The sequence below is a fragment of the Pseudomonas alliivorans genome (assembly GCF_017826695.1).
In the GTDB taxonomy this organism is placed as follows: domain Bacteria; phylum Pseudomonadota; class Gammaproteobacteria; order Pseudomonadales; family Pseudomonadaceae; genus Aquipseudomonas; species Aquipseudomonas alliivorans.
On sequence record NZ_JAFFZW010000008.1, the window covers coordinates 56744 to 112583 of the forward strand.

Sequence of the window (55840 nt, forward strand, 5' to 3'; positions counted from 1 at the left end):
GCTGGCGGGCAACACGTGGTTTTCGGGGACACGTTTGAGCGAGCGGGCGGAAGTCTGGACGCGCCTGCTGACCGACAACAAGGGCGTGTATTGCACAACCCAGCAGGAAGACAACTCCACTTACGAAGCGCTGCTCAGGGCGAGCAAGGCCGGCAAGGTCGACGTCAATCGCCTTGCCGTGGTACGCGCAGGCTCTGACTTCGATCGTCCTTATCCGGGCTACAGCGAAGTGGACAATCTTTTGAAGTACGCCGATCAGGGCGCGTTCGTGCCGGCGCTGGAAAACCTGTATCGCACCGGCAATCCGTTGGTTCAGGCAATCGTCAAGGACTGGAAAAGCTGGGAAAACGGCGTGCCGCAGTAAGCGGTCTTCATGGCAGGCCACGGATTGTCAGAAGCCGATCCGTGGCCTGCAGAGAATGGTTTACAAGCGTTGCAGGATCAGCGCACCGGCCGGTCCCGCGACGCCTGGCTGGCCGGGCTCGCCCGATCTGCCTGCCTTGCCGCCATCGGCGCGATAGACGATGCAGCCTTTTGACGCACCACCTTTACCCGCCTTGCCGCCCTCACCGCCTTTGCCCGGTGCTCCGCCTTCGACATTGACCTTGATCCGCTCGGCCGCAAAGCTGTACGGCAATTCGAGACGAACCTGTGCGCCTGCTGCGCCGTCGTGGCCATTGCCGCCATTGTCGCCGTTATGACCGCGTCCGGCCTGGCCCCAGGTGCAGCCCGGCTCTTCGCCCGTACCACCATCGAGGCCGAAATAGCCCGGACCACCGGCACCGCCGCGGGCATCGATCGACAGTTGTTCGGCACTGATGCTGTTCACTCGCAAGGCCAGGTTACGACCCGGCAGAGCAGGTTTTTCGAACGTGCCCGGCGCACCGCGCGCCGTGATCTGGCTGCCGTCGCCGAACTCACCCCGATCCACCACCAGCTTGAAGGTTTGTACGCCTGGAACGATGGCGATGCGCGCTTCGTGACCGAGCACCAACTGGCCGATCCTGACGTCATCGATGCCCGCCGGGATCAGCAGAGTGCCGTAGTCGGACACTTCCAGACGCTCGACCTGCAGCACGCTGCTGTTGCCGGGCAGGCGCATCAGGGAATGCGGTGCAACGATAATGGCCTGGGCCATGGCGAGCGGGCTGAACAGTGCTGCCAGTAGAACAAGATTACGCATGGGTGTGCCCCGAAGCCGGACGGCCGATGGATTGGACATGAAAGATGCCGAACAGAATGATTTTGCCCCTGTCACGCCAAGGGTGCTTTCGACCGCGCAGGCTGCCGTTGAACAGGATCAGCTCCAGCAAATGAGTGAGCAGCACCAGACTGCCTGCCATATCGATCATCACACCGAACGGGCTGGGCGCTTCGACCAGCGCATTGGCCAGCACCACCAGCCAGAAGCCCAGCATCAACAGCTTTCCCAACCCCCAGAACAACTTCATCGCATGCCCCTTGATCATGATCCTGATGACGAAAGCGAATTCTTCGCACGCTTTTCGTCGCCGCACAGTAGACGTCCTGCCCACTGAATATGCCAGCGGCGCGTGAAAAAACATGCGGTCCTGACACATATAGCCTGAAACCTGTTTCAAATCATCACACGTTTGTCGCACACGCGGCCCTTCATAGGGCAGGAACGGCGCTTTTCAGCACCCTTCGGGCAAGCTAGTCTTGTCAGTCAATCAGAGGATTTTCGATGACCGTCGGTTTTTCCACCCGTACGCCCCAGCAGGCGCTGGCCGCATTGCTCGACCGCTACGCGCCAGCGCGTCTGCTGTTGATCGGCGCGCAGGCGTTTCCTGCCTTGCAGGCTTTCCAGGACGCGCACCCGCAGACCGAAGTGTCGCTGGCCGAGCCCGGCCTTCTGCCCCCGCATCTGGCTGCGCAGCGATTTGATCTGGCGCTGGTAGTCGATTGCCTGGAGCACATGCCCAAGCGCAGCGGGCTGGAATTGCTGGGCGGCATCCGCAACCTTAACGCCAGCCGCATTGCTGTGCTGGCGGATCTGAAAGCCTGTGGCTGGCAGGAAACCGACTTCTTCTCGCTGGCCCTGCAAGCCAGCGAACGCTTCGCCCGCGATGAGCAGGTCCTGAACCTGTTTACCTACGACCTGCGCGAATACAAGCAGGTGCCGGACTGGCTGAACGCGAAGTACTGGGCCAACCCTGAAAATTTTGGAAAGTATTGGTGGTGAATCATGAGTAGTGCCATTTGCCCCTGTGGCAGCGGCGATCTGTTGCTGGCCTGCTGCGGGCATTACCACGCGGGGCAGCCTGCGCCGTGCGCGGAAAAGCTGATGCGTTCGCGCTACAGCGCCTATGTGCTGGGGCTGACCGATTATCTGGTTCAGACCACACTGCCTGCGCAGCAAAGCGGGCTGGACCGCGAAGCGATTGCTCAATGGAGTGCGCAAAGCACCTGGCTGGGTCTTGAAGTGGAAAGTGCCGAGGTGTTCGGCGGCAAGCCCGAACACGCCTTCGTGACCTTTACCGCACGCTGGCATGACGGCAATGGCGAACACAGCCACAAGGAACGCTCATCGTTCGTGCAGAATCAGGGCCGCTGGTATTTCATCGACTCCACCGTACCGCTCAAGGCCGGGCGCAACGATGCCTGTCCTTGCGGCAGCGAGCAGAAGTTCAAGAAGTGCTGCTCGGCGTACATCGGGTAGTTGAGCCCGACAGGAACACGAGACGGGGCCAAAACGATATTTACTGAGGGAAGTGCGATCTTGTGGGAGGCGGCTTGCCGGCGATGCTTTTTCCGAAGCGACACATAAGTGGCTGAACTGACGCCATTGCCGGCAAGCCGCCTCCCACGGGGTATGCATTCAGTCAGACACTTTGGTCCTGGCCCCGTTTTGCGCATCGTCCAGACTTGCATGCAACGATGAGCCCAAAGCGGGAAACGGGCTTGCACACATGGTCCTGATCGCAGACCTCTCAGGACACAGGCTCACCCGAGCCCCCTCAAAACTCCAGCTGCGCCGAGAACGCCACGGTTCGTGGATCGCCCAGGTAGCTGCTGTTAAGCCAGTATTCCTTGTTGGCCAGGTTGCTGACGTTCAACCGCAAGGTCAGGTCATTTTCCGAAACGCGCATCCGGTAGCGGGCGCCCGCGTCGAAGGTGGTGAACGACGGCAGGTCGTTTTCGTTGCTTTGGTCGGTGTACTGCTTGCCGGTGTAGAACGCGCCACCGGTCATGGCCAGGCCCGGCACCTGATTGATGTCGTACTCGGCGTAGACCTTGGCCAGTTGCTTGGCGACGTTGGTCGGCGCATTGCCTTCATCCGCCGCGACGCCGGTTTTCTTGATCTTCGGATCCAGCAGCGTGAAGCCGCCCACCAGCGTCAGTTCGGGGATGACCTTGCCGGTCACGCTGAACTCCAGGCCGTTGTTTTCCTGTCGCCCGTCCACCACGTAAATGTTCGAGCCGGTGGTATAGCCATTGGGCTTTTCGATGTTGAACAGGGCCAGGGTGAACAGCGTTTCGCCCAGTGTCGCCTTGGCACCGATTTCGTACTGTTCACTGACTTCCGGCGCAAACGCCTGACCCGCGTTGGCGGTGCCGCTCGGCGCGATGCCGCCCGACTGCAGCCCTTCGATGTACGTTGCGTAGGTGGTCAGCCACGGCACTGGCTTGTAAACCAGCGAGATGTTGGGCGAGGTCTTGCTTTCGTTGTACTTCGTTTCGGTTTCCGCCGAGCCAAAGGCTCTGGCGTAGACGAACTCGTTGGCATAAGTCTTGATCTGGGTGTGGGTCACGCCGAGGATCGTCGACCACTGTTCGTTAAACGTGATGATGTCACCGATCAGGAAGTTATTACTTTCGGTGCTGTTGGCCAGCCGCTGATTGCCATGCCCGATGGAATAAGCCGGCTTGCCGACCTGCGGGGTCTGGTCGAACGGGATGGTTCCCACCGGCGAGGTGTACTGCGGGCCGGGCTGAGCAGGTGTGTAAGGAATGTGGTCTTCATACTGTTTCTGGCGGGACGTGTTGCCCTGATAGCCCATCGTGACCTTGTGCTCGAGGAAACCGGTATCAAACGCCGCGTCGAGAAACAGCGAGCCGGTCTTTTCTTCGGTGTCGATGGGCGCGAAGGCGTAGAGCGGCTGCGAGTAAAGCCCGGCGCTGTAGACCGTAGGGCCTGTGTAGGTGTTTTCGCTGGTGTACTCCTGAGCAGCGAAAGCAGCGCGCAGGGTAAAGGTGTCATTCAGACGCCACTTGGCCCGCACGCCTGCCTTGTCCGATTCGTAATCCGAAAACGACCATTTCTGGCTGTACAGCCTGTCGTTATCCAGCGAAGCGGCGCTCGGGCGCAGGGATTGGTCGCCGAAAAACCAGTAGCTGGTCAGGCCGCGAATCTGAGTCTTTTTATGCGAGGCGTCGAACTGCACCAGCAGGTCGTCGGAGACATTCCAGTCCAGCGCCAGCGAGATCATTTCGCGGCGACGCTTGTTCAGATCGACGGCGGTTTCGCCATCCTGAGTCAACACGTTGAGGCGATAGGCGAACTGGCCCTCGCTGTCGATCGGGCCGCCGAAGTCGCCATGCAGGTAGTAGTTGTCGCCACCGGCATTGCCCAGGGTCACACTGTTGTAGCGATCATAGGTCGGGCGCTTGATCACGTAGTTGACCAGACCGCCTGGTGACGCAGGACCATAAAGGAAACCGGTCAGGCCGGTAATGACTTCCAGTTGCTCCATTTCTTCCAGGTAGTTGCTGCCGTCGGCACCGTTGGTGAAGCGCAGACCGTCGTTGGCAATGTTCAGACTGCCCGCGCTGCTGAACCCTCGGATGTTGACTGCGCTGGCATAACCGGCGCTGGTCGGGGAGTACATCTGGGTGAACGGGTTGTGCTTGATGACGTCGTCCAGCGAGGTCGCCTGAATGTTCTTCAGCAACGCCTGCGGCGTCACACTGATGGAATACGGCGCATCCTGAAGCTTCATGCCACCCAACGCACCAACGCTGCTGACGTTCTCGCTGCGATAACCGGCGGTTTCAGAACCCTCGGCAGCCGAAGCGCGTGCATTGATGGTCACGTCCGACAGGTTCAGTGTGCCCTCTTCCATTGCCATCAGCGTGTAAGTCCCGGCGTTGCTCTGCACCAGTTGCAGGCCGCTGCCGCGCAACGCTTCACGCAAGGCACCGGCGGCGTCGAACTGGCCTTTGACCGGCGCACTGGATTTTCCGGCAGCCAGCGCAGGATCGAGGCTCAGCGCCAGGCCGCTCTGGCTGGCAATCTGGTTCAAGGCCGTCGCCAGAGGCGCGGACGGCAGGTCGTAGGATTGAACGCCGGCAGCCTGTTGCGCCGCCATCAGCAAGGGGCTGGCCAACGGTGTACAGAGGGCAATGGCCATCGCCAACATGCTGGGGCGCAAAAGGGTGTCTAACGAACGGGACATCGGGCAACTCCTGGCTGGAATATTCTCAATGCCTGTTAGCCGGGCGAAACGCCGAAAGTGACAGGGCTGATTGAAAACAATTCCGTTTCAGGGGATCGGCCAGATGACAGAAGACTGAAGTAGCGCGGCTGCGTCAGTCCAGTTTCAGGTGCGAGGTGTCCGGCGCGGCGCGGGTACTGGCGCGTGGGGCCTGTCCCATGTCGCTGCCCACTGGCGCAACGCTGAGCCTGGACAGGTCCAGTTGCGGTACGACCGGCTCGGGCTTGGGATCCTGCATATCGCTGCCCGCCTCGGCCACGGAATAGTCCGGCGCATCAACATCGGAGAAGGCGGCCATGTACGCGTCCCGCGGCTTGATCTGCAGGCGACCGGGGCGCACTGGCGTCTTGCGCAGCCAGGTGGGCTCATCGGGCGGGCGGGCCAGTTCGACTTCCTCCATCTCCTGTGTCTCAGCGGCGGGCAGCGTTTCCACAGGCCGCGCGGCTTGCTCGGGTTGCGGCGCCGGGGGTTTCATCATGACAACCCTGGCGACAGCCCCCGCGCGCTCCAGCGTGGCGCGATACTTTTCGGCGGTTTGCTCATCAAGGTTGTTCTTGAGGACCAATCGTCGCCCCGAAAACAATAACTCCAGACGCGACTCGTCTGCCTGGAACAGCTTTCCCAGATTGGCTTTGACCCTCTCAGGCTGGGCACCTTCGACCAAACTGCCGTCGAAGACGATCTCATAACGACTCATTCGGTACACCCGTCAGCACGTGAACAAAGTATGGCGCAGCCCCGAACCCTGGAACAAGCAGGTTACCCCTGCCCGTCAAATTGCTAAACTCGGGCCTCTTACGGAGCAACCTCATGTTTTCTCAGGCGCACATTACAAGAACACTAAGCCTTGCGCTGCTCATGCTTGGGCTCACGGGATGCTCGGTCTGGAGTTTTGACAGTTTTCAGGACCCGGAAGTGCATTTGCTGAAGGTTCAGGTCGTCAAGGCCAGGCTTACGCAACAGGATTTCAAGCTGCACTTCGAGATTGATAACCCCAACGACTCGCGTGTTCTGGTCCGGGCACTTCAGTACAGGATCAGTCTCAATGACGTGGTGCTGGTCGACGACAGGTCCAACGACTGGTTTTTCGTCGATGCCCACAGCCGCAGGACCTTCGTGGTCCCCATCCGTACCAACCTCTGGCGGCATGCAAAATACCTTGCCCAGTTGTTGAAGAAGCCCGACGAGAGCATTCACTACCGGCTCGAAGGCAAGCTCAAGACGGGACTGCTGTTCAGGAACACCATTCGAATAGGCCGCTCGGGTGATGTAGCGCCTGAAGAATTGATCCACAGGCGCTGATACCTCAGCGCTAGCCTCCCAACCTGCCTTTGACCAGCTCCATCAGAAACTTCCAGATGTCTGCCGCCCACAGCGCGCGGTTGATGGCCGCGATCAGCGATCCCCCGAAAGAGCCCAGCAGGAAGCCGATACCGGTGATGTTGCGAGGCTCGTCCACCCCCAGATAATTGCTGGCGATGCCGGTCAGAAACACTGCGCAGGCGACACCGGTGATCAAAAACACCAACCAGCCGCGCACGTCGATGAGACTTGCCTTGTGCCACCAGCCGGAAATGATGGCACCGACCAGACCTGCCACCAGCCATTCGAATCTGTCTACCAAGCCACTCAAAAGCTCCATGAGCCTGACTCCGTACAAAAGATGATGAGGTTTACGCACTGTCGAGTTTCAGGATTGAGATCAAATTTAAGCATGCTTAAATAAATCGTCAAGCTTGCTGAACGTAACGCGTTTGATACAGAACTCAGGTGGAAAATGCTCGCGAGCCCAGGTGAGGACGCAGAGCGTTCAGGGTGCCATTACCCGGCGAGCTTGTGAGTGATCGACAACTCACCCCTTTCCAGGCACCGAGTAACCGCCATTTCAGCCATCGATATACCGCTTCCAGCCAATCCAAACCGAACCGTCTTCCCGACGATCAACCTGAATACCTTCGGTTTCTTCGATTTCCTGAAGCACGGTGTCCCAGATCTCGGAAGGCTCGCCATCAAGACGGGTAACCGTGATGAACTGGACCTTCTGCACATCTGGCGACGCCACCATGCGCTGGATGCGTCGTCCGATCTGCTCGTAGGAAAAGGACGCGTTTGTTGCTGAATACAGATCGCTAGCCATGACAACCTCCTTGGCATAACTGTATTTATATACAGTATTCCAGCCGTAGGAAGTCAGCAAGGTGCATGTAGGAAAAGTATCGACGCGGCGTCGGCGAGAAAAGACTCGCAGGCCTTGCCAGACAAGGCTCAGAGCCTGCCGGTCATCCGTACCGCCACGCCGATTATGCGACAGTCGGCACCGCACTCGATCATTCGATACGCAGGGTTCAGGGGTTTGAGATAGCGAACGCCGCCGTCTTCGACCAGTTTCTTGAACGTTGCCTCGTTGCTGGCCGGCAGTTTGGCAATGACCAGTTTGCCTGGCTGCACATCGGCCTCGGTGTCCACCAGAATCATCATTCCTTCAGGTACGCTAACGCCGGTCGGCGCGGTCATGGAATCGCCTTTGACCTCCAGCCAGAATGCCGGTCCCTTGGAGTCGTAGTCGGAAATCTCATAGCGGTCGGAAAAACCTTCCGGGTAAGGCTCGACGGCTTCTTCCCACGAGCCCGCCGAGACCCAACTGATCACCGGATAACGGAACGACATTTTCGGCTGATCAATCAACGCGACGTTGGCGTCATGAGGCGAATCGCGCTCCGGCCCTTCGCCGATCGCAAGCCATTCGGCGCGAAAGCCCGTGGCCTTGGCCAGTGCATATAGATTTTCAGGGCGCAGGCTTTTGCTCTCGCCGCTCACCCATTGCGTGACGGCTGAATTGGCCACGCCACACGCGGCAGCAATTTCACCCTTCTTTTTGCCACTCAAGCCGATGGCGCGGGCGATACGTTCATGTCTGTTCATAAGCTCTGTCTCACAACGCTTGAGAAAATTAAAGCGAACGTCTGGCGCCGCGGATGTAAGCATGCTTAAAAAAGACAACTATTTCCAGAAAAAAACACCGCAATACAGTCAGCGGCCATTTGCGGGATAATGCGCGTCGATTTAATTGCGGAGTAAACCCGATGAACCAGCAAGCCCATGTTCATGGTCCTGATTGCAACCACGATCATGATCATCACGACCACCAGCACGGCCACGTTCATGGCCCGAACTGCGGTCACGCCCATCAGGAGCCTGTGCGTAATACGTTGAAGGACGTAGGTCGCAACGACCCTTGCCCATGTGGCAGCGACAAGAAATTCAAGAAATGCCACGGCGCATAACCTGCCGGCCTTTCTGCCAACGGCCTGCATTGCAGGCCGTTTTCATATGTACGACGCGCCAAGGGAAGCGTAAAACGAAGGATCACGATCACCCACAAGGAGCGCTCAATGATCGACCTGCATTACTGGACCACGCCCAACGGTCACAAAATCAGCCTGTTTCTGGAAGAGTCCGGCCTGGCGTATAAAGTGTTTCCGGTAAACATCGGCAAGAACGAGCAGTTCGAGCCCGACTTCTTGAGTATCTCCCCCAACAACCGTATCCCGGCCATTGTCGATCACGACCCGGCTGACGGTGGCGCACCGCTGAGCCTGTTCGAATCAGGTGCCATTCTGTTGTATCTGGCCGAAAAGACCGGACGCTTCATACCGAACGATCTGCGCGGTCGTCAGGAAGTCTCGCAATGGCTGTTCTGGCAGATGGGAGGACTGGGACCGATGGCTGGGCAGAATCATCACTTCAATCGTTTCGCCAAAGAGAAGATCCCCTACGCGATCGAGCGCTACGTCAACGAAACCGCCCGCCTTTATGGCGTGCTGAACAAACGTCTGGCTGATCGCGACTTTGTGGCAGGCAGCGACTACAGCATCGCGGACATGGCGATCTACCCCTGGATCGTGCCACACACCTACCAGCAGCAGGATCTGAACGACTTCCCGCATCTCAGGCGCTGGTTTGAAAGCATCGCCACTCGCGACGCCACAAAACGGGCTTACGCGCTGGCCGAGCGGATCAACCCTTCCAAAGCCTGACGCCTTGCACGCGTGCTGCCGGCGAGGCTGGCACGCCGTTCTTTGTAAAATCCTGAAATAACTCGCCCTCCCTGCTTGCGTGCCGAGTGACTGCTCACTAACGTAGCGGCTTTTGTACATATCCCCTCCAGGAGCTTGCCCATGGCCTCGCCAGCCTTTCTACATTTTCTGCCTCGATTTGGCGCTGCCGCCGCTGCGGTGAGTTTCCTGAGCCTGGCGGGTTGCCAACTGGGCGGCGGTGATAACGACACCCTGCTCCCGGCCTCCGGGACTTTCGCGCTCAAAGGCCTGGCGCAGAACGTGTCGGTACGACGCAACAGCATGGGCATGCCGCTGATTGAAAGCAGCACCTATCACGATGCGCTGTTTACGCTGGGCTATGTGCATGCCGGAGATCGCATCAGCCAGATGCTCGGCATGCGTCTGTTGGCGCAGGGCCGTCTGTCGGAAATGGCGGGGCCCGATGCGCTGGAAGTGGATCGCCTGATGCGTTCGGTCAATCTGAAGCAGAACGCGAGCGACCTCTACAATGCCTCGTCGCCACGCCTCAAACGTTTCTTCGACGTCTATGCACGCGGCGTGAACGCTTACCTGTTCCGCTATCGCGACAAGCTGCCTGCCGATGTCGCCAACTCGGGCTACAAGCCTGAGTACTGGAAACCTGAAGACTCGGCGCTGATTTTCGCCCTGCTCAACTTCAGCCAGTCGGTCAATCTTCAGGAAGAACTGTCCGGGCTGGTGCTCGCACAGAAAGTCGGGGCTGACAAACTGGCCTGGCTGCTGCCCACCTACCCCGATGAAGAATTGCCGTTCGCCGAGGCTGACAAGCTCAAAGGCCTGAACCTCAACAACCAGGTCAATGACCTGAGCGACCTGAACAAGGTCGCGCTGCAACTCTCCGATCTGAACATGCTGGGCGTCGCCGCCTCGAGCAACTGGGCCATCGCGCCGCAGCGCAGCCGCAGTGGCAAAAGCCTGTTGGCCAGCGACATGCAGTTTCCTGGCGGTCTGAACTCGGCCTGGAGCTTCGTGCAGATCCGTGCGCCGAAATATCAGGTGTCCGGCGTCTCCATCGCCGGCCTGCCGCTGGTGCTCAGTGGCTTCAACGGCAAGCTGGCCTGGAGCATGAGCAATGTCAAAGGCGACAACCAGGACCTGTTCCTGGAGAAGATCAAACGCGAAGGCAATCGTGTGTCCTACATGGCCGACGGCAAATGGATACCCGCCATCGCCCACGATGAGACCTTTCTGGTCAAAGGCAACCGCGCGGTTCGCGAAACGGTTTACGCGACCCGTCACGGCGCGTTGCTCAACGCCAGCGCCACACCCCCCGGCAACGGCCTGAGCCTGGCGCTGCAAACGCCGAGCTTCAAGGACGACAAGACGCTGGACGCCTTCTTCGATCTGTCACGTGCGCCCAACGTGGAAAAAGCATTCGACACCAGCCGCGAGATTCGGGCGATCACCCTGAACATGGTCTTTGCCGACGCCTCCAACATCGGCTGGCAGGTCACGGGTCGCTTCCCGAACCGTCGTGAAGGCCAGGGCCTGCTGCCTTCGCCGGGCTGGGAGGGCAAGTACGACTGGGACGGTTTTGCCGATTCGATGCTGCACCCGTACGACCAGGACCCTCGTCAGGGCTGGATCGCGACAGCCAACCAGCGCACGATTCCGAAAGGCTATGGCATGCAGCTCTCCAACTCGTGGGGCAACCCGGAGCGCGCCGAGCGGATTGCCGAACTGGCCAACAGCGGCAAGCAGGATCTGCGCAGCACCGTCGCCATGCAGTACGACCAGACCACAACTTTCGCCGCCAAACTCAAGTCCATGTTCGAAGCGCCGGGCATGAGCAAACCGTTGAAACAGGCCATCGACACGCTGCCGGAGGCCGAGCGTAACAAGGCACGCGAAGCCTATACCCGCCTGATGGCGTTCGACGGCAAGCTGAGCGCCACCTCGGCTGACGCTGCGTTGTATGAGTTGTTCCTGCAGGAAAGCGCCAGACAGATTTTCCTTGATGAGCTGGGTCCTGAAACCAGTCCGGCGTGGCAGGCACTGGTCGCCAATGCCGGCTCTTCTTATTCGCCGCAGGCCGATCACTTGCTGGGCCGTGACGACAGCCCTTATTGGGACGACGTCAAAACCCCGCAGAAAGAAGACAAGCCTGCGATTCTCGCGCGAAGTCTGGCCGCAGCCGTTACCAGCGGCGACAGCCTGCTGGGCAGCGATCACAAGGCTTGGCAATGGGGCAAACTGCATCGCGACAACTGGACCGCGAGCAGTCCGCTGATCAAGCAGATGGGCGGCGTCGAATACAACCGCAGCGCCATTCCGGCGGGCGGCGACCACACGACCATCAACGCGTCCGGCTATGAATGGGGCAAAGGCTTCGATGCGCGCATGGCTCCGGGCCTGCGCATGATCGTGGACTTCAGTCTGGTGGAACCCATGACTGGCCTGATCAGCACCGGCCAATCCGGCAACCCGGCCAGCCCGTACTACGCCAACAGCATCGAGCCCTGGCTCAAGGCGCAATACATGTCGATGCCATTGCAGCAGTCGAACTACGAAAAGGGCTACGGCAAACAGCGTCTGACACTGACGCCAGGCAAGTAACGCACTCAGTCCTCATCACAGGCCGGGATGCGGAGCGTCCCGGCATTCACTCCCACGCGCAGCGCTCATCGCTCTATACAAGTCCTGTTGCAGGAACACGCCGATGATCGTTCCCATCGCTTTGCGTGGGCATGCAGCCCGGCACTGCTCTGTTTCCCATCGGAACGGGTCACGCAGGTATTCTGCGCAGCGTGAGGAACGATCAGGGCCCGCATGTCCCAAAACTCCACGAACTTCCCGCCCGGCACCGGCTCATAGCTAACAAGCCCATCCATACGGTTGTCCCATGGATCTTGTCGTAGCGCGCCCCGAAGGTTTGTATTGTCCACCCGGTGATTTCTACATCGACCCCTGGCGTCCGGTCGAGCGGGCGGTGATTACTCATGCGCACGGCGACCACGCTCGTACCGGGAATGAGCGTTACCTGTCGGCCGCCAGCGGCGAGGGGATTCTGCGCTCGCGCCTGGGTCAGGACATCAATCTGCAAACCCTCGAGTACGGCGAGCAAATCACCCACCACGGCGTGAAGCTCAGCCTGCATCCGGCCGGTCATGTGCTGGGCTCGGCGCAGGTGCGGCTGGAATACGAGGGCGAAGTCTGGGTTGCCTCGGGCGATTACAAAGTCGAACCCGACGGCACATGCGCCGCCTTCGAACCGGTGCGTTGCCACACCTTCATCACTGAATCGACCTTCGGCCTGCCCATCTATCGATGGGCACCGCAGTCGCAGATTTTCGAGGGCATCAATGACTGGTGGCGCGCCAATGCCGAACAGGGCAAGGCGAGCGTGCTGTTCGCCTACTCCTTCGGCAAGGCGCAACGCATCCTGCACGGCATCGACTCCAGCATCGGCCCGATATTGGTGCACGGCGCAGTCGAGCCGTTGAATCGCGTGTACCGTGAAGGCGGCATTCGAATCCCTGAAACCCACTACGCAGGTGACTTCAAAAAAACCGACCCGGCCCTGCGTCAGGCACTGATTCTCGCCCCGCCATCGGCAGGCGGCAGCAGCTGGATGAAGCGCTTCGGCGAGTACAGCGATGCGTTCGCCAGTGGCTGGATGATGCTGCGCGGTACACGACGTCGGCGCGGTGTGGATCGGGGCTTTGTGCTGTCCGACCACGCCGACTGGCCGGGCCTGTTGTGGGCCATCGAACAGACCGGCGCGGAACGGGTGATGGTCACTCACGGTTCGGTCGGCGTGCTGGTGCGCTACCTGCGCGAACTGGGGCTGGACGCGCAAGGCTTTACCACCGAATACGGCGATGAAGACGACTCAAACACCCCAGCGCAGGCGGAGCCGGAGAGCACGGGCGAGGCACAGTCATGAAAGCCTTCGCCGAACTTTACACCCGGTTGGACGCCACCACTTCGAGCAACGCCAAGCTCGCAGCCATGCGCGAGTATTTTGAACAGGCAGATCCGCAGGACGCCGCCTGGGCGGTGTATTTTTTGTCCGGCGGACGCCCTCGGCAATTGGTGCCGACCCGCATCCTGCGTGAACAGGCCATGACGCTCGGTCATCTGCCGGAATGGCTGTTCGAGGAAAGCTATCAGGCGGTTGGTGATCTGGCGGAAACCCTCTCCCTGCTGCTGCCACAGGCCGAGCACAGCAACGAGCAAGGCCTGGCGCTGTGGATGGAAGAAAAGCTGCTGCCATTGCGCGGCCTGCCGCCTGAAGAACTGGCGGAACGCTTACCTGCGTTCTGGTCGCAACTGGATCGAAGCAGCCTGATGGTGTGCATAAAGCTGATCACCGGCAGCTTCCGGGTGGGCGTCTCGAAACTGCTGGTCACTCGCGCCCTCGCCGCGCTGGCAGACATCGACAGCAAACGGGTCGCGCAACGCCTGGTGGGCTACACCGACCTCTCGCACCGGCCAAGCGCCGAGGGTTATCTCAAACTGATCGCCGCTGAGTCGGAAGATGAACATGCACAGCGTGGCGGCCAGCCCTACCCGTTTTTTCTCGCCCACTCGCTGCAGCAGCCTGCCGACCAGTTCGAGGAACTGCTGGGCGCTGCGGAGAACTGGCAGGTGGAATGGAAGTGGGATGGCATTCGTGCGCAACTCGTAAAACGCGACGGGCGATTGTGGATCTGGTCGCGTGGGGAAGAACTGGTGACCGACCGCTTTCCCGAACTGCACAGCCTGGTCCAGTGTCTGCCCGACGGCACCGTCATCGACGGCGAAATCGTGGTCTGGAAAGCGCCGGACGCCACACCCGACAGCACAGCGGAGTTTGCGCTGGACAGCGAGGCACCGCAGGCCAGTCCGTCGGTTCAACCTTTCGCCTTGCTGCAACAGCGCATCGGGCGCAAGACGCTGGGCAAGAAGATCCTCGCGGATGTGCCGGTCGTGATCCTGGCTTACGACCTGCTTGAATGGGAAGGCCACGACTGGCGCAGCCGACCGCAACACGAGCGTCGTGCGCAGCTTGAACGCTTGATCGGCGAAGCGCGCAGCGACGTGCTGCTGCCCTCCCCAGTACTGACCGGCAAGGATTGGCTGGACCTGGCCAACCAGCGCGAAGCGTCCCGCAGCCTGGGCGTCGAAGGCATGATGCTCAAGGCGCGTGATTCGCTGTACGGCGTCGGCCGGACCAAGGACATGGGCGTGTGGTGGAAATGGAAGGTCGACCCTTTCAGCGTGGACGCGGTACTGATCTATGCACAACGTGGCCATGGACGGCGGGCCAGCCTGTACAGCGATTACACCTTCGCGGTGTGGGACGGTCCGCCCGAATCAAGCGAACGCACCCTCGTGCCGTTCGCCAAAGCCTACTCCGGGCTGACTGATGAAGAAATGCGCAAGGTCGACGCCATCGTGCGCAAGACCACGGTCGAGAAGTTCGGCCCGGTCAGCAGCGTGACGCCTACGCTCGTGTTCGAACTGGGCTTCGAAGGTATCGCCCTGTCCAAACGCCACAAGAGCGGCATTGCCGTGCGGTTCCCACGCATGCTGCGCTGGCGACAGGACAAACCGGTGGCTGAAGCTGACAGTCTGGCCACGCTCCAAGACCTGCTGAGCTGACGCACCTGAAGGGTGCGCTCGAAATGCAGCGCACCAAACAGGATCATTTCTACTCACTGCGTCGCCGCTCGCACGCCCGAGCCGTTACGAATCTGCTTCACCTGTCCGCTATCCAGTGATCCGCCTTGCAGAAAAACGCCGTGCCCGTAGACCTCAACGGCGATGAGCAGGCAGAACGCCATGCATTTATATGAAATAGCGACAACCGCTTACACTTCAAACGCACGTTCGTCTCTCTGGTTCGGAAATTGCTACTTTAGAACATCTGGCCTACGCCGGTAGCAACAAGCCTCGCGTGTTCCCAACACCCCCATCAGGTTTTAAGGACTGAATAATGAAAAAAGCATGGCTGACCCTTTCCGCACTGGCTTTGTGCCTGGCCGCTGGTAACACAATGGCCAAGGAGTACAAGGAACTGCGCTTTGGCGTCGATCCTTCTTACGCACCGTTCGAATCCAAAGCCGCCGACGGCAGCCTGGTGGGCTTCGATATCGATCTGGGCAACGCCATCTGCAAAGAGCTGAAAGTAACGTGCAAGTGGGTCGAAAGTGATTTCGACGGCATGATTCCTGGTCTGAAAGCCCGTAAGTTCGACGGCGTGATCTCGTCCATGACCGTGACCCCGGCTCGCGAGAAAGTCATCGACTTCTCCAACGAACTGTTTTCCGGCCCGACCTCGCTGGTGTTCAAGAAAGGTGCAGGCCTCACCGCCGATCCGGCCAGCCTTAAAGGCAAGACCGTTGGCTATGAGCAAGGCACCATCCAGGAAGCCTACGCCAAGGCCGTACTCGACAAGGCTGGCGTGAAAACCCAGGCCTACGCCAACCAGGACCAGGTTTACGCTGACCTGACCTCCGGCCGTCTGGACGCCTCCATCCAGGACATGCTGCAGGCCGAACTGGGCTTCCTGAAATCGCCAGCCGGTGCCGACTACGAAGTCAGCAAGCCAATCGACAGCGAGCTGCTGCCAGCCAAGACAGCCATCGGCATCGCCAAAGGCAACAAAGAGCTGAAAGCGCTACTCGATAAAGGCATCAAAGCCTTGCACGATGACGGCACCTACGCCGAAATCCAGAAGAAGCACTTCGGCGACCTGAATCTGTACAGCGGAAAATAACACCCCGACGCCCATCGATTTCGGCGATGATTCGCCGCCCTCTTCGATGGGCGTTTCTGTTCGTGACCGCTCAAGGCTTTATCCATGCTCGACTCACTGATGCACACCCTCGGACTTTCGGCTTTCAGCCTGAAGGGCTTCGGCCCACTGTTGCTGCAAGGCACCTGGATGACCGTCAAACTTTCGGTACTGTCCCTGTTTCTGAGCATCGTGCTCGGCTTGATCGGGGCCAGCGCCAAACTGTCGAGCTCAGCGCTGCTGCGCGTGCCGGCGCAGGTCTATACCACCTTGATTCGCGGCGTACCCGATCTGGTGCTGATGCTACTGATTTTTTACAGCCTGCAAACCTGGCTTACGGTGCTGACCGATGCCATGGAGTGGGAATACATCGAAATCGATCCGTTCGCGGCTGGCGTCATTACGCTGGGCTTCATTTATGGGGCGTACTTCACCGAGACGTTTCGCGGCGCGATTCTGTCCGTGCCCCGGGGTCAGATCGAAGCGGCCACCGCCTACGGTCTCAAACGCGGCCAGCGGTTTCGCTATGTGGTGTTCCCGCAAATGATGCGTTATGCCCTGCCGGGTATCGGCAACAACTGGCAAGTGCTGCTCAAGGCGACCGCGCTGGTGTCGATCATCGGCCTGGCCGATCTGGTCAAGGCCTCGCAGGACGCGGGCAAGAGTACCTATCAACTGTTCTACTTTCTGGTGTTGGCGGCACTGATCTATCTGGCGATCACCAGCGCATCGAATTTCGCCTTGCGTTGGGCTGAACGGCATTACGCCGCAGGCAGCCGGGAGGCGCATCGATGATCGAGTTACTTCAGGAATACTGGAAGCCCTTCCTTTATACAGACGGCGTGAACGTGACCGGTCTGGCCATGACCATGTGGCTGCTCAGCGCCTCCATTGCCATCGGCTTCTGCCTGTCGATTCCGCTGTCCATCGCCCGCGTGTCGAAGAACCGCTGGGTACGCTGGCCGGTGCAGTTCTATACCTACCTGTTTCGCGGCACCCCGCTCTATATACAGCTGCTCATCTGCTACACCGGCATCTACAGCATTGCGGCGGTGCGTGAGCAGCCCCTGCTGGATGCGTTCTTTCGCGACGCAATGAACTGCACCATCCTGGCGTTCACTTTGAACACCTGCGCCTACACCACCGAGATTTTTGCCGGTGCGATCCGCAGCATGGCCCACGGCGAGGTCGAAGCGGCCAAGGCGTATGGCCTGAGCGGCTGGAAGCTTTACGCGTACGTGATAATGCCGTCGGTGCTGCGCCGCTCGCTGCCTTATTACAGCAACGAAGTGATTCTGATGCTGCACTCGACCACCGTGGCCTTTACGGCCACTGTGCCGGACATTCTGAAAGTCGCGCGGGACGCCAACTCGGCGACCTTCATGACCTTCCAGTCCTTCGGAATCGCTGCCGTCATGTACCTGACCGTCACCTTCATTCTGGTCGGGTTGTTCCGTCTTGCCGAACGTCGCTGGCTGGCCTTCCTCGGCCCCGCTCATTAATCAGGACAGAACCGATGCAACATCACACCCACCAATTGCTGTCACCGGTGCCGGGCACAGCGCGCTGCGTTCACAGTTTTCACTACGGGCCGCAGAACGGCGCGGGCAAGGTCTACATTCAGGCCTCGCTGCATGCTGACGAACTGCCCGGGATGCTGGTGGCCTGGCATCTGAAACAGCGTCTGGCCGAACTCGATAACGCCGGTCGCCTGCTGGGTGAAGTCGTCGTGGTGCCAGTGGCCAACCCCATCGGCCTGGAACAGGTATTGATGGATACGCCGCTGGGCCGCTATGAGCTGGAGAGTGGACAGAACTTCAATCGCGGTTTCGTCGACCTCGGGCAGCATGTGGGCGACGAGATCGAAGCGCGGCTGACTCAGGACGCGAGCCGGAACCGTGAGCTGGTGCGCGACAGCCTGCTCGCGGCTCTCAACGCTCAGACAGCGACGACCCAGTTGCACTCGTTGCGCCTGACGCTTCAGCGGCTTGCCTGCGATGCCGACATGGTGCTGGACCTGCATTGTGACTTCGAGTCGGTCGAGCACCTCTACACCACACCCGAAGCCTGGCCGAAGGTAGAACCTCTGTCGCGCTACCTCGGCGCACAGGCGAGTCTGCTGGCCACCGACTCTGGTGGCCAGTCGTTCGACGAATGCTTCACGCTGGTCTGGTGGCAATTGCAGCAGCGTTTCGGTGAACGCTTTCCGATCCCGCTGGGCAGCTTCTCGGTGACCCTTGAGTTGCGCGGACAAGGGGACGTCAACCATTCACTGGCGAGTCGCGACTGTCAGGCAATCATCAATTACCTGATCGACTTCGGCCTGATCGACGGCGAACGGCAAATGCCGCCCGAACTGCTGTACCCCGCCACGCCTCTGGCCGCCGTCGAGCCGGTCGCGACGCCGGTCGGCGGTCTGCTGGTGTTCTGTGCCATGCCGGGCGAGCACGTCGATGCGGGGCAACTGATTGCCGAAATCATCGACCCGATCAGCGACGCCGTGACCAGCGTTCATGCGCTCAATGCCGGCCTGCTGTATGCGCGCTCGTTGCGTCGCATGGCCACCGCTGGCATGGTCATCGCCCATGTCGCGGGCAAGCAGGCCTACCGCAGCGGCTACCTACTTTCTCCTTGAGGACCTCTCATGTACAAACTGACCATCGATGGCCTGCACAAGCGCTATGGCGACAACGAGGTGCTCAAAGGCGTATCGCTCAAGGCCAGCAGCGGTGATGTGATCTGCCTGATCGGCGCCAGCGGCTCGGGCAAGAGCACGTTTCTGCGCTGCATCAACTTTCTGGAGCAACCCAACGACGGCGCCATGAGCCTGGACGGCCAGCAAGTGCGCATGGTCAGCGACAAGGACGGCATGCGCGTTGCCGATCCGGACGAACTGCAACGGATCCGCACCCGACTGGCGATGGTGTTTCAGCACTTCAACCTGTGGGCACACATGACCGTGCTGGAGAACATCACCATGGCGCCACGCCGCGTACTGGGCGTTCCCAAGGCCGAAGCCGAAGCCCGCGCGCGCAAATATCTGGACAAGGTCGGCCTGCCCGAGCGCGTCGCCGATCAGTACCCGGCGTTCCTGTCCGGCGGCCAGCAGCAGCGCGTCGCGATTGCCCGAGCGCTGGCAATGGAGCCGGAGATCATGCTGTTCGATGAGCCGACATCAGCGCTGGACCCGGAACTGGTCGGTGAAGTGCTGAAGGTGATTCAGGGTCTGGCCGATGAAGGCCGCACCATGATCCTTGTGACCCACGAAATGGGCTTCGCCCGCAAGGTCGCAAGCCAGGTGGTGTTTCTGCATCAGGGCCAGATCGAAGAGTCCGGTCACCCGGACGACGTGCTGAACAACCCGAAGAGCGAGCGGCTACAGCAGTTCCTGAGCGGGAACCTGAAGTAACCGCTGGAGGTGACGCAGCGCGTGGGCGCGATCCCGCCCCTGTGGGAGTCGCCTTGCCGGCGACAAACGACAGGACGCAGTCTGTTTGACGCAGCGCGCCGCCTGCATCGCCGGCGAGGCGCCTCCCACGTATCAAACATTCGGGTGTCCCTCGATAACCGTTTAAAACTATTACCCTTTTCCCGCTGTCTCTGAACTATCGCCCTTCAGAGCATTTTCAACCGCATGAGCAGACCCAACGATTTCGCTCAGCGATGGTTTCGGGCCCGAGGCTGGAAGGCGTTCGCGTTTCAAAAGGAAGTCTGGGCAGCCGTGAAACAGGGCGAGTCCGGCCTGCTTCACGCCAGCACCGGTTCAGGCAAAACCTACGCGGTGTGGTTTGCAGCGCTCAATCGCTTCGCCACCACCAAAGCCCCGCCCGAAGACAAACCCCGCAAGAAAAAACCGCCCGCCGCGCCCTTGAGCGTCATGTGGATCACGCCCATGCGCGCCCTTGCTGCAGACACTGCACGCGCACTCGAGGCGCCGCTGGCCGAACTGGACATCAACTGGTCTGTGGGCTTGCGCACCGGCGACACCAGCAGCAGCGAGCGTGCCCGGCAAGGACGTCGTCTGCCTTCCGCACTGATCACTACGCCGGAAAGCCTGACGCTGCTACTGACCCGCGCCGATGCACAGCCGACGCTTTCCACGTTGCGCATGGTCGTCGTGGACGAGTGGCACGAACTCATCGGTAACAAGCGCGGTGTTCAATTGCAACTGGCATTGGCCCGCTTGCGCCAATGGAATCCGCAACTGATTGTGTGGGGTATTTCGGCCACGCTGGGTAATCAGCAGCACGCACAGGAAGTCCTGTTGGGCGAAGGCGGCGTCACGGTTCAAGGCAAGGTCGCCAAAGAATTGCAGGTCGACACACTCCTGCCCCCCTCCATCGAGCGTTTTCCGTGGGCCGGGCACATGGGCCTGCGCATGCTGCCGCAGGTGGTTGCAGAGGTAGAGAAAAGCGCCAGTTGCCTGCTTTTCACCAATACCCGCGCGCAGTCGGAAATCTGGTATCAGGCGCTGCTGGAAGCCCGTCCGGACTGGGCAGGACTGATCGCCCTGCATCACGGTTCACTGGCCCGCGAAGTACGCGACTGGGTAGAGCGGGCATTGAAAGAGGGCTCGCTCAAGGCGGTGGTCTGCACCTCCAGCCTGGACCTGGGCGTGGATTTCCTGCCCGTGGAGCGCGTGCTGCAGATAGGCTCACCCAAAGGCGTCGCACGCCTGATGCAACGTGCCGGCCGCTCGGGTCACGCGCCCGGCCGCCCGTCACGCGTCACGCTGGTACCGACCCACAGCCTTGAGCTGGTGGAGGCCGCCGCCGCCCATGACGCCGTGGCTGACCGGATGATCGAACCCAGAGAATCGCCTCACCAGCCATTGGATGTACTGGTGCAGCATTTGGTCAGCGTCGCGCTGGGCGGGGGTTTTTTGCCCGATGAGCTGTTGGCGGAAGTGCGCACCGCCTGGGCATACCGGGACCTGAGCGACGAACAGTGGCAATGGGCACTGGCCTTTGTGCGCAACGGCGGTCACTCGCTCACGGCCTACCCCGATTACCGCCGCGCCGAGCCGGACGAACACGGTATCTGGCGCGTGCCCGATGCGCGACTGGCGCGTCGGCACAGGATGAGCGTCGGCACCATCGTCAGCGACGCCACGATCAACCTTAAATACTGGAAAAAGGGAGGCGGTGGCGGATCGCTTGGCAGCGTCGAGGAAGGCTTTATCGCCCGGCTCAAGCCCGGCGATGGCTTTCTGTTCGCCGGGCGACTGCTGGAACTGGTCAGAGTCGAGAACATGACCGCCTACGTCAAACGCGCCACCGGCAAGAAAGCCGCCGTGCCGCGCTGGAACGGCGGGCGCATGCCGCTTTCCAGCGAACTGGCAGACGCCGTGGTGGAGAAATTCGACGCTGCCGCGCACGGCCACTTCGAAAGTCCCGAGATGCGGGCGGTCAAACCCTTGCTGGAAGTACAGCGCCAGTGGTCCGGGTTGCCGCAACGTGACACTCTGCTGGCCGAGACTCTCAAATCCCGCGAGGGCTGGCATCTGTTTCTCTATCCGTTCGCCGGTCGCCATGTTCACCTGGGGCTGGCGAGTCTGCTGGCCTGGCGCCTGAGCCGACACCAACCGCTGACGTTTTCGATAGCCGTCAATGATTACGGGCTGGAGTTGCTCAGCGCCAGCGAACTCGATTGGGCACACCTGCTCGATAACGATCTGTTTTCGGAGCTCGATCTGATGGCTGACATCATCGCCAGCCTCAACGCAGGTGAACTGGCGCTGAGGCGCTTTCGCGAAATCGCTCGCATCTCCGGGCTGGTGTTTTCAGGCTATCCCGGTGCGGCGAAGAGCAACCGTCAATTGCAGGCATCCAGCGGGCTGTTTTTCGAGGTGTTCAAGCAGTATGACGCCGGCAACATGCTGCTGACTCAGGCGGAGCAGGAAGTGCTGCGCCAGGAGCTGGATCTGGTCCGGCTGGAGCAGACCCTGCGCCAGATCAACAGCCGCAGGCTTGACCTGCACACGATCAGGCGCGCCACCCCACTTGCGTTTCCTCTTTTGGTAGAGCGCTTTCGCGAGAGCCTAAGTTCTGAAAAACTGGCCGACCGCATTGCTCGCATGGTGCGCGATCTGGAAAAAGCCGCAGGGCCGGAGCCTGAACGATGAAACCCTGCATGGCCATCACACTGGCAGACGAAGCGTTGTGGTTGCTGGCAGATAAGGCCATTTACTACCCGGCCGAACACGCTCTGCTGATCGCCGACGCTCACTTTGGAAAGGCGGCGGCCTATCGCAAGCTGGGTCAACCGGTGCCGCATGGCACGACTCAGGAGAACCTGCGACGTCTGGATCAGTTACTGGATGACTATGACTGTGAGCATCTGATCTTTCTCGGCGATTTTCTGCACGCTCCCGAGTCCCACGCGAAGGGCACGCTCGAGGCGCTGCACGAGTGGAGAGAACGCAGGTCAGGACTGAAGATCACATTGATCCGGGGCAACCACGATAAACGCGCGGGGGATCCGCCATCCAGTCTGAACATCGAGGTCGTACCGGAACCGCTGCTGCTCGGCCCGTTCGCCTTGCAGCATGAACCAGACCCGCACGCGACTCACCACGTTCTCGCCGGACATGTTCACCCGGTCTACAGGCTGTTCGGAAGGGGTCGCCAGCGCCTGCGACTGGCCTGTTTTTACCTGGGCGAGCGCATCAGTCTGTTACCAGCGTTCGGGGAATTCACGGGGGGCTTTAATATTCAGCCAGCTGCCGGAACAACGATCTACGTCACTGGAGACGGGGCGATCTGGCGGGTGGCGTAATCCGTCGAGGGCCTTCAAAACGAAAATGCCCGCTGCCTTGTCAGAGGCAGCGGGCATTCTGGAATCAGGCTACCGGCGCAGGAGGCGGCTCGTCCGGGAGCGTAGGTTCACCGGGCTCCGTAGGCTGCTCGAATGGGGTGTCAGGACCCGGCTGACCCGGAACACCGCCCCCCACCATGTTCAATTCGGTATGGGCCATCAGAGACCAGGCCAGCAGTCCGATCTCGTTGAGTGGAGGAGATGTTTCCTGTTCAGAGGTTTTGAACGTTGTCTTCATAGGTCACTCCTGGTCAAAGGCCGTCGCCTACAACTGTAAACGAATGCATGTGAGGCAATAGAGTGCGAAAACGAACATTAATTCCATTCAAGAACAGGAAACAACGGCAAAATCAGGTGCGTGGCAGTGTGACACCACGCTGCCCTTGATACTTGCCACCGCGATCCTTGTAGGAAACCTCACACTCTTCATCCGATTCCAGAAACAACATCTGTGCCACGCCTTCATTGGCGTAGATCTTCGCCGGCAAGGTCGTGGTGTTGGAGAATTCCAGCGTCACGTGACCTTCCCACTCCGGTTCCAGGGGCGTCACGTTGACGATAATCCCGCAGCGCGCGTAGGTGCTTTTTCCCAGACAGATGGTCAGGACATTACGCGGAATCCGGAAATATTCGACGGTGCGGGCCAGCGCGAAAGAATTGGGCGGGATGATGCAGACGTCGCTCTTGATGTCGACAAAACTTTTTTCATCGAAGTTTTTCGGATCGACAGTGGCCGAATTGATGTTGGTGAAGACCTTGAATTCGTCGGCGCAACGCACATCGTAGCCGTAGCTGGACACGCCAAAGGAGATCAGCCGGTCGGCACCTTCGCCACGCATCTGACGCTCGACGAAGGGCTCGATCATGCCGTGTTCCTGCGCCATGCGGCGAATCCACTTGTCCGATTTGATGCTCATGGCGATGTCCTGATTTGCGAGGTGAAAAAGATGTTGGGCATCTTACCGGGCCTGCGCCACGTGTTCAAAGGCAACATATGTACAGCTGGCGAGACCTGAGCCGCAGTTTTGAAGCGAATGGAAATAATCCTCGATAGACCATTGGCACGTCCGACAAAAAGGGTTAAGGTGGCGTCACTGTGTTGCTTGTGTCACTGAGAATCTCTACACGATGTTGAATTTCGATCCAACCATCTCCATGAATTTTCCAGCTCTTTGCACTCAGTCTCGGCCAGGGCTCTTCCTACGCCGCAGTTAACTTTGTCCAAGGAGATATACTATGTCCAATCGCCAAACTGGTACCGTTAAGTGGTTCAACGATGAAAAAGGCTTCGGCTTCATCACTCCACAATCCGGTGACGACCTGTTCGTGCACTTCAAAGCTATCCAATCCGACGGCTTCAAAAGCCTGAAAGAAGGCCAACAGGTTTCTTTCATCGCTACCCGCGGTCAGAAAGGCATGCAAGCTGAAGAAGTTCAAGTTATCTAACTTGTACTGATTCGCTTAAAAACCCCGCCCTCAAAAGCGGGGTTTTTTATTGCCTGCCATTCAGGCTCAGGCTTCGACACCGACTCGAACGGGGCCGAACAGGCCGACCCACACTCGATAGCGTTCTTACCGGTCAGTCATCACTGACAGAGATCGACGGCATGGCCGGACTGGCCGCCTCCTGCAGAACAATCCGCGCGCCGACATGGCGGGCCAATTCCTGATACACCATTGCAATCTGACTCTCCGGCTCGGCAATCGCCGTCGGCTTGCCACCATCGGCCTGCTCGCGAATCAGCATCGACAGCGGCAATGAGGCCAGCAACTCGACGTCATACTGCGACGCCAGCTTCTCCCCTCCCCCTTCACCGAACAGATGCTCGGCGTGTCCGCAATTCGAGCAGATGTGCACTGCCATATTTTCCACGACACCCAGCACCGGAATATTCACTTTGCGGAACATTTCGACGCCCTTGCGCGCATCCAGCAAGGCAAGATCCTGCGGTGTGGTGACGATGACGGCACCGGCTACCGGCACTTTCTGCGCCAGCGTGAGTTGGATGTCACCGGTACCTGGCGGCATATCGATAATCAGATAATCCAGGTCATTCCAGGCCGTCTGGGTGACCAGTTGCAGCAAGGCACCCGAAACCATCGGACCGCGCCAGACCATCGGCGTATTGTCATCTGTCAGAAACGCCATCGACATCACTTCGATACCGTGCGCCTCGATTGGCACGAACCATTTCTGATCCTTGATCTTCGGCCGCGTACCTTCGGGGATGCCGAACATCACGCCCTGACTCGGCCCATAGATATCTGCGTCGAGAATGCCCACACGTGCGCCTTCGCGAGACAGCGCCAGCGCCAGGTTGGCTGCCGTGGTGGATTTACCGACGCCGCCCTTGCCTGAGGCAACAGCCACAATATTCTTCACATTGGCCAGCCCCGGAATCTGGCTCTGCGCCTTGTGGGCGCTGATCACGGTACTGATCTCCACCCTGGCCAAGGACACGCCGTCGATATTTTCGATAGCCGTCTTCAGCACATGCGCCCAACCGTTCTTGAACAGGTCTGCGGCGTAGCCCAGTTCAAGCCGCAGAGTGACTTGCGATCCGTCGATGTCGATGGCCCGCACGCAACCGGCGCTGAGCGGGTCCTGATTCAGATAAGGGTCGGTGTACTGGCGAAGAATCGTCTCCACCGCCGCGCGATTGACAGCGCTCATGGGCTCGCTCCGAAAAAAGACTGACTAAAACAGGCGGCTATCCTACCTGTTCTGTCGTGTGCCGACATGGTTTCGCTGCACAAGCAGGCGCATTCCCACAACAGCACGAGGTGAAAAAAATTGCTCAGACCTTTATAGTGGCCGACCTCCGTTCCAGTTCAAGTAGCCGAGCCCCATGTCCGAGCCACGCAAGATACTCGTTACCAGCGCCCTGCCCTATGCCAATGGTTCCATCCATCTTGGCCACATGCTCGAGTACATCCAGACCGACATGTGGGTGCGGTTCCAGAAGCACCGCGGCAATCAGTGCATCTATGTCTGCGCAGACGACGCCCACGGCTCGGCAATCATGCTGCGTGCCGAAAAGGAAGGCATCACTCCGGAACAGCTGATTGCCGACGTCAAGGCCGAGCACAGCGGCGACTTTGCCGACTTTCTGGTGAATTTCGACAACTTCCACTCGACGCACTCGGATGAAAATCGCGAGCTGTCGAGCATGATCTACACCCGTCTGCGTGATGCCGGGCATATTGCGACGCGTTCCATCACCCAGTACTTCGACCCTGAAAAGAAGATGTTCCTGGCCGACCGCTTCATCAAGGGCACCTGTCCGAAATGTGGCACGGAAGATCAATACGGCGACAATTGCGAAAAGTGCGGTGCCACCTATGCACCGACCGACCTGAAAGATCCGAAATCGGCGATTTCCGGCGCGACCCCCGTACTCAAGGATTCCAAACACTTCTTCTTCGACCTGCCCGCCTTCGACGCCATGCTCAAGAGCTGGACCCGCAGCGGAACGCTGCAGGACGCCGTCGCCAACAAGATCGCCGAATGGCTGGACAGCGGTCTGCAACAGTGGGACATCTCCCGGGACGCGCCGTACTTCGGTTTCGAGATTCCTGACGAGCCGGGCAAATACTTCTATGTCTGGCTGGACGCGCCGATCGGTTACATGGCCAGCTTCAAGAACCTGTGTGCGCGCCGTCCGGAACTGGACTTCGATGCCTACTGGGCGAAGGACGCAACCACCGAGCTGTATCATTTCATCGGCAAGGACATCGTCAATTTCCACGCGCTGTTCTGGCCGGCCATGCTGGAAGGCGCAGGTCTGCGCAAGCCGACCGCCATCAATGTCCATGGCTACCTGACCGTCAATGGTCAGAAGATGTCCAAATCCCGTGGCACATTCATCAAGGCACGTACCTACCTTGATCACCTGTCACCTGAATACCTGCGCTACTACTACGCCTCGAAACTGGGCCGTGGCGTGGATGATCTGGACCTCAATCTGGAAGACTTCATCCAGAAGGTCAATTCGGACCTGATCGGCAAGGTCGTGAACATCGCCAGCCGTTGCGCCGGCTTCATTCACAAGGGCAACGCCGGCGTCATGGTGTCTGCCAATGCCGCGCCCGAACTGACCGATGCCTTCCTGGTTGCCGCGCCAAGCATCGCCGACGCTTATGAAGCCCGCGATTTCGCTCGTGCCATGCGCGAAACGATGGCCCTGGCTGATCGCGCCAATGCCTACATTGCCGAAAAGACCCCCTGGGCCCTGGCCAAGCAGGAAGGTAAGCAGGACGAAGTTCAGGCTGTATGCGCATTGGGCATCAACCTGTTCCGCCAGTTGGTGATCTTCCTCAAACCCGTCCTGCCGAAGCTGGCTGCCGACGCCGAGGCGTTCCTCAACGTAGCCCCGCTGACCTGGGACGATCACCAGACACTGCTGGTCAATCATCAGCTCAACCCGTTCTCGGCCCTGATGACGCGGATCGATCCGGTCAAGGTTGAAGCCATGACAGCTGCATCAAAAGAAGACCTGGCTGCCAGCGCTACTGACACGGCACCTCAAGGTAACGGTGAACTGGCCAAGGATCCTCTTTCGGCGGAAATCGACTTTGATACATTCGCCGCAGTGGACCTTCGCGTCGCGTTGATCCTCAAGGCCGAACACGTGGAGGGTGCAGACAAACTGCTGCGCCTGACCCTCGATATCGGTGACGAGCAGCGCAACGTGTTCTCCGGCATCAAGAGCGCTTACCCGAACCCGAGCGAGCTGGAAGGTCGCCTGACCATGATGATCGCCAACCTCAAGCCCCGCAAAATGCGTTTCGGCATTTCGGAAGGCATGGTGATGGCGGCAGGCCCTGGCGGCGAAGAAATCTACCTGCTCAGCCCGGACAGCGGCGCCAAGCCCGGCCAGCGCATCAAGTAATGCACAAGGAAGCCCGGTATCCGTTGATCGTTTACGGATGCCGGGCTTTTGCATATCCGCAAGAATAATCCCCTGACGCCTACCGGCCACAGCCTGTTCCTATTGGCAAGCGCATGAACCTGATCCAGCACATTGACGCCCTCCTCCCACAGACGCAGTGCGGCAAGTGCGGGCACCCCGGGTGCAAGCCTTATGCGCAAGGCATCGCCAATGGTGAGGCCATCAACAAATGCCCACCCGGTGGCAATGAGACCATCGCGCAGTTGGCCAATCTGCTGGCAGTGCCCGTCTTGCCGCTGGACACCGAGCGTGGATCGGCACCTGCTCAGGTCGCCTTCATTCGCGAAGCCGAGTGCATTGGCTGCACGAAATGTATTCAGGCCTGCCCGGTCGACGCCATCGTCGGTGCCGCAAAACTGATGCACACCGTGATCATCGACGAATGCACCGGGTGCGATTTGTGTGTGGCGCCCTGCCCTGTGGACTGCATTGAAATGCATCCATTGCCTGTAGCGCAGGTAAAACCGTTGGCTGTCATTCCGATCGTGGGCGACGTGGAGCTTGATGCGCGGCAGCAACAGGCTCGCCTGCACAAGCGTGATCACGCTCGCCAGCGATTCGAGTCGCGCAATGCCCGGTTGCAGCGCGAGCAGGAGCGAAGGCATGCAGAGCGGCTGGCGAGGTCACAGAAGTCTTCGTCAGGATCAGCGGCATCCCTCGCTGCATTGCAACGGGTGCAGACCAACAAAACAGGCACAGGCGATGAAGCACTTAAAAAAGCACGAGCCGCCGTTGCCATGAGTCGTGCGCAATTGAACAAATCCCTCAAGGCTTTCGGTCATCCGCCTGTCGCCGAACAAGCAGCACGCCTGGTGGTGCTGCAGCAGGAATACGAAGCCGCAGAGCAGGCGCTGCAAAAGCTCCTGTCGACACCCAAAGTCACACCCGCCCGGCCGATAGCGAAGCCCGATGCAGGCGCGGTGAAGCGTGCCAAAATCCAGCAGGCGATGGCCCATGCCAACCTCAAGAAAGCGCAGGCAGCCAACGCTCAGCCAGAGCAACTGGCAAGCCTGGAAGAAGCGGTCACGCTTGCCGCTCAAACGCTCGAGGCCGCAGAGCAGGCGTTCGCCAGCTCTCAGGATCCATCAGCCTGAAACAGAAGGTGTGTGCTTGTTTGGCAACTGGAGCACTACAGTGGCACATTACCGTCCCGACACCCGTGCTGACCTTATGACCTGCCCCAAGGAAACGCTTCGCCCATGAATGCCGCAAAACGCCTGGAAATTTTCCGCAGGCTCCACGAGGACAACCCGGACCCCAAAACCGAGCTGGCCTACACCACGCCATTCGAATTGCTGATCTCGGTGATTCTTTCGGCACAGGCAACCGACGTGAGCGTCAACAAGGCGACTGCACGGCTGTACCCAGTGGCAAACACACCGCAGGCGATTCACGCACTGGGCGTCGAGGGCCTGTCCGAATACATCAGGACGATTGGCCTGTATAACAGCAAGGCCAAAAACGTCATTGAAACCTGTCGTCTGCTCATGGAACGGCACAACGGTGAAGTCCCCGAAACCCGCGAAGCGCTTGAAGCGTTGCCCGGTGTAGGACGCAAGACCGCCAACGTTGTACTCAACACCGCATTCCGCCAAATGGCCATGGCCGTCGATACGCATATTTTTCGGGTCAGCAACCGAACCGGCATCGCGCCTGGCAAGAACGTTGTGGAGGTCGAAAAGCAACTGATGAAGTTTGTGCCCAGGCATTACCTGCTGGATGCGCATCATTGGCTGATACTGCATGGCCGTTACGTGTGCCAGGCGCGCAAGCCCCGCTGCGGGAGCTGCCGCATTGAAGACCTTTGCGACTACAAATTCAAAACCTCTGACGATTGATTCAAATAGACTCAGACGGGTTGATCGATTGAAAAAATCTTTTTTACCCGCCACAGCTTTGTCGATATAAGGTGCGCCAGTACAGCCGAATCCTGGAGCCACTTCATGAGTACTGGCAAAGAGCAATTAGATGTCGATGATGATTTTGTCGCTGTCGATCCGGATGAGGTCGAGCAGGTTGCCGCTGAACCGGCGAAGACCAATTTGAGCAAGCGGCGCACAATCGATAATCTTCTGGAAGAACGTCGCTTGCAAAAACAGCTGGCGGATTACGATTTCGATCTGTAGCGCCCATATCAGGCAGAAGAACCTGCCGGACTCAACCGATGGCGCGAAAGCCCCTCGCCAGGAGAGGCTTTGTTCCGCGAATTCCCGATCGCAGTCAACGCGCTATTTCTGCTGGCATTACCCTCCAGATGTCCATTCTGCTCCGGCTCATACCAATCCATTCCGTTGCGCCAGTTCGATCAGATCGACAAGTGAGTGCGCATTGAGCTTGAGCAGCAGCCGGGTCTTGTAGGTACTCACGGTCTTGTTGCTCAGAAACATGCCGTCGGCAATTTCCTTGTTGGTCTTGCCTCTCGCCAACTGCTGCAAAACCATCATTTCACGTCCGGAGAGGCGGTCAACCATTTCCGACTCACTGGCGTTGCCCATGCTGGACCGAACCGTGTGCAGTGCCTGGTTGGGAAAATAGCTATAGCCCGATAACACTGCCTTGATGGCACTCAACAACTCGGTGAGGTCCTGCTGCTTGCACACGTAGCCGGCGGCACCTGCCTGCATGCAACGCATGGAAAAGTGGCCGGGAGCCTGTGACGTCAGGATCAGGACTTTGAACGGCAGGGTCATGGCCGACAGACGAGCGATGACTTCAAGGCCATCGAGCTTGGGGATACCTATGTCGAGAATGACAATATCAGGCAAATGCTCACGGGCCAGTTGCAGTGCGTCCACTCCATTGTCTGTCTCCGCAATGACCTCATAGCCATGACGCTCCATCAGCATGCGTACAGCAAGGCGAATGACAGGATGATCATCCACGATCAGCACTTTATTCATGGGCAGTCCAATTTTCGCTATTCGAATTTTCAGAGTCAGCACAATAGCTTAGTCGTTTAGTGCTTTGCATGACGCTCCCCCCTGAGGACCAACACCCAAAGACCGTTCATACATTTACTGAGGAATATTCCTACAAAACTCGAGACGAACGAGCTCTTTCTTATCTTTTTCACAGAGCCTTCCTTATCGGAATTCGATAACAGTATGACTACCCGGAGCAGCGGAATAGAGCAACTGCATACCGGACAGCATGTGTAGCGAACCCGATCGCTAATCGATTCCTGACTGACCTGACAGCCACTTCAATTAAAACCAATCCTTCCATGGGGATCGCTGTAGAGTGAACGCCCTTGAACCAGCGCAGTGCCATCACCGATGGGACAGACGTACTTCTCCTTAGATTTTTGCCTTCTAAAAAACGTAACGCTTGCAACGTGCCGAACCCTTTAACGGCCGCAGATATCACGCATGACGATAGCAGCTGTTTCCGATTCCCGAACCAGAGTGTCCTGCAGATGGAAGCAGGGAGACCGGTTGTAACAAAACATATTCAGTCTTTGAATTCTGATCCGCGACGCTTTCCTTACCATCAAACCAACGCCTGGACTCGATTAAAAATTACACAAAAAAAATAATCCTTTTGTATATATATTTGTTTAAAGAGAAAACCTGCAAAAAAATCAGAAATTTCCTACAAGCTTGCATACTCTCTTCCGCATCCATTCTGATCTGAACCCCTAAGCGTCACCTATTTTCCTGACGCGTGACAGTAAATCACATAATCAGACACCATCGCTATTTCTTACAAAACTTTAGTACCTTTATCGCCTGTCACACCGAAAACAGCTCATCCGACAGAAAGCTAATACTATATCTCCGCCCAACGCCATAGCAAAATCATCGAAGAGGAAAAATACTACAAAACTAACAGACGGCATTGAATTACATGTAAGACACCGAACAGACACCTAAGTTGTTTCATGTAAGCCACCGCTTTTTCACTTGCAAAACCTATTACCAGTCGTTACTTTTTTAAGAGCAAACTCATTAACAGGACTGCCGAGCGACTGCACTACTCATGCACACTTCGACCTCCCTCATTAATGAGACCAGACTAAATATATGAATTGCGTTTATTAAAAGTTGAAAACAATTGGGCAACATGGACAGGGCCCATCCACCCCATCGGCTGTTTGACGACATCACCATGAGCCTGACAACTCGCTGGGTGCCGCCCTGTGGACAGCCCTGTTCAAAAAAGGATCTACCATGAACAAGAATTTTTCACGCACCACATCCAAAGACCCTACCTACCTTGATTTGATTTCGGCAGTGGAAGCATTTGTCGCCAACGGCGGCGTGATTGCGGTGATACCTGAAGATGAAACAGCAAACGCCGCAGGCGTGGTGAACGCTAACATTGATACCCACAGGGAGACTGAAGCAGAGGTCATTTCCAAAGTGGAACTGTTGAAAAGTCTGGTCGCCAAAGGCGCTGGATTTTCTGCGCTCCAGTATTCCCTCAGGATGAACAGGAAAGACATACGCAAGTTGGCCATTGATCATGGCGTGAGAATACATTGCAGCCGTCCCGTCGAACACATGGAACGTGAAAGACGACATGAGGCAATCGATATCGATGACAGGGTAGCCGGTCATGTCATGCACTATTCAAGCCTGGGCTATACCGCGTCCGAGATTGCGCAGGTTCTTGATTTGAGCCTGCGTCAGGTCTGGAACATCGGTAAGGCCTATCGACTTGAATTAAGGCAGGTACGGAACACGGACATACCCTAGAGCCCCCCCAACCACGGCGCATAAAGGCCCTGCCCGCGCGGCCTTGAAGAGGTGTCGTTATAGAAATACATCCGTCAGTGCGCTGACAAGGGTAATGGCAGACTGAACAATGGCATACACTTCTCACGCACACGGCGAGATGTTTTGAACACACGAAATGTGAAGTGCACTAATTCGAATGGCAAAGACCCATGCTTACCCCTGAAAAGAAGATGACGGTCACCCACCCATTACCCATGTGCATGCACGTCTGTTAAAGGAGAATTACTCATGCCCCTTTTGGCCCGACTCATGAACCCTATCGGCATCATTGCATTATTTGCCGGACTCTCGGAAGCCTCGGCTACCGCTGTACTGCCTTATCTGGATAATGAGGATCGGCAGCGCTATGTCTGGTTTTTGATTATCTTTCCCTCATCACTGGTCGCTCTGTTCTTTTTGACCCTTAACTTTAACCGTGAGGCGCTTTATCCTCCGTTCCGTTCCGCTAATACCAACGTCCACGCAGATGAATGCATGTTCTGTCTGCGCTGTGATAAACCTGCCAGCACGTCGTACTACAAACCCACTGATGATGACTTATGACAGACCGCACAATCCATTGACGCAGAGCAGACACGGTATTTCAAACACACCTCATTCAGTGGGCGCAATTGTTTACGAATGGGCGACGTCGCGTGCGTCTGAAAACAGGACTACGGTTATTTGACGGCCTGCACAGTCAGATGTGAAACAGACATGTACCACCTGCAGGCACTCGAACGGATTCACATTCAACTGAAAAGGAATAGACCATGTCGACATTAAAAGAGTATCGAGCCATCGAAAAGAAACTTAACGAGCAACTGCAAAAATTTGAACTGCTCAGAAATGACGATCGACTGAGAGACGAATTAGAGTTAGAACGTAAGCTTTCTACACTGCTTAATCGTTACAGCCTGAAGAAAAAGGAGCTGATCAATTTTTTGAATTCGCCTCATGTGCTTTCAGAAAGTCACAAGGTCAGACAAAAAACATCCTGTAAAACCAGCGAAGGGAAGGCACGACGAACAGAAGAGACCAGACACTGAACGCCTGCACGGCCTGATCATTTGAAAAAATATGTGAATGCAGCCCTTGGCAGGGCTGCATTTTCAAGCGAGGAACCGAATCAGAACAGTTTGCGGCCCTTGTTTGCAGCGATGCGCATCCGCAGAGCGTTGAGCTTGATGAAGCCTGCAGCGTCAGCCTGATCATACGCACCAGCGTCATCTTCAAACGTCGCGATGTTCGCGTCGAACAGCGAGTCATCGGACTTGCGGCCAGTGACAATCACGTTGCCCTTGTAAAGCTTCAGGCGCACGACGCCATTCACATGAGCCTGGGACGCGTCGATCATCTGTTGCAGCATCAGACGCTCCGGGCTCCACCAGTAACCGGTGTAGATCAGGCTTGCGTACTTGGCCATCAGCTCATCCTTGAGGTGAGCGACTTCGCGGTCCAGCGTGATCGATTCAATCGCGCGGTGAGCGCGCAGCATGATGGTGCCGCCAGGGGTTTCGTAACAGCCACGGGACTTCATGCCCACATAACGGTTTTCCACGATATCCAGACGACCGATACCGTTTTCGCCACCAATGCGGTTCAGCGTCGCGAGTACGGTTGCCGGCGTCATCTCAACGCCGTCCAGCGCGACGATGTCGCCGTTGCGGTAGGTCAGCTCCAGATAGGTCGCGACGTTTGGCGCGTCCTCCGGGGACTTGGTCCAACGCCACATGTCTTCTTCGTGCTCGGTCCAGGTGTCTTCCAGCACGCCACCCTCATAGGAGATGTGCAGCAGGTTGGCGTCCATGGAGTACGGGGACTTTTTCTTGCCGTGACGCTCGATCGGAATGCCATGCTTCTCGGCGTAGTCCATCAGCTTCTCGCGCGACAGCAGGTCCCATTCGCGCCATGGGGCGATCACTTTTACGCCCGGCTTCAGTGCGTAGGCACCCAGTTCGAAACGTACCTGATCGTTGCCTTTACCGGTTGCACCGTGGGAAATGGCGTCGGCGCCGGTTTCGTTGGCGATTTCGATCAGACGCTTGGCGATGAGCGGACGGGCGATGGAAGTACCCAGCAGGTACTCGCCTTCATAAACGGTGTTGGCACGGAACATCGGGAATACGAAATCGCGAACGAACTCTTCGCGCAGGTCGTCGATGTAGATTTCCTTGACGCCCATGGCCTGTGCCTTGGCGCGTGCAGGCTCGACTTCCTCGCCCTGACCCAGGTCAGCCGTGAAAGTCACCACTTCGCAGTTGTACGTGTCCTGCAGCCACTTGAGGATTACCGAAGTATCCAGACCACCGGAATACGCGAGAACTACCTTGTTTACGTCCGCCATGCCATCACTCCACCGCGTTGTACGGAAAACCGACGATTCTACCGTTCAAAGCAGGAAATTTACAGGGGCGCGACAGCTTGTGACGACGAGGCGACAGGTTTTGTCAGCCTCGCGACAGTCGGGAGCGGTGTGTCAGGACGTGTGTGCAGCGCTTGCCGAGGCCACGGGAACCGGCCGCTCTTCGGGTGCAACGCGCTCAAGGTGCACGTTCACACGACGGTTACGGGCGCGGTTGGCATTATTGGTGTTGGGCGCAAGCGGATAACGCTCACCGTGAAAACGCAGGGTTATCTGTTGTTCCGGAATACCCTGGGCTTTCAGGTAATCCATGACCGCCAGTGCGCGTCGACGTGACAGGTCACGGTTGGTCAGGCGATTGCCGCTGTTGTCCGAATGACCATCCAGCTCGACGTGATTGACGGTCGGGTCTGCCTTCAAATAGGCGACCATGTTGTCCAGCCTCGCTTTTGCGGCAGCATCCAGTTCGATGCCGCCGCCAGGAAAGCCGACTTCGGCCTGCTTGACCTGATCGAAATTCATGGGCAACAGCTTGGCAGTACAGGCCTGATATTCAGTGAATGCCTTGCTGAACTTGACCGGCAGCAGACGCACCTCCATCTGCCCACCGTCACGGGAATAATGACGGATCAGCGGCGTGCGCCCTTCCATCAGGCCGTTGATCAGACGTCCGGCCTGAGCGTGAGAGGTGTTGAACGGTATTTCGCCATTGCTGACTCGCACAGAGCCCAGATTGATATCGCCACGGCCCGGCTGCCAGGGTGCTGCAGCGGCCAGCAGCGTGGCAGAACCGTTACCGAGCATGTTGTAGGAAGCCTTGAGCCGGAACGTCGCCTGCTCACCCGCGCGACGCACGAACTCACCCACACCGAAATCGGTAATGGGCTGAGTCAGACGGCACTCGAACTGATCGCCCTCGACTTTCCATTCGATGCTTTCCAGACGCGTCTGGAAATTGATCGCCATCGCTGGAAGACTGGCGAACACACTGAGCAGGGCTAGATATCGCTGGCGCACGGGAGGCTCCACTTGAGATGATCGCGAAACGAAACACGGTTTCTATGTCGGGCTATCGGTAACTTCCTACAAAACTTGATAGCGAGTGCCTGAGAGAGTCTTTTCCGGTAGCATTCCCTGCGAGTTTGACCCGCCTGGAATCCCCAATGTCTGACCGCCTGACCCTTCTGCGTCCCGACGACTGGCACATCCATCTCCGTGACGGAGCTGTTTTGCCCCATACCGTCGCTGACGTAGCGCGCACCTTTGGCCGCGCAATCATCATGCCCAACCTCGTGCCGCCTGTTCGCAATGCGCAGCAGGCCGATGCCTATCGCCAGCGCATTCTCGCTGCACGCCCGGCCGGCAGCCGCTTCGAGCCGTTGATGGTGCTTTATCTCACCGACCAGACAACGCCCGAGGACATTCGTACGGCCAAGGCCAGCGGTTTTGTCCAGGCCGCCAAGCTGTATCCGGCTGGCGCCACGACAAACTCCGATTCGGGTGTGACCAGCATCGACAGGATCTTGCCTGCCCTTGAAGCCATGGCCGAAGTCGGCATGCTGCTGCTGGTGCACGGCGAGGTCACGCGTGGCGAGATCGACGTGTTCGATCGCGAAAAAGTCTTCATCGACGAGCACCTGCGTAGCGTCGTCGAGCGTTTCCCGACACTGAAAGTGGTCTTCGAACACATCACCACCGGCGACGCCGTGCAGTTCGTTAATGAAGCATCGGCCAATGTCGCGGCGACCATCACTGCGCATCACCTGCTTTATAACCGCAATCACATGCTGGTCGGCGGTATTCGCCCGCACTTCTATTGCCTGCCGATCCTCAAGCGCAACACCCACCAGACGTCCCTGCTGGATGCCGCCACCAGTGGCAACGGCAAGTTCTTCCTGGGTACCGATTCCGCGCCGCATGCGCAACACGCCAAGGAAGCCGCATGCGGCTGCGCCGGTTGCTACACGGCTTACGCAGCTATCGAGATGTACGCGGAAGCCTTCGAGCAACGTAATGCGCTGGACAAACTGGAGGGCTTCGCCAGCCTTCACGGTCCGGCGTTCTACGGCCTGCCTGCCAACCAGGACACCATCACGCTGGTGCGTGAGGAGTGGACCGCCCCTGCCAGCCTGCCGTTTGGCGAGTTGTCCGTAATACCGCTGCGTGCAGGTGAAAAACTGCACTGGCGCCTGGAGGAAAACGCGTGAGTGAAGATCATTTCGACGACGAACCGGAAGGCCACGGTGGCGGCGGTGTTGGATCGCGCCACCCGATGGCGGCCCGCTTTCGCGGCTACCTGCCGGTCGTCATCGACGTAGAAACCGGGGGCTTCAACTCGGCTACCGATGCGCTGCTGGAAATTGCGGCAGTCACCATTGGCATGGATGAGAGAGGGTTCGTGTTCCCGGAGCACACCCATTTCTTCCGTGTCGAGCCCTTCGAGGGCGCGAACATCGAAGCGGCTGCGCTGGAGTTCACCGGCATCAAGCTCGATCACCCGCTGCGCATGGCGGTCAGCGAAGAAACCGCGCTGAACGATATCTTTCGTGGTGTGCGCAAGGCCCTCAAGGCCAACGGCTGCAAGCGCGCGGTGCTGGTCGGCCATAACGCCAGCTTCGACCTGGGTTTCCTCAACGCAGCCGTCGCTCGCCTGGACATGAAACGCAACCCGTTTCACCCGTTCTCAAGCTTCGACACTGCAACGCTGGCAGGCCTTGCCTACGGTCAGACCGTGCTGGCAAAAGCCTGCCAGGCTGCCGGTATCGACTTCGATGGCCGCGAGGCCCACTCGGCCCGCTACGACACGGAAAAGACGGCTGAACTGTTCTGCGGCATCGTCAACCGCTGGAAGGAAATGGGCGGCTGGGAAGACTTCGACGACTGAGTCCACCCTGCTCATGAACAGACCGGCCCAGTGCCGGTTTTTTCATGACCGTCATGCGGAAAACACGGGATTTCCATCGAGGTTTTACCACTCATCGCCCCACCTGAATCGAACCCAAAACAGTTTTGACAAGCATTCTCATTACCATTAAGCTCCGGATCACCCAGCCATAAACCAGCGATGGTCCATAGCTTATGTATGTTTGTCTCTGCCAAGGTGTTACTGACGGTCAAATCCGGGAAGCAATTCTGGAGGGCTGCTGCAGTTATCGCGAAGTTCGCGAGACGCTGGGTGTTGCAAGTAAATGTGGAAAATGTGCCTGCCTGGCGAAGGAAGTGGTGCGTGACACCCTGACCGAGCTTCAAAGCAGCCATGCTGCACTGGCCTATACGACAGAATTTACTGCGGCCTGAATCACCCCATTTCGAAGAACCGGACTTGATGTCCGGTTTTTTTATGCCTGTAATTCAAGCGCTTAGCGTCAAGATGCGGAACTCAAACATTCTTATTCCTATTTAAATTCACTTATTATTCAATAACTTAGGTTTGACAGACATTCGCGTGAAGCTCACACTCGCGGCTTATATATACAAGCCACTGGCAGGACCACGAACATGAAAGGCGACATTACAGTCATCCAGCATCTCAACAAGATCCTCGGAAACGAGCTGGTCGCCATCAACCAGTATTTTCTGCATGCACGCATGTACGAAGACTGGGGTCTGAAAAAGCTCGGCGCGCACGAGTACCATGAGTCCATCGACGAGATGAAGCATGCGGACAAGATCATCAAGCGCATCCTGTTTCTCGAAGGCCTGCCTAACCTGCAGGACCTTGGCAAGATCCTGATCGGTGAACACACCAAGGAAATGCTCGAGTGCGACCTGAAGATCGAGCAGAAAGGTCTGGCTGACCTGAAAGCGGCCATCGCCCATTTCGAGACCGTCGGTGACTTCGGCAGCCGTGAGCTGCTGGAAGATATCCTCGAGTCCGAGGAAGAACACATCGACTGGCTGGAAACGCAGCTGGGTCTGATCGACAAGGTGGGTATCGAAAATTACCTGCAGTCGCAGATGGGCGACTGACACGTCGATCCGCTGATACGAAAAAAGCCCGCCTCCATTGGAGAGCGGGCTTTTTCCTGTCTGCAGAACGGCTTGATGAACCGGCGTCCTGCTACCGATCCATCACATCACCGTCTTACTCGGCCTTGGCGGCCGATGCAGTCTTGACCAGCTCTTGAAGCGAGCCGTCAGCCATCATCTCGGTGATGATGTCGCTGCCGCCAACCAGTTCACCGGCAACCCACAGCTGTGGAAAGGTCGGCCAGTTGGCGTACTTGGGCAGGTTGGCGCGTATTTCGGGGTTCTGCAGGATGTCGACGTAGGCAAATTTTTCGCCGCACGCCATCAATGCCTGGGAAGCTTTGGCCGAAAAGCCGCACTGTGGCGCGTTTGGAGCGCCTTTCATGTAAAGCAGAATGGTGTTGTTGGCAATCTGCTCTTTGATCGTTTCGATGATATCCATGAAGCACCTCGGCTGAATTTTCCGACTCAGTTGTCGGCACGGTGGCGCATTGTAACGGAATCCCGACTGAGACGCTCTGTCTTGAACCTCAACACGCAGCGACCTGTACCGGCACGCCGTTCAGCGCCGCGTTACCGGAAAGCGCATCGAGCTGACGTTCGTCAGTCAGGTCATTGGCGCTGACACCGGGCTGGCTCTGCGCAATTTCCATGCGCACGCCGGCACGTGCATGACCCCAGCCGTGAGGCAGGCTGACCACACCGCGCATCATGTCCAGGCTGCCCACGACCTCAACCTCGATCATGCCAACCCGCGAACTGACACGCACCTGCTGCCCGTCGCTCAGACCACGACTGCTCAGATCATCGGGATGCATCAATAACTGATGACGCGGCTTGCCCTTCACCAGCCGATGATAATTGTGCATCCAGGAATTGTTGCTGCGTACGTGGCGACGCCCGATAAGCAGCAACTGGTCCGACTGCGGCTCGAAGGCGGCTCTGAAGCGGGCCAGGTCGGCCATGATGACGTCGGGCGCTGCCTGAACATAGCCGTTGACCGTCTTCAGCCGCTCGCTGAGGCTCGGTTGCAGCGCCCCCAGGTCAAGGCCGTGCGGATGATTGTCCAGGGTCGCCAGCGAGAGCTTGTGCGCGGACGCATCGCCGTAACGCCCGTTGCGCAGGCCATGATCGATGATCTGTGCGGGTGACAGGGTCGGTTTCAGGTCTTTCTGCGTTTTGGCGGCAAATGCCTTGGCCAGGCCGACGAAGATTTCCCAGTCATGCAGCGCGCCTTCGGGTTTGTCGAAGATCGCTCGATTGAAGCGGGTGACGTTACGCACCGCCAGGGTATTGAACGTGGTGTCGTAGTGATCGTTTTCCAGCGCCGACGTGGACGGCAGGATCAGGTCGGCATAGCGCGTGGTTTCATTGATGTACAGGTCGATGCTGACCATGAACTCCAGCCCTTCAAGGGCTTTTTCAAGCTGACGTCCATTCGGCGTCGACAACACAGGGTTACCTGCAACCGTCACCAGCGCACGCACGCGCCCTTCCCCTTCATGAAGCATTTCTTCAGCGAGCGCCGAAACCGGCAATTCACCGGAGTATTCGGGCAAGCCCGACACGCGACTCTGCCAGCGATTGAAATGACCACCAGACGTAGAGCCCACGATATCCACCGCCGGCTGGGTGCAGAGCACGCCGCCGACACGATCAAGGTTGCCGGTTACCAGGTTGATAAGCTGCACCAGCCAGTGACACAACGTACCAAATGCCTGGGTGGAAATCCCCATGCGGCCATAACAGACAGCCTTGTCGGCTGCCGCGAAATCCCTGGCCAACTGGCGGATTTCCTGCGCGGTGATGCCACAACGCGGGCTCATGGCTTCGGCACTGAAATCGGAAATGCCCGCTCGTACCTGATCCAGTCCATCGACAGGCAAATGGCTGCCGCGGGCCAGCCCTTCGTCAAACAGCGTATGAAGCAGCCCGAACAGCAGAGCGGCGTCTCCACCGGGGCGTACGAACAGATGCTGATCGGCAATGGCGGCGGTCTCGCTGCGTCGCGGGTCGACAACCACGACCTTTCCGCCACGCTTCTGTATGGCCTTCAGACGTTTTTCAACGTCGGGGACAGTCATGATGCTGCCGTTTGAAGCCAACGGGTTGCCGCCCAGAATCAGCATGAAATCGGTGTGATCGATGTCCGGAATCGGCAGCAACATGCCGTGGCCGTACATCAGAAAGCTGGTCAGGTGATGAGGCAACTGGTCCACAGACGTCGCGGAAAAGCGATTGCGCGTCTTGAGCAGGCCGAGAAAGTAATTGCTGTGGGTCATCAACCCATAATTGTGCACGCTGGGGTTGCCCTGATAGACCGCCACGGCGTTCTGACCCTCGCGCTGCTGGAGGGCCGCCAATCGCTCGGCCACCAGGTCGAACGCGTCCTGCCAGGCAATCGGCTGCCATTGATCACCTGAACGCAGCATGGGCTGGCGCAGACGATCAGGGTCGGTCTGGATATCTTGCAGCGCTACGGCTTTGGGGCAAATGTGGCCGCGGCTGAAATTGTCGAGCGGATCCCCCTTTATCGAAGTGATTCTACGCGTCGCGTCAGGTGCAAGCGTGGTTTCGATGGTCAGGCCGCAAATGGCCTCACACAGATGACAGGCACGGTGGTGTTCGGTCCGAGTCATCGCAGCCTCATAGTGGTGTCGTGGCAATCCGATCGATTGCGGAACAATCACTATGGTGCGTGACGAAGACCTTCGCCACCCGGCTTCGCATCATGAATCAAGGCCCATCAGGCCGACGGATGTACGCTGTCAGTCAGCTGCCGATGGGTGTGACAACCTTGCGCTGCAACTGGATTTCGGTCACGGTTTCGATCTGCTCCTGAGCCATGTGCACGCCGGTCAGGTCGCCGATCAGACGCCAGTGCTCATCAAGCCCCGAGCTGATGGTGGCCATGCGATCAATCATGCGTCGTCCGGCAGTGCGCGTGACTTCGTCTTCGCTACGCAGCAGTTCAAAGGACATGGAGGTCATGGATGCGGTGAGGTGGGTCAAGGTGCGGGCAGTCAGCCCGAGCAATTCCGTTAGTTGACGCTCTTTAGAGTCCATTCCCGATCTCCCGATCAATGATGATATCAACGAGGCTTTATAACCTACGGCCGTTGTTTAGGAAACGGTCATTGTTTCAAGCGCGTGAAGCACGTCGCATTCGCGGCCGGACTGTTGCAGGATTGGTACTAATTGCCAAGCCCGCTTTGGGCAGTGTACAAATGCTGCCTTTGAATAGCACAGTAATGGCTAAAGGCCTGCTTCAGAGTAGTCACTTTTTAGCGCGATGCGAGAATTACTATACGGCCTGAAGACCGGTCACCGGATTCAGACCGCCATTCGAAATCAAGCAAGCTATTGGTAAGACGCGACATTTTTTTATACTATCGCGCCTCCCTTATTCGTCGCCTCGTGCGGCTTTCTCCGCAATGTTCGCCCGTTTTCTCGATAAAACCCGGCTTTGAAACACTGCGGTCTGTTGCAAAAAAGGTAGTTAATCATGAACGCCAGGCACTTTCTCTCGATGATGGATTACACCCCAGACGAACTGCTGGGCTTGATCCGTCGTGGCGTAGAGCTCAAAGACCTGCGAAATCGCGGCGTGCTTTTTGAACCCCTGAAGAACCGGGTGCTGGGGATGATTTTTGAAAAATCCTCGACTCGTACCCGTCTTTCCTTCGAAGCCGGCATGATTCAGCTGGGCGGCCAGGCCATCTTTTTGTCCCATCGCGACACGCAACTGGGGCGTGGTGAGCCGATTGCCGACAGTGCCAAGGTCATGTCGCGCATGCTCGACGCGGTCATGATCCGTACCTATGCCCACAGCAATCTGATCGAATTCGCTGCCAATTCCCGTGTGCCGGTAATCAACGGTTTGTCCGATGACCTGCATCCGTGCCAGTTGCTGGCCGACATGCAGACCTTCCTCGAGCATCGTGGCTCGATCAAGGGCAAGACCGTGGCGTGGATCGGTGACGGCAACAACATGTGCAACAGTTATATAGAAGCGGCGATCCGGTTCGACTTCAATTTGCGCATCGCCTGCCCGCTGGGTTACGAGCCGAATCCCGAGTTCATGGCGCTGGCCGGGGATCGCGTGACGATTGTTCGTGACCCGAAAGCAGCAGTCGAAGGCGCACACCTGGTGAGTACCGATGTCTGGACCTCCATGGGACAGGAAGAGGAAACGGCCAAGCGTATGGCCTTGTTCGCACCATTCCAGGTAACGCGCGCGCTGCTCGACCTTGCGGATAAGGACGTGCTGTTCATGCACTGCCTGCCCGCACACCGGGGTGAAGAAATCAGCGTCGATCTGCTGGACGATCCACGCTCGGTCGCGTGGGATCAGGCGGAAAACCGTTTGCACGCACAGAAAGCGCTGCTGGAATTCCTCGTCGCGCCGTCCTGTCAGCCGGCATGAGTCAGGCCCTGCTGCTGAACCTGCGCAATCTGGCGTGCGGCTATGACAACCAGCGTGTGGTGCAGGACCTGAATCTGCACCTCAATGCAGGTGACATCGGCTGCCTGCTGGGCTCCTCAGGCTGCGGCAAGACGACGACACTGCGTGCAATTGCCGGTTTCGAACCGATCCACGCCGGCGAGATCACGTTGGCGGGCGAAGTGATCTCGCGTCCAGGCTGGACGCTGGCACCGGAAAAGCGCCGGATCGGCATGGTGTTTCAGGACTATGCCCTGTTTCCGCACCTGAGCGTCGCTGACAATATCGCGTTCGGCATCCGCAAGCATCCGCGCCGTGAGCAGGTAACGGCTGAGTTGCTGGAACGGGTCAACCTCGCCGGGCTGGGCAAACGCTATCCGCACGCGTTGTCAGGCGGACAGCAGCAGCGGGTTGCGCTCGCCCGGGCTCTGGCACCGGAGCCGCGGTTGTTGCTGCTCGATGAGCCGTTTTCCAATCTGGATCGCGAGTTGCGCAGGCGCTTGAGTCACGAGGTGCGCGACATCCTGAAGGCGCGCGGCACCAGTGCAATTCTGGTGACTCACGATCAGGAGGAAGCATTCGCGGTCAGCGATCAGGTCGGCGTTTTCAAGGAAGGCCGGCTGGAGCAGTGGGACACTCCCTACAACCTGTACCACGAGCCGCAGACGCCATTTGTCGCCAGCTTCATCGGCCAGGGGTATTTCATTCGCGGTCAGATGATCGACCATGAATCGGTACAGACCGAACTGGGTGTGCTGCGCGGCAATCGGGCTTATCCGGGCGTCAGTGGGAGCGCGGTAGACGTGCTGTTGCGCCCCGACGACATTGTTCATGCACCGCAAAGCGCGCTGAAAGCACGGGTCATCGGTCGAATCTTTCAGGGCGCTTCAACCCTGTATCGCCTGCAGTTGCCGACCGGCAGCCAGCTCGAGGCGATCTTTCCCAGCCACGCCGATCACATGACCGGCGAGCAGGTCGGCATTCAGGTCGCCGCCGATCATCTGGTTCTGTTTGCTGCCCCAGGCAGCGTCGCTGCACACGCGGTCAGCGGCTGAGTGGTCGACTCATTCACGGCCGATAGCGGCGAAGGTCGCGCTGGTGTGAGCCGCCAGCACCTGCGCTGACAGCTCCACTTCCAGCCCTCTCCTGCCCGCGCTGACAAAAATGGTCTCCAAGGGCATGGCCGTTTCGTCGATGAACGTACGCAAGCGCTTTTTCTGACCCAAGGGACTGATGCCTCCCAACAGATAACCGGTCGAGCGCTGCGCCGCGGCCGGGTCGGCCATTTCGATCTTCTTGACGCCGGCAGCGTGAGCCAGCGCCTTCAGATCCAGTGTTCCGACGACCGGCACGACGGCGACCAGCAATTCGCCCTTTTCAGTACTGGCCAGCAGCGTCTTGAACACACGCGCAGGTTCCAGACCGAGCTTTTCTGCCGCCTCCAGGCCATACGATGCCGCCTTGGGATCGTGTTCATAACTGTGGATGCGGTGTTCGGCACGAACTTTTTTCAATAAATCCAAGGCGGGGGTCATTCATCACTCCAGACAGATCAGGGTGAGCGCTACTTTAAGCCAAATAATCGGGAAGCGCCTTGATCCATAAAGGCTGCGGCCTTGATGGCTATTTAAAACCATCAAGACTTTTCCTACAAAACATGCAGAAACAAACTAAGACCTGGCCGTGATATTTTTCAGTGACCGTTCAGTTCCGACCTTTGACAGGGTTCTTTCTTGTCTATATTTTTTCGTTTGCGAATATTAACGAACGCTGTTTTTCGGTATAACTCGCACCAGTGACCGTATTCCGAAGAATCCTGACACGCCGCAATAACGAGCATCCGTGTCTGCATACGGTGCCGCGACAAAAACAAAAAAGAGGTATTCATGACCATTGCAACCCGACAACCAACGCTTTCCGCACAATGTACTGCTGAATTCCTGGGCACAGCCCTGATGATTTTTTTCGGGACCGGATGCGTTGCAGCGCTCAAGGTCGCGGGTGCTTCTTTCGGACTTTGGGAAATCTGCATCATCTGGGGCATGGCCGTCAGCATGGGCATCTACCTGAGTGCAGGTATTTCCGGCGCACACCTCAACCCGGCCGTCAGCATCGCGCTGAGCATGTTTGCCGGTTTCGAAAAACGAAAACTGCCTTTTTATATCGCTTCCCAGATCGCCGGTGCGTTCTGCGGCGCGGGGCTTGTGTACCTTCTGTACGTCAGCCTCTTTTTCGACTTCGAACATGCGCACCACATCATTCGTGGCACCGAACAGAGCCTTGAACTGGCATCGGTGTTCTCTACCTATCCGAACCCTGCCATTTCGGTTGGCCAGGCCTTTCTGGTCGAGATGGTCATCACCACCATTCTAATGGGCGTGATCATGGCGCTGGGCGACGACAACAACGGCCTGCCGCGTGGCGCGCTGGCTCCTCTGCTGATCGGTCTGCTGGTCGCGGTGATCGGCAGCGCCATGGGTCCGTTGACCGGCTTTGCCATGAATCCTGCACGTGACTTCGGCCCGAAAATGATGACGTTCATTGCCGGCTGGGGTGAGATAGCATTCACCGGCGGTCGTGACATACCTTATTTCCTGGTTCCGATTTTTGCGCCCATTCTGGGTGCCTGCCTCGGCGCCGCCGGCTACCGCGTGCTGATTGGGCGCCATCTGCCCGGCGCCGATCCCGCTGTAGACGAAAAAGAAAAGAAAGACACCAGCGCGATTCGCGGCAAGGCTCAAGCGTCATCTTGAATTCCACCCCAATAACGCAAGGCAATCGACATGACTGACACACAGAACAAGAACTACATCATTGCCCTTGATCAGGGCACCACCAGCTCGCGGGCCATCATCTTCGACCGCGATGCCAATGTGGTGAGCACTGCCCAAAGCGAATTCGTCCAGCATTATCCGCAGGCTGGCTGGGTCGAGCATGACCCGATGGAAATCTTCGCCACCCAGACCGCGTGCATGACCAAGGCGCTGGCCCAGGCCGACCTGCACCACAATCAGATTGCTGCCATCGGCATCACCAACCAGCGCGAAACCACCGTGATCTGGGAGCGTGACACCGGCCGCCCAATCTACAATGCCATTGTCTGGCAATGCCGCCGCAGCACTGAAATCTGCCAGCAGCTCAAGCGAGACGGCCTCGAGGAATACATCAAGGACACCACCGGTCTGGTCATCGACCCGTACTTCTCCGGCTCCAAGGTCAAGTGGATTCTGGACAACGTCGAAGGCAGCCGCGAACGCGCCCGCAAGGGTGAGCTGATGTTCGGCACCATCGATACCTGGCTGATCTGGAAATTCACCGGCGGCAAGGTCCACGTCACCGACTACACCAACGCCTCGCGCACCATGCTGTTCAATATCCATACCCTGGAATGGGATCAGCGCATGCTCGACGTGCTGGACATTCCGCGCGAGATCCTGCCCGAGGTCAAAGCCTCGTCCGAGGTCTACGGTCACAGCAAGAGCGGCATCCCGATTGCGGGTATCGCGGGCGACCAGCAAGCGGCGCTGTTTGGTCAGATGTGCGTCGAGCCGGGTCAGGCGAAAAACACCTACGGCACCGGTTGTTTCCTGCTGATGAACACCGGCAAGAAAGCGGTGAAATCGGCTCACGGCATGCTCACCACCATCGGCTGCGGCCCGCGTGGCGAAGTGGCTTATGCACTGGAAGGTGCCGTGTTCAACGGCGGCTCGACCGTACAATGGCTGCGTGACGAACTGAAGATCATCAACGACGCGCTGGACACCGAGTACTTCGCCAGCAAGGTCAAGGACAGCAACGGCGTGTATCTGGTCCCGGCCTTTACCGGTCTGGGCGCCCCCTACTGGGACCCATACGCCCGTGGCGCGCTGTTCGGCCTGACCCGCGGCGTGAAAGTCGATCACATCATCCGTGCGGCGCTGGAGTCCATCGCCTATCAGACCCGTGACGTACTGGACGCCATGCAGCAGGATTCCGGCGAACGCCTGAAATCCCTGCGTGTGGATGGCGGAGCAGTAGCCAACAACTTCCTCATGCAGTTCCAGGCAGACATCCTCGGCACGCATGTAGAGCGTCCGCAGATGCGCGAAACCACGGCACTGGGCGCGGCGTTCCTGGCCGGTCTGGCCATTGGTTTCTGGAGCAGCCTGGACGAGTTGCGCAACAAGGCTGTGATCGAGCGCGTTTTCGAGCCGCTGTGTGAAGAAGCGCATAAAGAGAAACTGTATGCAGGCTGGCAAAAAGCCGTGGCCCGCACCCGTGACTGGGAACCGCACGAAAACGAGGAGTAAGCCTGACGGTCTGGCGAGGAGCAGGATTTCCGGCTGACAGAGCCCATGTCCCTGCGGCATGATGGGCGCCATTTGCAGTGGGCGCCCAAGGAAAAACAATGAACCTGCCTCCCCGCCAACAACAGATCCTCGAACTGGTCCGTGATCGCGGCTACGTCAGCATCGATGAAATGGCGACGCTGTTCGTCGTGACCCCGCAAACCATCCGTCGAGACATCAACCAGCTTGCGGAAATGAACCTGCTGCGGCGCTACCACGGCGGCGCGGCCTATGACTCCAGCATCGAAAACACCGCCTACGCCATGCGAGCGGATCAGATGCGCGACGAAAAGCAGCGGATCGCTGAAGCCATCGCAGCGCAAATCCCCGACAACGCCTCGCTGTTCATCAATATCGGTACCACCACCGAATCCATCGCTCGCGCCCTGCTCAATCACAGCAACCTGAAAATCATCACCAACAACCTGCATGTTGCGTCAATCCTGAGCGCCAAGGATGACTTCGAGGTGCTGCTGGCGGGCGGTAATGTGCGTCGTGACGGCGGCGTGGTAGGCCAGGCCAGTGTCGACTTCATCTCGCAGTTCAAGGTCGACTTTGCCCTCGTCGGCATCAGCGGCATCGACGAAGACGGCAGCCTGCTGGATTTCGATTATCAGGAAGTCCGGGTGTCGCAGGCGATCATCGCCAATGCGCGCAAAGTGCTGCTGGCAGCTGACTCCAGCAAGTTCGGACGCAACGCGATGGTCAGGCTGGGGCCGATCACTCTGATCGATTGTCTGGTCACTGATGAGCCACCTGTCCCTGCGCTGCAGCAGTTGCTGAACCAGCACAAGATCCGGCTTGAGGTGGTTTGATCACCAAAACTGACCTGAATGTGCCGATGCCCTGTGCTCGGCGTTTATCCATAAGTCTGCCTCGACACAGGTTGTGCCCATCCTGCGTGGACATGCATCCCGTGACGCCCTGCGCCACATAGGCCGCAGACTTCAGATTCGGTGAGCCAAGCACATGGCTCAAGTCGCCTTTTCGCCTCTCGGCTGATTCGCAAGCCCTCTACCCTGCCGCTCGCAGCGACGCTCATCGATTCACGCGCCCTCGCTCATCCCGTCCTACAATGTTCATTTTTGTTCTTTTCTAAGTTCATCATCAGTAATTTCAATCAATAGTCGCTGGCGAGGGGATTTTTATTGAGCTATGATTTTCGAAAGTGAACATTAATGTTCAGATTCGCCTTTCGAGCACCGCTCAAGCACTCTTCAGGAGGCCAACAATGCCCCAGACCCACGCGACATCCGCCGCCCCTCTTTCAGAGGTCTACGACATCGCCGTGATCGGTGGTGGCATCAATGGCGTCGGCATTGCGGCAGACGCGTCCGGGCGCGGCCTGTCGGTGTTTCTGTGCGAGAAAGACGACCTTGCCAGCCATACCTCTTCTGCCAGCAGCAAGCTGATTCACGGTGGGCTGCGCTATCTGGAACACTATGAATTCCGTCTGGTGCGTGAGGCACTGGCTGAGCGTGAGGTGTTGCTGGCCAAGGCGCCGCATATTGTCAAGCCCATGCGCTTCGTGCTCCCACACCGTCCGCACCTGCGTCCGGCTTGGATGATTCGTGCCGGCATGTTCCTTTACGATCACTTGGGCAAGCGTGAAAAGCTGCCTGCTTCGCGCACGATTCGTTTCGGCGCAGACAGCCCGCTTAATTCCAGCATCACCCGCGGTTTCGAATACTCCGATTGCTGGGTCGACGACGCCCGTCTGGTCGTACTCAATGCCATGTCAGCCCGTGAGAACGGTGCGCACATCCATACCCAGACACGTTGCGTCAGTGCCCGTCGCGTCAAGGGCCTGTGGCACCTGCATCTGGAACGCAGCGACGGCAGCCTGTTTTCAATTCATGCCAAGGCACTGGTCAATGCGGCCGGTCCATGGGTGGCCAAGTTCATTCGTGAAGACCTGAAGCTTGAGTCGGCGTACGGCATCCGCCTGATTCAAGGCAGCCATCTGATCGTGCCGAAGCTGTACGAAGGTGAACATGCGTTCATTCTGCAAAACGAAGACAAGCGCATCGTGTTCACCATCCCGTACATGGATCACTTCACTATTGTCGGCACGACCGACCGTGAGTATCAGGGCGATCCGAACAAGGTGGAAATCACCGACGGCGAGATGGACTACGTATTGAAAGTGGCCAATGACCACTTCAAGAAGCAACTGACCCGCGCCGATGTGCTGCACACCTACTCCGGTGTGCGCCCGCTGTGCAACGACGAATCCGACAACCCGTCTGCAATTACCCGTGACTACACCCTGTCGCTGTCCGGAGGTGCCGACGAGGCGCCGATCCTGTCGGTGTTCGGCGGCAAGTTGACCACTTACCGCAAGCTCGCCGAATCGGCCATGGCGCAACTGGCACCGTTCTTCAAGCAGATGAAGCCGAGCTGGACAGCCACGTCCGCGCTGCCGGGTGGCGAAGACATGACGACTCCGGAAGCGCTGGCCAGCGAACTGACCCGTCGTCACACCTGGCTGCCGGCTCCGATCGCCAAGCGTTGGGCAATCACCTACGGCAGCCGCAGCTGGCGCCTGCTGGAAGGTGTGCAGAATCTTGAAGGCATGGGTCAGCACCTGGGTGGCGGCTTGTACGCGCGTGAAGTTGATTACCTGTGCGATCAGGAATGGGCCACCAGCATCGATGACATCCTGTGGCGTCGTACCAAGCTGGGTCTGTTCACCACGCCTGAAGAACAGGCAGCCGTGAGCAGCTATCTGGAAACGGTTGCACGCAACAAGGCGGCGATTGAAGCGGCCTGATCAGTCGCAACACCCGGTTCGCGCGACACCCCGTCAATCGGAGAGCCCTGTGTAAGGCGGCTATGGCTTCAGATTAGCCGCCTCCAGGCAAACAACCTGTAACCCACTGAAGACCTGGTTTTCTGTGAAAGGTATCAGCAGCTGCATACCGCATATCCGATGCCAGCAGTGCGCCTGCGATTGTACGTAACACCTTTCCAACCCCCACACACCTTCCCCCTCTCCCCCTCCACTCATTCGGTTTTCCGAACAGCTGCCGCTGCCAGATTCGGCTTCCCGGACGAGCGCCTGCCGTTCAACACGCCTTAATCAGATAAAAACCTTTTAGTTTCAGTGAGTTGAAAATCCATAAAGGTTTGGCATGACTCATGCTCTACACCTTGCATCGACTGCTTCGACATTAGCGTGTGTCTACCCAGGACGCCGTTGAAGCCATCGTCAAAGAAGTGGATGTCCCTCAAGGCGTCCTATCAATAAAAAATGAAATCGAGGATTCATCGATGCGCATCGTTCCCCATCTGCTGGGCGCAGCAATCGCTGCCGCTCTGATCAGCACTCCGGTTTTCGCCGCTGAATTGACAGGCACTCTGAAGAAAATCAAAGAGTCCGGCACCATCACGCTCGGCCACCGTGACGCATCCATCCCGTTCTCCTACATTGCTGACGCCTCGGGCGTGCCGATGGGCTACTCCCACGACATTCAGCTGAAAATCGTTGAAGGCATCAAGAAAGAACTGGACATGCCTGACCTGAAGGTCAAGTACAACCTGGTGACCTCCCAGACCCGTATTCCACTGGTCCAGAACGGCACCGTTGACGTGGAATGTGGCTCGACCACCAACAACGTCGAGCGTCAGCAGCAGGTTGATTTCTCGGTCGGCATCTTCGAAGTCGGTACCCGTCTGCTGTCCAAGAAAGATTCCAGCTACAAGGACTTCGACGACCTGAAAGGCAAGAACGTCGTGACCACCGCCGGGACAACGTCCGAGCGCATTCTGAAGGCCATGAACGCCGACAAGCAGATGGGCATGAACGTTATCTCCGCCAAGGACCACGGTGAGTCCTTCCAGATGCTGGAATCGGGCCGCGCCGTCGCGTTCATGATGGACGACGCCCTGCTGGCAGGCGAAATGGCCAAGGCCAAGAAGCCGGATGACTGGGCCGTCACCGGTACCGCACAGTCCTACGAAATCTACGGCTGCATGGTTCGTAAAGGCGATGCACCGTTCAAGAAAGCCGTGGACGACGCCATCGTTGCAACCTACAAGTCGGGCGAGATCAACACGATCTACAACAAATGGTTCCAGTCCCCGGTCCCGCCAAAAGGCCTGAACCTTGAGTTCCCGATGAGCGAAAAAATCAAAGAGCTGATCAAGAATCCGACCGACCAGGCGGCCGAACCCGCCAAAGCCCTCGAAGAAAAGAAAGCCTGAGCAATCGGTTCAGCCTCGCTGAACTGACTGCACCCCGAGCGGGCTGAATCTCCCGCTCGGGAACCGACACTGCGTGCATCTCGATAGCAATAGAACAAGAGGGGGAGACCCTGATGAATTACAACTGGGACTGGGGCGTGTTCTTCAAGTCCACCGGCGTCGGCAGCGAGACCTATCTGGACTGGTTCATATCCGGTCTGGGCTGGACTATCGCCATTGCAGTCGTCGCCTGGATCATCGCCTTGATACTGGGTTCGATACTGGGTGTCATGCGCACCGTACCGAGCCGTCTGGTGTCAGGCATTGCCACGACTTACGTGGAAATCTTCCGCAATGTGCCACTGCTGGTGCAACTGTTCATCTGGTACTTCCTGGTACCTGATCTGCTGCCTGCAGACCTGCAGGAGTGGTACAAGCAAGACCTCAACCCGACGACTTCGGCGTTTCTGAGCGTCGTCGTGTGCCTGGGTCTGTTCACCGCCGCACGGGTCTGCGAACAGGTCCGCACCGGTATCCAGGCGCTGCCCAAAGGCCAGGAATCGGCCGCTCGCGCCATGGGCTTCAAGCTGCCACAGATCTACTGGAACGTGCTGCTGCCTCAAGCCTACCGCATCATCATTCCGCCGCTTACCTCCGAATTTCTGAACGTGTTCAAGAACTCTTCGGTGGCCTCGCTGATCGGCCTGATGGAACTGCTCGCGCAGACCAAGCAGACCGCCGAGTTTTCCGCGAACCTGTTCGAAGCCTTCACGCTGGCCACCCTCATCTACTTCACGCTGAACATGAGCCTGATGCTGCTGATGCGTGTGATCGAGAAGAAAGTCGCCGTGCCCGGCCTGATTTCCGTGGGAGGTAAATAATGGACTTCACTGGAATCGTTCCCGCCCTCCCCGGCCTGTGGAATGGCATGGTCATGACCCTGAAGCTGATGGCGATGGGTGTGGTCGGCGGTCTGTTGCTCGGCACCGTGCTGGCGTTGATGCGACTGTCTTCGAACAAGCTGCTGGCCAACGTCGCTGGCGCTTACGTGAACTATTTTCGCTCCATCCCGCTGCTGCTGGTGATCACCTGGTTCTATCTGGCCGTGCCGTTCGTGCTGCGCTGGATCACCGGTGAAGACACACCGATCGGTGCGTTCACCTCCTGCGTCGTGGCCTTCATGATGTTCGAAGCGGCCTACTTCTGCGAAATCGTACGTGCCGGTGTGCAGTCGATTTCCAAGGGGCAGATGGGCGCGGCCCAGGCGCTGGGCATGAACTATGGCCAGATGATGCGCCTGATCATCCTGCCTCAGGCGTTTCGCAAGATGACGCCTCTGCTGCTGCAACAGAGCATCATTCTGTTTCAGGACACCTCTCTGGTTTACACCGTCGGCCTCGTGGACTTCCTCAACGCCTCGCGGGCCAGCGGCGACATCATCGGTCGCGCCAACGAGTTCCTGATCATTGCCGGTCTGGTGTATTTCACGATCAGCTTTGCCGCCTCGTTGCTGGTGAAGCGTTTGCAAAAAAGGTTCGCCGTATGATTTCCATCAAAAACGTCAACAAGTGGTATGGGGACTTCCAGGTACTGACCGATTGCAGCACCGAGGTCAGCAAGGGCGAAGTGGTCGTGGTCTGCGGGCCTTCCGGTTCCGGTAAGTCGACCCTGATCAAGTGCGTGAACGCCCTTGAGCCGTTCCAGAAAGGCGACATCGTGGTCGACGGCACGTCGATCTCCGACTCCAGGACCAACCTGCCGAAACTGCGCTCGCGCGTCGGCATGGTGTTTCAGCACTTCGAGCTGTTCCCGCACCTGACCATCGTCGAAAACCTGACCATCGCCCAGATCAAGGTGCTGGGTCGCAGCAAGGCCGAAGCCACCGAAAAAGGTTTGAAACTGCTGGACCGTGTCGGCCTGTCCGAGCATGCCCACAAGCATCCCGGTCAGCTTTCCGGCGGTCAGCAGCAGCGCGTGGCGATTGCCCGTGCGCTGGCAATGGACCCGGTGGTCATGCTGTTCGACGAACCGACCTCGGCGCTCGACCCGGAAATGGTCAACGAAGTGCTCGACGTGATGGTGCAACTGGCTCACGAAGGCATGACCATGATGTGCGTGACCCACGAAATGGGCTTCGCTCGCAAGGTCGCCAATCGTGTGATCTTCATGGACAAGGGACAGATCGTCGAAGACTGCGCCAAGGAAGAGTTCTTCGGTGACGTGTCTGCACGTTCCGAACGCGCCCAGCAATTCCTCGCCAAGATCCTCCAGCACTAAGCATTACGCTGACAGCTGCCCGTTACACACGGGTAGCTGTTCGGCTCAGGACGACTGTGATGAAATGCGACCCCACTCTTTATCGCGCCGCGCCGCCATCACTTGCCGTGAAACCCCGCCTGATTCGCCAGCTGTTCCTCCCGCCCCTGATCTTCGTGCTGATGATCGGGCTCGGCTACGCTGCGTATCTGGTCAGCGAAAACAACGGCATCAAGAGCCTGAGCGAAAGCGGCGAACGTCAGTTGGAACTGCATGCTCGCACGGTCGAAAGCGAGATCAGCAAATACACCTACCTACCCAGCGTCCTGGAGCTGGAATCCAGCGTTTCGCAGTTGCTCAACGAGCCGACTCCCGAACTGCAGCAGGAGGTCAATCGCTACCTTGAAGGCCTGAACCGCCGCAGTCGCAGCCGCGCCATCTATGTGCTCGACACCACCGGCCGCGTTCTGGCCACCAGTAACTGGCGTGACAGCGACAGCTATCAGGGCGAAGACCTGTCTTTCCGTGCCTATTTCCAGGATGCCGTGCGCGGCCTGCCCGGACGCTTCTACGGAATCGGCACCACCACGGGCGAATCCGGCTATTACCTGGCCCATGGTCTGGAAGAGAAAGGCCGGATCATCGGTGTTGCGGTGATCAAGGTTCGACTCGAAGCCCTTGAAGAACGCTGGCAGCGGGCACGCCTGGAAGCCTTCGTCAGTGACGAGAACGGCATCATCATCCTGTCCAGCGACCCGGCCCGCCGACTGAAATCGGTGCGTCCGCTGACGCCGGACATCAAGGAACGGCTGGCGCGCAGCCTGCAATATTACTGGTGGCCGCTGAACGAACTGGTACCGCTGGAACGCGAGTCGCTGTCCGAAAGCGTCGAAAAACTCACCTTCCCCGCCAACGCTACCGTTGACCGCGAGCACACCCAGGTCAGCTATCTGGCGCAGACACGCCCCTTGAGCGACAGCCCCTGGCACCTGACCCTGCTCACCCCGCTGGAAGACCTGCGCCGGGAAGCCGCCAGCCAAGGCATGCTGGTGGCCGTGGCCTGTGCACTGGTGACGTTTTTACTGATTGCCTGGAACGAACGCCGCAAGGTAATCGCCACCCGACTGGCCGCGCGCGAGGCGCTGGAAGCCGCCAACAATGAGCTGGAGCGCAAGATTGCCGAGCGCACCGAGCACCTGCGCGCCAGTAACGAACGCTTGAAGGCGCAGATTCGTGAACGTCGACAGGCCGAGGACACGTTGCGCAAAGCCCAGGATGAACTGGTGCAGGCCGGCAAACTCGCCGCCATCGGCCAGATGTCCACCAGCATCGCCCACGAGTTGAACCAGCCGCTGGCGGCCTTGCGTACACTGTCCGGCAATACGGTGCGTTTCCTGGAGCGCGGCGCGCTGGAAACCGCCAGCACCAACCTGCGCACCATCAATGATCTGGTGGACCGCATGGGGCGCATCACGGCCAGCCTGCGCGCCTTCGCCCGACGCGGCGACGACAAGGGCCAGGCTCAGTTGTGCA

Annotated in this window: 56 protein-coding genes (2 of these 56 cut by a window edge); 39 read left to right on the top strand and 17 right to left on the bottom strand. The window is 58.4% G+C overall.

Annotated elements, in window-relative coordinates; translation table 11 throughout:
* A protein-coding gene (locus JTJ32_RS19690) for a purine-nucleoside phosphorylase (RefSeq protein ID WP_099226084.1) crosses the window boundary here: on the top strand, positions 1 to 364 show its end. Its footprint begins 659 nt before the window's first position; only the last 364 of its 1023 coding nucleotides appear in the window; the start codon falls outside the window, past its left edge; it ends in the stop codon at positions 362 to 364.
* 60 nt (positions 365 to 424) lie between these two features.
* Here JTJ32_RS19690 and JTJ32_RS19695 read toward each other — a convergent pair whose 3' ends face one another.
* Complete coding sequence (locus JTJ32_RS19695; protein ID WP_210043039.1) at positions 425 to 1183, bottom strand: collagen-like protein; 759 nt, start codon at positions 1181 to 1183, stop codon at positions 425 to 427.
* Positions 1176 to 1451, bottom strand: a complete 276-nt coding sequence (locus JTJ32_RS19700) for a DUF1145 domain-containing protein (RefSeq protein ID WP_099226473.1) — start codon at positions 1449 to 1451, stop codon at positions 1176 to 1178. The genes JTJ32_RS19695 and JTJ32_RS19700 overlap by 8 nt, the downstream gene beginning before the upstream one ends.
* A gap of 254 nt (positions 1452 to 1705) precedes the next feature.
* Between JTJ32_RS19700 and JTJ32_RS19705 the strand changes: the two genes are divergently transcribed.
* The gene (locus JTJ32_RS19705) at positions 1706 to 2203 is read left to right on the top strand and encodes a DUF6231 family protein (RefSeq protein ID WP_099226086.1); all 498 of its coding nucleotides are present in this window, start codon (positions 1706 to 1708) and stop codon (positions 2201 to 2203) included.
* A 3-nt stretch (positions 2204 to 2206) separates the two neighbouring features.
* Entirely contained in the window at positions 2207 to 2680 is a 474-nt protein-coding gene (locus tag JTJ32_RS19710; protein WP_210043040.1) for a YchJ family protein, read from the top strand.
* A gap of 298 nt (positions 2681 to 2978) precedes the next feature.
* Here JTJ32_RS19710 and JTJ32_RS19715 read toward each other — a convergent pair whose 3' ends face one another.
* Both JTJ32_RS19715 and JTJ32_RS19720 read right to left on the bottom strand, forming a co-directional pair.
* Positions 2979 to 5417 (bottom strand): TonB-dependent receptor, encoded by a 2439-nt coding sequence (locus JTJ32_RS19715; protein WP_210043041.1) that lies wholly within the window; start codon positions 5415 to 5417, stop codon positions 2979 to 2981.
* A 133-nt stretch (positions 5418 to 5550) separates the two neighbouring features.
* Positions 5551 to 6153 carry a hypothetical protein gene (locus tag JTJ32_RS19720; RefSeq protein WP_210043042.1) on the bottom strand — a complete coding sequence of 201 codons (603 nt, stop codon included), beginning with the start codon at positions 6151 to 6153 and terminating at the stop codon, positions 5551 to 5553.
* A gap of 113 nt (positions 6154 to 6266) precedes the next feature.
* On the opposite strand from JTJ32_RS19720, the gene JTJ32_RS19725 reads away from it, so the two are divergent.
* The gene (locus JTJ32_RS19725; RefSeq protein WP_099226089.1) at positions 6267 to 6758 is read left to right on the top strand and encodes an LEA/WHy family protein; all 492 of its coding nucleotides are present in this window, start codon (positions 6267 to 6269) and stop codon (positions 6756 to 6758) included.
* A gap of 10 nt (positions 6759 to 6768) precedes the next feature.
* On the opposite strand, the gene JTJ32_RS19730 is transcribed toward JTJ32_RS19725, so the two are convergent.
* From JTJ32_RS19730 to JTJ32_RS19740, 3 genes are all read right to left on the bottom strand, one after another.
* A complete protein-coding gene (locus JTJ32_RS19730) occupies positions 6769 to 7098 on the bottom strand; it encodes an MFS transporter (protein WP_184320789.1) in 330 nt (109 codons plus the stop codon).
* Between the two features lie 243 nt (positions 7099 to 7341).
* Positions 7342 to 7593: a DUF1654 domain-containing protein gene (locus JTJ32_RS19735; RefSeq protein ID WP_099226091.1), complete on the bottom strand. Its 252-nt coding sequence runs from the start codon at positions 7591 to 7593 to the stop codon at positions 7342 to 7344.
* Between the two features lie 128 nt (positions 7594 to 7721).
* Complete coding sequence (locus JTJ32_RS19740) at positions 7722 to 8378, bottom strand: LexA family protein (RefSeq protein WP_099226092.1); 657 nt, start codon at positions 8376 to 8378, stop codon at positions 7722 to 7724.
* 161 nt (positions 8379 to 8539) lie between these two features.
* Here JTJ32_RS19740 and JTJ32_RS19745 point away from each other — a divergent pair, with 161 nt between their 5' ends.
* The 12 genes from JTJ32_RS19745 to pdeM all read left to right on the top strand — a co-directional run bounded on the left by JTJ32_RS19745 (position 8540) and on the right by pdeM (position 23051).
* Positions 8540 to 8740, top strand: a complete 201-nt coding sequence (locus tag JTJ32_RS19745) for an SEC-C metal-binding domain-containing protein (protein ID WP_005764888.1) — start codon at positions 8540 to 8542, stop codon at positions 8738 to 8740.
* A 108-nt stretch (positions 8741 to 8848) separates the two neighbouring features.
* Entirely contained in the window at positions 8849 to 9493 is a 645-nt protein-coding gene (locus JTJ32_RS19750) for a glutathione binding-like protein (protein WP_184320792.1), read from the top strand.
* A 141-nt stretch (positions 9494 to 9634) separates the two neighbouring features.
* Positions 9635 to 12109, top strand: coding sequence for a penicillin acylase family protein (locus JTJ32_RS19755; protein ID WP_210043043.1), 2475 nt, complete (start codon positions 9635 to 9637; stop codon positions 12107 to 12109).
* 286 nt (positions 12110 to 12395) lie between these two features.
* Positions 12396 to 13439, top strand: coding sequence for a ligase-associated DNA damage response exonuclease (locus tag JTJ32_RS19760; protein ID WP_184320798.1), 1044 nt, complete (start codon positions 12396 to 12398; stop codon positions 13437 to 13439).
* Positions 13436 to 15139, top strand: coding sequence for an ATP-dependent DNA ligase (locus JTJ32_RS19765; RefSeq protein ID WP_184320801.1), 1704 nt, complete (start codon positions 13436 to 13438; stop codon positions 15137 to 15139). The genes JTJ32_RS19760 and JTJ32_RS19765 overlap by 4 nt, the downstream gene beginning before the upstream one ends.
* A gap of 334 nt (positions 15140 to 15473) precedes the next feature.
* A complete protein-coding gene (locus JTJ32_RS19770) occupies positions 15474 to 16256 on the top strand; it encodes a transporter substrate-binding domain-containing protein (protein WP_099226097.1) in 783 nt (260 codons plus the stop codon).
* 84 nt (positions 16257 to 16340) lie between these two features.
* Positions 16341 to 17069, top strand: a complete 729-nt coding sequence (locus JTJ32_RS19775) for an ABC transporter permease (protein WP_099226098.1) — start codon at positions 16341 to 16343, stop codon at positions 17067 to 17069.
* Positions 17066 to 17776, top strand: a complete 711-nt coding sequence (locus tag JTJ32_RS19780) for an ABC transporter permease (protein ID WP_025996574.1) — start codon at positions 17066 to 17068, stop codon at positions 17774 to 17776. Before JTJ32_RS19775 ends, JTJ32_RS19780 begins: the two co-directional genes overlap by 4 nt.
* Positions 17777 to 17790: 14 nt before the next feature.
* The gene (locus JTJ32_RS19785; protein ID WP_210043044.1) at positions 17791 to 18909 is read left to right on the top strand and encodes a succinylglutamate desuccinylase/aspartoacylase family protein; all 1119 of its coding nucleotides are present in this window, start codon (positions 17791 to 17793) and stop codon (positions 18907 to 18909) included.
* Positions 18910 to 18918: 9 nt separating this feature from the next.
* Positions 18919 to 19683 carry an ABC transporter ATP-binding protein gene (locus JTJ32_RS19790; RefSeq protein ID WP_073170151.1) on the top strand — a complete coding sequence of 255 codons (765 nt, stop codon included), beginning with the start codon at positions 18919 to 18921 and terminating at the stop codon, positions 19681 to 19683.
* A 225-nt stretch (positions 19684 to 19908) separates the two neighbouring features.
* Positions 19909 to 22398: a ligase-associated DNA damage response DEXH box helicase gene (locus JTJ32_RS19795; protein WP_210043045.1), complete on the top strand. Its 2490-nt coding sequence runs from the start codon at positions 19909 to 19911 to the stop codon at positions 22396 to 22398.
* On the top strand, positions 22395 to 23051 hold the full coding sequence (pdeM, locus tag JTJ32_RS19800; RefSeq protein WP_099226101.1) for a ligase-associated DNA damage response endonuclease PdeM: 657 nt from the start codon (positions 22395 to 22397) through the stop codon (positions 23049 to 23051). The genes JTJ32_RS19795 and pdeM overlap by 4 nt, the downstream gene beginning before the upstream one ends.
* Before the next feature lie 64 nt (positions 23052 to 23115).
* On the opposite strand, the gene JTJ32_RS19805 is transcribed toward pdeM, so the two are convergent.
* On the bottom strand, positions 23116 to 23328 hold the full coding sequence (locus tag JTJ32_RS19805; RefSeq protein WP_099226102.1) for a hypothetical protein: 213 nt from the start codon (positions 23326 to 23328) through the stop codon (positions 23116 to 23118).
* A 112-nt stretch (positions 23329 to 23440) separates the two neighbouring features.
* The gene (gene dcd / locus JTJ32_RS19810; protein WP_017126297.1) at positions 23441 to 24007 is read right to left on the bottom strand and encodes a dCTP deaminase; all 567 of its coding nucleotides are present in this window, start codon (positions 24005 to 24007) and stop codon (positions 23441 to 23443) included.
* A 319-nt stretch (positions 24008 to 24326) separates the two neighbouring features.
* Here dcd and JTJ32_RS19815 point away from each other — a divergent pair, with 319 nt between their 5' ends.
* Positions 24327 to 24536: a cold-shock protein gene (locus JTJ32_RS19815; protein WP_002554837.1), complete on the top strand. Its 210-nt coding sequence runs from the start codon at positions 24327 to 24329 to the stop codon at positions 24534 to 24536.
* 133 nt (positions 24537 to 24669) lie between these two features.
* Here JTJ32_RS19815 and apbC read toward each other — a convergent pair whose 3' ends face one another.
* Positions 24670 to 25764: an iron-sulfur cluster carrier protein ApbC gene (gene apbC, locus JTJ32_RS19820; RefSeq protein WP_210043047.1), complete on the bottom strand. Its 1095-nt coding sequence runs from the start codon at positions 25762 to 25764 to the stop codon at positions 24670 to 24672.
* Between the two features lie 175 nt (positions 25765 to 25939).
* Between apbC and metG the strand changes: the two genes are divergently transcribed.
* From metG to JTJ32_RS19840, 4 genes are all read left to right on the top strand, one after another.
* The gene (gene metG / locus JTJ32_RS19825) at positions 25940 to 27982 is read left to right on the top strand and encodes a methionine--tRNA ligase (protein WP_210043048.1); all 2043 of its coding nucleotides are present in this window, start codon (positions 25940 to 25942) and stop codon (positions 27980 to 27982) included.
* A gap of 113 nt (positions 27983 to 28095) precedes the next feature.
* Positions 28096 to 29136: an electron transport complex subunit RsxB gene (gene rsxB, locus JTJ32_RS19830; RefSeq protein WP_210043049.1), complete on the top strand. Its 1041-nt coding sequence runs from the start codon at positions 28096 to 28098 to the stop codon at positions 29134 to 29136.
* Between the two features lie 105 nt (positions 29137 to 29241).
* Positions 29242 to 29880, top strand: coding sequence for an endonuclease III (nth, locus tag JTJ32_RS19835; protein ID WP_184320825.1), 639 nt, complete (start codon positions 29242 to 29244; stop codon positions 29878 to 29880).
* 105 nt (positions 29881 to 29985) lie between these two features.
* Positions 29986 to 30168: a PA3496 family putative envelope integrity protein gene (locus JTJ32_RS19840; protein WP_099226107.1), complete on the top strand. Its 183-nt coding sequence runs from the start codon at positions 29986 to 29988 to the stop codon at positions 30166 to 30168.
* 147 nt (positions 30169 to 30315) lie between these two features.
* On the opposite strand, the gene JTJ32_RS19845 is transcribed toward JTJ32_RS19840, so the two are convergent.
* Positions 30316 to 30942 carry a response regulator transcription factor gene (locus tag JTJ32_RS19845; RefSeq protein WP_004881876.1) on the bottom strand — a complete coding sequence of 209 codons (627 nt, stop codon included), beginning with the start codon at positions 30940 to 30942 and terminating at the stop codon, positions 30316 to 30318.
* Between the two features lie 1269 nt (positions 30943 to 32211).
* On the opposite strand from JTJ32_RS19845, the gene JTJ32_RS19850 reads away from it, so the two are divergent.
* The 3 genes from JTJ32_RS19850 (at position 32212) to JTJ32_RS19860 (ending at position 33809) form a co-directional block, all read left to right on the top strand.
* On the top strand, positions 32212 to 32739 hold the full coding sequence (locus tag JTJ32_RS19850; protein WP_184320828.1) for a hypothetical protein: 528 nt from the start codon (positions 32212 to 32214) through the stop codon (positions 32737 to 32739).
* Between the two features lie 270 nt (positions 32740 to 33009).
* A complete protein-coding gene (locus tag JTJ32_RS19855) occupies positions 33010 to 33324 on the top strand; it encodes a hypothetical protein (RefSeq protein WP_210043050.1) in 315 nt (104 codons plus the stop codon).
* A gap of 209 nt (positions 33325 to 33533) precedes the next feature.
* Entirely contained in the window at positions 33534 to 33809 is a 276-nt protein-coding gene (locus JTJ32_RS19860) for a hypothetical protein (RefSeq protein WP_184320834.1), read from the top strand.
* 80 nt (positions 33810 to 33889) lie between these two features.
* Here the strand turns inward: JTJ32_RS19860 and JTJ32_RS19865 are convergent, their stop codons facing one another.
* The gene (locus JTJ32_RS19865; protein WP_004881872.1) at positions 33890 to 35107 is read right to left on the bottom strand and encodes an argininosuccinate synthase; all 1218 of its coding nucleotides are present in this window, start codon (positions 35105 to 35107) and stop codon (positions 33890 to 33892) included.
* 132 nt (positions 35108 to 35239) lie between these two features.
* Complete coding sequence (locus JTJ32_RS19870) at positions 35240 to 36142, bottom strand: OmpA family protein (RefSeq protein WP_029244610.1); 903 nt, start codon at positions 36140 to 36142, stop codon at positions 35240 to 35242.
* A gap of 146 nt (positions 36143 to 36288) precedes the next feature.
* On the opposite strand from JTJ32_RS19870, the gene pyrC reads away from it, so the two are divergent.
* The 4 genes from pyrC to bfr all read left to right on the top strand — a co-directional run bounded on the left by pyrC (position 36289) and on the right by bfr (position 39094).
* Positions 36289 to 37332 (top strand): dihydroorotase, encoded by a 1044-nt coding sequence (gene pyrC, locus JTJ32_RS19875; protein ID WP_210043051.1) that lies wholly within the window; start codon positions 36289 to 36291, stop codon positions 37330 to 37332.
* Positions 37329 to 38009 (top strand): ribonuclease T, encoded by a 681-nt coding sequence (gene rnt, locus JTJ32_RS19880; RefSeq protein ID WP_004881869.1) that lies wholly within the window; start codon positions 37329 to 37331, stop codon positions 38007 to 38009. Before pyrC ends, rnt begins: the two co-directional genes overlap by 4 nt.
* Positions 38010 to 38203: 194 nt before the next feature.
* Positions 38204 to 38422 carry a bacterioferritin-associated ferredoxin gene (locus JTJ32_RS19885; protein WP_004881868.1) on the top strand — a complete coding sequence of 73 codons (219 nt, stop codon included), beginning with the start codon at positions 38204 to 38206 and terminating at the stop codon, positions 38420 to 38422.
* 201 nt (positions 38423 to 38623) lie between these two features.
* Positions 38624 to 39094: a bacterioferritin gene (gene bfr, locus JTJ32_RS19890; protein WP_024686864.1), complete on the top strand. Its 471-nt coding sequence runs from the start codon at positions 38624 to 38626 to the stop codon at positions 39092 to 39094.
* Between the two features lie 115 nt (positions 39095 to 39209).
* Here bfr and grxD read toward each other — a convergent pair whose 3' ends face one another.
* From grxD to JTJ32_RS19905, 3 genes are all read right to left on the bottom strand, one after another.
* A complete protein-coding gene (grxD, locus tag JTJ32_RS19895) occupies positions 39210 to 39536 on the bottom strand; it encodes a Grx4 family monothiol glutaredoxin (RefSeq protein WP_004881866.1) in 327 nt (108 codons plus the stop codon).
* Positions 39537 to 39624: 88 nt separating this feature from the next.
* Positions 39625 to 41733 carry a molybdopterin oxidoreductase family protein gene (locus tag JTJ32_RS19900; RefSeq protein WP_210043052.1) on the bottom strand — a complete coding sequence of 703 codons (2109 nt, stop codon included), beginning with the start codon at positions 41731 to 41733 and terminating at the stop codon, positions 39625 to 39627.
* Positions 41734 to 41866: 133 nt separating this feature from the next.
* Positions 41867 to 42160 carry a PlzR type 4 pili assembly inhibitor gene (locus JTJ32_RS19905; protein ID WP_099226113.1) on the bottom strand — a complete coding sequence of 98 codons (294 nt, stop codon included), beginning with the start codon at positions 42158 to 42160 and terminating at the stop codon, positions 41867 to 41869.
* Between the two features lie 439 nt (positions 42161 to 42599).
* Between JTJ32_RS19905 and argF the strand changes: the two genes are divergently transcribed.
* Positions 42600 to 43520 carry an ornithine carbamoyltransferase gene (gene argF / locus JTJ32_RS19910; RefSeq protein ID WP_099226114.1) on the top strand — a complete coding sequence of 307 codons (921 nt, stop codon included), beginning with the start codon at positions 42600 to 42602 and terminating at the stop codon, positions 43518 to 43520.
* A complete protein-coding gene (locus JTJ32_RS19915; RefSeq protein ID WP_210043053.1) occupies positions 43517 to 44593 on the top strand; it encodes an ABC transporter ATP-binding protein in 1077 nt (358 codons plus the stop codon). The genes argF and JTJ32_RS19915 overlap by 4 nt, the downstream gene beginning before the upstream one ends.
* A 9-nt stretch (positions 44594 to 44602) precedes the next feature.
* On the opposite strand, the gene ybaK is transcribed toward JTJ32_RS19915, so the two are convergent.
* Positions 44603 to 45073, bottom strand: coding sequence for a Cys-tRNA(Pro) deacylase (ybaK, locus tag JTJ32_RS19920; RefSeq protein ID WP_210043054.1), 471 nt, complete (start codon positions 45071 to 45073; stop codon positions 44603 to 44605).
* 351 nt (positions 45074 to 45424) lie between these two features.
* On the opposite strand from ybaK, the gene JTJ32_RS19925 reads away from it, so the two are divergent.
* From JTJ32_RS19925 to aauS, 9 genes are all read left to right on the top strand, one after another.
* On the top strand, positions 45425 to 46291 hold the full coding sequence (locus tag JTJ32_RS19925) for an MIP/aquaporin family protein (protein ID WP_210043056.1): 867 nt from the start codon (positions 45425 to 45427) through the stop codon (positions 46289 to 46291).
* A gap of 30 nt (positions 46292 to 46321) precedes the next feature.
* Positions 46322 to 47827, top strand: coding sequence for a glycerol kinase GlpK (gene glpK / locus JTJ32_RS19930; RefSeq protein ID WP_004881859.1), 1506 nt, complete (start codon positions 46322 to 46324; stop codon positions 47825 to 47827).
* 98 nt (positions 47828 to 47925) lie between these two features.
* Positions 47926 to 48681, top strand: coding sequence for a DeoR/GlpR family transcriptional regulator (locus JTJ32_RS19935; RefSeq protein ID WP_099226117.1), 756 nt, complete (start codon positions 47926 to 47928; stop codon positions 48679 to 48681).
* A 416-nt stretch (positions 48682 to 49097) separates the two neighbouring features.
* The gene (gene glpD, locus JTJ32_RS19940; RefSeq protein WP_210043058.1) at positions 49098 to 50639 is read left to right on the top strand and encodes a glycerol-3-phosphate dehydrogenase; all 1542 of its coding nucleotides are present in this window, start codon (positions 49098 to 49100) and stop codon (positions 50637 to 50639) included.
* Positions 50640 to 51139: 500 nt separating this feature from the next.
* Positions 51140 to 52072 (top strand): glutamate/aspartate ABC transporter substrate-binding protein, encoded by a 933-nt coding sequence (locus tag JTJ32_RS19945; RefSeq protein ID WP_184320856.1) that lies wholly within the window; start codon positions 51140 to 51142, stop codon positions 52070 to 52072.
* A gap of 113 nt (positions 52073 to 52185) precedes the next feature.
* The gene (locus tag JTJ32_RS19950; RefSeq protein ID WP_099226120.1) at positions 52186 to 52932 is read left to right on the top strand and encodes an amino acid ABC transporter permease; all 747 of its coding nucleotides are present in this window, start codon (positions 52186 to 52188) and stop codon (positions 52930 to 52932) included.
* A complete protein-coding gene (locus JTJ32_RS19955) occupies positions 52929 to 53597 on the top strand; it encodes an amino acid ABC transporter permease (RefSeq protein ID WP_032632644.1) in 669 nt (222 codons plus the stop codon). Before JTJ32_RS19950 ends, JTJ32_RS19955 begins: the two co-directional genes overlap by 4 nt.
* Positions 53594 to 54328 carry an amino acid ABC transporter ATP-binding protein gene (locus tag JTJ32_RS19960; protein ID WP_025993871.1) on the top strand — a complete coding sequence of 245 codons (735 nt, stop codon included), beginning with the start codon at positions 53594 to 53596 and terminating at the stop codon, positions 54326 to 54328. Before JTJ32_RS19955 ends, JTJ32_RS19960 begins: the two co-directional genes overlap by 4 nt.
* 59 nt (positions 54329 to 54387) lie before the next feature.
* Positions 54388 to 55840, top strand: partial view of a two-component sensor histidine kinase AauS gene (aauS, locus tag JTJ32_RS19965; RefSeq protein ID WP_099226121.1) — the 5' portion only. The gene runs 464 nt beyond the window's last position; only the first 1453 of its 1917 coding nucleotides appear in the window; its start codon is at positions 54388 to 54390; its stop codon lies beyond the right edge, outside the window.

What these genes read in the sequence shown, in the direction of transcription:
- dcd (WP_017126297.1), bottom strand. Translation starts at nt 24,007, where the DNA reads ATGAGCATCAAATCGGACAAGTGGATTCGCCGCATGGCGCAGGAACAC.
- JTJ32_RS19905 (WP_099226113.1), bottom strand. Translation starts at nt 42,160, where the DNA reads ATGGACTCTAAAGAGCGTCAACTAACGGAATTGCTCGGGCTGACTGCC.
- rsxB (WP_210043049.1), top strand. Translation starts at nt 28,096, where the DNA reads ATGAACCTGATCCAGCACATTGACGCCCTCCTCCCACAGACGCAGTGC.
- JTJ32_RS19945 (WP_184320856.1), top strand. Translation starts at nt 51,140, where the DNA reads ATGCGCATCGTTCCCCATCTGCTGGGCGCAGCAATCGCTGCCGCTCTG.
- JTJ32_RS19855 (WP_210043050.1), top strand. Translation starts at nt 33,010, where the DNA reads ATGCCCCTTTTGGCCCGACTCATGAACCCTATCGGCATCATTGCATTA.
- glpD (WP_210043058.1), top strand. Translation starts at nt 49,098, where the DNA reads ATGCCCCAGACCCACGCGACATCCGCCGCCCCTCTTTCAGAGGTCTAC.
- bfr (WP_024686864.1), top strand. Translation starts at nt 38,624, where the DNA reads ATGAAAGGCGACATTACAGTCATCCAGCATCTCAACAAGATCCTCGGA.
- glpK (WP_004881859.1), top strand. Translation starts at nt 46,322, where the DNA reads ATGACTGACACACAGAACAAGAACTACATCATTGCCCTTGATCAGGGC.
- JTJ32_RS19960 (WP_025993871.1), top strand. Translation starts at nt 53,594, where the DNA reads ATGATTTCCATCAAAAACGTCAACAAGTGGTATGGGGACTTCCAGGTA.
- JTJ32_RS19840 (WP_099226107.1), top strand. Translation starts at nt 29,986, where the DNA reads ATGAGTACTGGCAAAGAGCAATTAGATGTCGATGATGATTTTGTCGCT.
- JTJ32_RS19765 (WP_184320801.1), top strand. Translation starts at nt 13,436, where the DNA reads ATGAAAGCCTTCGCCGAACTTTACACCCGGTTGGACGCCACCACTTCG.
- JTJ32_RS19770 (WP_099226097.1), top strand. Translation starts at nt 15,474, where the DNA reads ATGAAAAAAGCATGGCTGACCCTTTCCGCACTGGCTTTGTGCCTGGCC.
- JTJ32_RS19760 (WP_184320798.1), top strand. Translation starts at nt 12,396, where the DNA reads ATGGATCTTGTCGTAGCGCGCCCCGAAGGTTTGTATTGTCCACCCGGT.
- pdeM (WP_099226101.1), top strand. Translation starts at nt 22,395, where the DNA reads ATGAAACCCTGCATGGCCATCACACTGGCAGACGAAGCGTTGTGGTTG.
- JTJ32_RS19915 (WP_210043053.1), top strand. Translation starts at nt 43,517, where the DNA reads ATGAGTCAGGCCCTGCTGCTGAACCTGCGCAATCTGGCGTGCGGCTAT.
- JTJ32_RS19885 (WP_004881868.1), top strand. Translation starts at nt 38,204, where the DNA reads ATGTATGTTTGTCTCTGCCAAGGTGTTACTGACGGTCAAATCCGGGAA.
- JTJ32_RS19780 (WP_025996574.1), top strand. Translation starts at nt 17,066, where the DNA reads ATGATCGAGTTACTTCAGGAATACTGGAAGCCCTTCCTTTATACAGAC.
- JTJ32_RS19750 (WP_184320792.1), top strand. Translation starts at nt 8,849, where the DNA reads ATGATCGACCTGCATTACTGGACCACGCCCAACGGTCACAAAATCAGC.
- JTJ32_RS19785 (WP_210043044.1), top strand. Translation starts at nt 17,791, where the DNA reads ATGCAACATCACACCCACCAATTGCTGTCACCGGTGCCGGGCACAGCG.
- JTJ32_RS19725 (WP_099226089.1), top strand. Translation starts at nt 6,267, where the DNA reads ATGTTTTCTCAGGCGCACATTACAAGAACACTAAGCCTTGCGCTGCTC.
- JTJ32_RS19720 (WP_210043042.1), bottom strand. Translation starts at nt 6,153, where the DNA reads ATGAGTCGTTATGAGATCGTCTTCGACGGCAGTTTGGTCGAAGGTGCC.
- JTJ32_RS19745 (WP_005764888.1), top strand. Translation starts at nt 8,540, where the DNA reads ATGAACCAGCAAGCCCATGTTCATGGTCCTGATTGCAACCACGATCAT.
- JTJ32_RS19925 (WP_210043056.1), top strand. Translation starts at nt 45,425, where the DNA reads ATGACCATTGCAACCCGACAACCAACGCTTTCCGCACAATGTACTGCT.
- JTJ32_RS19850 (WP_184320828.1), top strand. Translation starts at nt 32,212, where the DNA reads ATGAACAAGAATTTTTCACGCACCACATCCAAAGACCCTACCTACCTT.
- metG (WP_210043048.1), top strand. Translation starts at nt 25,940, where the DNA reads ATGTCCGAGCCACGCAAGATACTCGTTACCAGCGCCCTGCCCTATGCC.
- JTJ32_RS19735 (WP_099226091.1), bottom strand. Translation starts at nt 7,593, where the DNA reads ATGGCTAGCGATCTGTATTCAGCAACAAACGCGTCCTTTTCCTACGAG.
- JTJ32_RS19935 (WP_099226117.1), top strand. Translation starts at nt 47,926, where the DNA reads ATGAACCTGCCTCCCCGCCAACAACAGATCCTCGAACTGGTCCGTGAT.
- JTJ32_RS19950 (WP_099226120.1), top strand. Translation starts at nt 52,186, where the DNA reads ATGAATTACAACTGGGACTGGGGCGTGTTCTTCAAGTCCACCGGCGTC.
- JTJ32_RS19755 (WP_210043043.1), top strand. Translation starts at nt 9,635, where the DNA reads ATGGCCTCGCCAGCCTTTCTACATTTTCTGCCTCGATTTGGCGCTGCC.
- JTJ32_RS19775 (WP_099226098.1), top strand. Translation starts at nt 16,341, where the DNA reads ATGCTCGACTCACTGATGCACACCCTCGGACTTTCGGCTTTCAGCCTG.
- JTJ32_RS19700 (WP_099226473.1), bottom strand. Translation starts at nt 1,451, where the DNA reads ATGAAGTTGTTCTGGGGGTTGGGAAAGCTGTTGATGCTGGGCTTCTGG.
- JTJ32_RS19695 (WP_210043039.1), bottom strand. Translation starts at nt 1,183, where the DNA reads ATGCGTAATCTTGTTCTACTGGCAGCACTGTTCAGCCCGCTCGCCATG.
- JTJ32_RS19845 (WP_004881876.1), bottom strand. Translation starts at nt 30,942, where the DNA reads ATGAATAAAGTGCTGATCGTGGATGATCATCCTGTCATTCGCCTTGCT.
- nth (WP_184320825.1), top strand. Translation starts at nt 29,242, where the DNA reads ATGAATGCCGCAAAACGCCTGGAAATTTTCCGCAGGCTCCACGAGGAC.
- JTJ32_RS19795 (WP_210043045.1), top strand. Translation starts at nt 19,909, where the DNA reads ATGAGCAGACCCAACGATTTCGCTCAGCGATGGTTTCGGGCCCGAGGC.
- JTJ32_RS19710 (WP_210043040.1), top strand. Translation starts at nt 2,207, where the DNA reads ATGAGTAGTGCCATTTGCCCCTGTGGCAGCGGCGATCTGTTGCTGGCC.
- ybaK (WP_210043054.1), bottom strand. Translation starts at nt 45,073, where the DNA reads ATGACCCCCGCCTTGGATTTATTGAAAAAAGTTCGTGCCGAACACCGC.
- JTJ32_RS19865 (WP_004881872.1), bottom strand. Translation starts at nt 35,107, where the DNA reads ATGGCGGACGTAAACAAGGTAGTTCTCGCGTATTCCGGTGGTCTGGAT.
- JTJ32_RS19815 (WP_002554837.1), top strand. Translation starts at nt 24,327, where the DNA reads ATGTCCAATCGCCAAACTGGTACCGTTAAGTGGTTCAACGATGAAAAA.
- grxD (WP_004881866.1), bottom strand. Translation starts at nt 39,536, where the DNA reads ATGGATATCATCGAAACGATCAAAGAGCAGATTGCCAACAACACCATT.
- JTJ32_RS19860 (WP_184320834.1), top strand. Translation starts at nt 33,534, where the DNA reads ATGTCGACATTAAAAGAGTATCGAGCCATCGAAAAGAAACTTAACGAG.
- JTJ32_RS19730 (WP_184320789.1), bottom strand. Translation starts at nt 7,098, where the DNA reads ATGGAGCTTTTGAGTGGCTTGGTAGACAGATTCGAATGGCTGGTGGCA.
- JTJ32_RS19790 (WP_073170151.1), top strand. Translation starts at nt 18,919, where the DNA reads ATGTACAAACTGACCATCGATGGCCTGCACAAGCGCTATGGCGACAAC.
- JTJ32_RS19715 (WP_210043041.1), bottom strand. Translation starts at nt 5,417, where the DNA reads ATGTCCCGTTCGTTAGACACCCTTTTGCGCCCCAGCATGTTGGCGATG.
- JTJ32_RS19705 (WP_099226086.1), top strand. Translation starts at nt 1,706, where the DNA reads ATGACCGTCGGTTTTTCCACCCGTACGCCCCAGCAGGCGCTGGCCGCA.
- pyrC (WP_210043051.1), top strand. Translation starts at nt 36,289, where the DNA reads ATGTCTGACCGCCTGACCCTTCTGCGTCCCGACGACTGGCACATCCAT.
- argF (WP_099226114.1), top strand. Translation starts at nt 42,600, where the DNA reads ATGAACGCCAGGCACTTTCTCTCGATGATGGATTACACCCCAGACGAA.
- JTJ32_RS19740 (WP_099226092.1), bottom strand. Translation starts at nt 8,378, where the DNA reads ATGAACAGACATGAACGTATCGCCCGCGCCATCGGCTTGAGTGGCAAA.
- JTJ32_RS19805 (WP_099226102.1), bottom strand. Translation starts at nt 23,328, where the DNA reads ATGAAGACAACGTTCAAAACCTCTGAACAGGAAACATCTCCTCCACTC.
- apbC (WP_210043047.1), bottom strand. Translation starts at nt 25,764, where the DNA reads ATGAGCGCTGTCAATCGCGCGGCGGTGGAGACGATTCTTCGCCAGTAC.
- JTJ32_RS19900 (WP_210043052.1), bottom strand. Translation starts at nt 41,733, where the DNA reads ATGACTCGGACCGAACACCACCGTGCCTGTCATCTGTGTGAGGCCATT.